This is a genomic window from Pseudomonas sp. lyk4-R2A-8, from assembly GCF_030209095.1.
Lineage (GTDB): Bacteria > Pseudomonadota > Gammaproteobacteria > Pseudomonadales > Pseudomonadaceae > Aquipseudomonas > Aquipseudomonas quebecensis.
The window spans coordinates 112,119-168,278 of sequence record NZ_JARVSS010000008.1 but is presented as its reverse complement, the minus strand read 5'-3'; the positions used below and the strand labels follow the sequence as shown (position 1 = coordinate 168,278).

The following is a 56,160-nucleotide window of genomic DNA, read 5'->3' as shown; positions in this document are numbered from 1 at the left end:
CAGCGCGGGCCGGTGGACCTGCACAGCGAAGATTTCCACCAACGCCGCGCGCCGCTGTTCGCCGCGTGTTTCGAGCAGCTGCAGGATGAGCGCTACAAGACCACCATCCGCCAGCGTTACCGCGATAAATGGGGTATCCAGTCACCGTTCGTGTTCTGGAACCTGCTCAACGAAGAGCTGTTGGAACAGGCCCTCGAATGCCTGCCTGCCACCCACCTGTGCCGCTGGTTCGAACGGCTGTTGCTGGACATCCGAGCCAATCGCACGGGCATGCCCGACCTGATCCAGTTCTGGCCCGCGCAAAAGACCTACCGCATGATCGAGGTCAAGGGCCCCGGCGATCGCCTCCAAGACAACCAACTGCGCTGGCTGGAATTCTGTGCTCAATACCAGATGCCCGTCACGGTCTGCTACGTGCGCTGGGCGGAGCAAACCGCTTGAGTTACAGCGTGGCGGTACGCGCCCTGTGTGAGTTCACCGCCAAGGTCGGCGACCTGGACCTGCGTTTTACGCCATCGCCCAGCGCTCAGGAAGGCATCGCCGGCCACCGCACCGTTGCGTCGCGCCGTAGTCCGCACTACCAGAACGAAGTGGCCCTGGAAGGCGAGTACCAGCAACTCAAGGTGCGGGGCAGGGCGGACGGCTACGACCCGGACCGCAATCGCCTGGAAGAAGTCAAAACCTACCGAGGCGACCTTGAGGCCCAACCGGCCAACCACCGCCAGCTGCACTGGGCTCAGGTCAAAGTGTATGGCTGGCTGATGTGCCAGAAGCTGGGCCTGACGCAGATTGATCTGGCGCTGGTCTACTTCGATATCGTCGGCGAGGGCGAGACGCTGCTCAGTCAGCGCTTCGAGGCCGAAGCGCTGCACCTGTTCTTCAACGCGCAATGTGCACGCTTCCTCCATTGGGCACAGCAGGAAATGCAGCACCGCGAAGCGCGTAACCGCACCGCGCAGAACCTGGCGTTCCCCCACGCCGACTTTCGCCCGGGCCAGCGCGCATTGGCCGAATCGGTCTACAAGGCGGTCAGTACCGGCCGTTGCCTGATGGCCCAGGCACCGACGGGCATCGGCAAGACCATCGGCACGATTTTTCCGCTGCTCAAGGCTCTGGCTCCGCGGCAACTGGACAAGGTGTTCTTTCTGACCGCCAAGACCCCTGGCCGCAAACTGGCCCTGGATGCGACCCAGGTGCTGTTTACCCATAGCCCCGACCTGCAATTACGCGTGCTGGAACTGGTGGCGCGGGACAAGGCCTGTGAACACCTGGATAAAGCCTGCCACGGCGAGTCCTGCCCCTTGGCCAGAGGGTTTTACGACCGCTTGCCCGCCGCTCGTCTGGCTGCGTCCCGCCTACGCCTGCTCGACCAGCGCGGTGTGCGCGAGGTGGCCCTGGCTCACGACGTCTGCCCGTATTACCTGAGCCAGGAAATGGCGCGTTGGGCTGACGTGGTGGTAGCGGACTACAACTATTATTTTGACGTCGGCGCCATGTTGTTCGGGCTGGCCCAGCTCAACCAATGGCGCGCCGCGGTGCTGGTGGATGAAGCCCATAACCTGGTGGAGCGCGCGCGTGGAATGTACAGCGCCAGCCTTGATCAGTACCGCCTCAAGACTTTGCGCGACTGCGCACCCGAGGCCCTGAAAAAACCCTTGCAGCGCCTGAACCGCGAGTGGAACGCGCTGCATAAGGCGCAAGTGGCGCCGTATCAGGCGTATGACGCCAGGCCCGACAAGCTGTTGAACGCCCTGAGCCTGTGCGTCAGCGCCATGGGCGATCATTTCAATGAGCATCCCGAGGCGCTGGCGGGTGACCTGCAGGCCTTTTACTTTGACGTGCTGCAATTTGCCAAAGTGGCCGAGCTGTTCAACGAGCACTTTATTTTCGACATCACTAAGCGGTCCTTGGGCGGCAAACGCAGCAGCTCGACCCTGTGCCTGCGCAATGTAGTACCGGCCGAGTTCATCCGCCCACGGTTGACCGCTGCCCGCAGCAGCGTGCTGTTTTCCGCGACCTTGAGCCCACGTCATTACTACGCCGACTTGTTGGGCTTGCCTGCGGATACGGCGTGGATCGACGTGGCGTCACCGTTCAAGGCCGAGCAACTGCAGGTTCGCATTGTCGATGAAATCTCGACCCGATTTGCGCACCGCGAGGCTTCACTTGAACCCATCGTCGAGTTGATCGCCCGGCAATTCGCGCGCGCACCCGGCAATTACCTGGCGTTTTTTTCCAGCTTCGATTACCTGCAACAAGTGGCGCAGTGTCTGCTCGAGCGGCACCCGTACATCACGCTGTGGCAGCAGTCACGCGGCATGTCCGAGGCCGAGCGCCAGGGCTTTCTCGACCAGTTCACCGAACACAGCCAAGGGGTTGGCTTCGCCGTGCTCGGCGGCGCCTTTGGCGAGGGCATTGACTTGCCTGGCGCGCGGTTGATCGGCGCGTTTATCGCCACCCTGGGCTTGCCGCAATTGAACCCGATCAACGAAGAGATGAAGCGGCGCATGAGTGCGATTTTCGGCGCGGGTTACGACTACACCTACTTGTATCCAGGCCTGCAGAAGGTCGTGCAGGCGGCCGGCAGGGTTATCCGCAGCCAGCAGGACGAAGGTGTGGTGATGTTGATCGACGACCGTTTCGGCGAGGCGCGTGTGCGGTCATTGCTGCCGAGCTGGTGGGCGATATCGTCATAAGAACACCTCCAACGACAGCGCCGCGTTCAAGCACCTGATGCACTGATCACCTCGCCATTATCGCGAGCGAACCCCTGCGTGATCACACCACTTCAAGGTACGAACGGTGGATTGCCCGCGCCAATTCGCGCACGGTGTCGATGAAATCCGTCAACCTGCTGTGCAGGCCGTCCTCAAGAATTTCGTCGATCCCGGTGTAGCGCAACCGCGCCTCAAACTCCGCCGCCAGCCGTTGCGCCGTGCGCCCGTAGCTGCCTGGCAGGTCCGCCAGGATCTGGCTCAGTTCCTCGATGCAGGCGTGCAACGAACGCGGTACGTCGCTGCGTAACAACAGCAACTCCGAGACCGAGCGGGCATTCAGCGCATTGGGGTACAGCTGCGTGTACGCCTCAAAAGACGACAACGCACGGAGCAGGGCGCTCCACTGGTAGTACCCGCGCGCCGACAGATCGCTGACCTCTTCGGACTCTTCGCCAAACATCTCATAGCGCGCATCCAGCAGGCGCAACGTGTTGTCTGCGCGCTCGACAAAGGTGCCCAGGCGAATGAAACGATAGGCGTCGTTGCGCATGATGGTGCCTGAGGTTGCGCCGCGAAACAGGTGCGAACGCTGCTTGACCCAGTCACAGAAATGGCTGATGCCGTGTCGGGCCAGGCCGCCGGCGGCGATGCTGCGCATTTCCAACCAGGTGGCGTTGAGGTTTTCCCACATGTCGGCAGTGATACGCCCGCGTACCGCATGGGCATTGCCGCGCGCGGCCCGCAGGCAGTTGTAGATGCTGGCCGGGTTTTCCTCGTCGAGCGCGAAGAAGTGCAGCATGCGCTCGGCATCCAGTTGAGTGTGGCGTTCCAGATAGCTGTCCAGCGTGCCGCTGCTGAGCAACGACATGGCCAGTTCGTCCAGGCCGTCGCTGCGCCCGGCCTGGGGCATCAATGACAGCGAATAACTGACTTCGAGCATGCGCGCCAGGTTCTCGGCGCGCTCCAGGTAGCGCGACATCCAGTACAGGTCTGCGGCGGTTCTACTTAACATGATTCAGCCCTCCACCACCCAGGTGTCCTTGGTTCCGCCGCCTTGCGACGAGTTGACGATCAACGAGCCTTCCTTGAGGGCGACGCGGGTAAGCCCGCCCGGCACCAGGCGAGTCTCCTTGCCGGACAGCACGAACGGCCGCAGGTCGATATGCCTGGGAGCGATGCCATTTTCGACAAAGGTCGGGCAGGTCGACAGGCTCAGGGTCGGTTGGGCGATGTACGCATGCGGGCGAGCCTTGATGCGCTGGCGGAAATCCTCGATCTCAGCAGCGGTGGACGCCGGGCCGACCAGCATGCCGTAGCCGCCGGAGCCCTGGGTTTCCTTGACCACCAGTTGCTCAAGGTTGGCCAGCACGTGGGACAGCTCCGCCGGTTTGCGGCACTGAAAGGTCGGCACGTTCTGCAGCACCGGTTCTTCTTCCAGGTAAAAACGGATCATGTCGGGCACATACGGGTAGATAGACTTGTCATCGGCAACGCCGGTGCCGATAGCATTGGCGAGCACCACATTACCGGCGCAATAGGCCGCAACCAGGCCAGGTACGCCAAGCATTGATTCGGGGTTGAACGCCTGCGGGTCGAGGAACGCATCGTCGATGCGCCGGTAGATCACGTCGACAGCCTTGGGCCCGTCGGTGGTGCGCATGAACACCTTGAGGTCATGCACGAACAAGTCGGCGCCTTCCACCAGCTCAACCCCCATTTCCCGCGCGAGAAAGGCATGTTCGAAAAACGCGCTGTTGAAGCGGCCAGGGGTGAGCACCACCACGTTGGGGTTGTCCAGGCGGCTGGAACTCTTGAGGGTCTTGAGCAAAAGGTTGGGGTAATGATCCACCGGGGCGATACGTTGCCTGGCGAACACTTCCGGGAACAACCGCATCATCATCTTGCGGTCTTCGAGCATGTAGCTCACTCCGCTGGGCGTGCGCAGGTTGTCTTCCAGCACGTAATAAGTGCCATCGCCATCGCGAACCAGGTCGACACCGGAGATGTGCGAGTAGATATCGCGGTGCAGGTCCAGGCCGACCATCGCCTTCTGGTAACCCTCGTTGCCCAGTACCTGCTCCGCCGGAATAATACCGGCCTTGATGATGCGCTGATCGTGGTAGATATCGGCGAGAAACAGGTTCAGCGCGTTGACGCGCTGGATACACCCGCGTTCGATCATGCTCCACTCAACCGCGGGAATGCTGCGGGGGATGATGTCGAAGGGGATCAGGCGCTCGGTGTCCTGCTCGTCGCCGTACAGAGTGAACGTGATCCCGGCGCGGTGAAACAGCAGATCGGCTTCACGACGACGCTGGGCCAGCAGTTCCGGCGGCGTATTGGCCAGCCAGCGGGAGAAATCCTGATAGTGCGCACGGCACACGCCGTTTGCATCATTCATTTCATCAAAGAAAGATCGAGCCATTCCAGTACCTTGTCAGTGCCCGTGGCTAAGCAAGCGGCACTGCCGTTTTAAAAAACGCATGTTTTTATGAGCCCGTGGCGTACAGCGGCAGCGGGCCTGGACCTTACTTTCCGAGGATGTAGGCTCTGGGTGGGGTAGTTACCAATGCTCCTGTTTGCAAACAGATGAATCCATAAAGCAATGCCTGTGCCGAAACCTCTCTGTCCGCCTGCCGCCCGCCCCGTAGTGAGCGAGCTTGATCGCGTCGAAGCCCCCATCCACCCACCCACACCCCAACTCGGTGCAAGCCGACTCACCCGAAAAAAACGCGCACCACTCCAGTGCACAACAAACTTGAACTCCCTACCCACCCCTTTCGTCTAACTAGGCCTATACACCCCGTGGACCACCCCCGTGCCCAGAATTATCTCCCCCGATACCCCGGAAACGGCGTTGACCGACCACAGCGAACACAACGCCAAGATCTTCGGCTCGCCCAAGGACCGCCTGGACTTCTACCGTCGCGAGATCCAGTACGAAACGTCCATCCTGGCCAACCGTACCGACGCCTACCTCACCGCCCAATCGTTCCTGGTCATCGCCTTCGTGTCCGGCATGGGCAATCTCAACCCCGAGTGGGGCAAGCTGTTCACCCTGATCGTGCCGCTGTTCCTGGCACTGCTGGGCATCCTCAGCTCGCTCAATGCCTGGCCAGGCATTCGCGCCGCGTACGACATCATCGATCACTGGCACTTCAAGCAGAGCCAATTGCTGCACAGCGAGCCGGTAATGGGCCTGGCCTATGACGAGTCGCCGCTGTTTTCCGAGCGCGAGTCTTCCCATAAGGGCTATCGCAAATCCCTGCTGTTTTCCGTGCGGACACCGTGGATTTTCATGGTGTTCTGGATTCTGCTGGGGGCCTATGCGTTCTACATCCAAGTGGATAACCCTGGCTCGTAAGCAATTTGAACTTCAACGCCGCTCACGGAACCTTAGCTTTACGCAGCACGTGATTTTCCTGATAACTGCGAAGAGGTGAGCCATGAGTGACAGCAACGATCCCCAAGTCAGCGGCCGTAACGATCCGGCCATCGACGGTGGCGAACCCGCCCCGGCTACGGGTGCCGACGCGCCCAAAGACACCGATGCTCCCACCGATCCGAAGGCCAGGGACAACGACTTCAGCCCCGACTTCAAGCCGGAACCTGAGCACAAGCCCGACACCGACGCCGATATCGATACTCAGGGCGGCTAAAGGAGACAGTCATGTCAAAAGAACTGGAAGAAGAACTCAACGATCCAGGCAATGAAGATCCCGGCTCACTGATGGACGATGCCGAGGTGCCTTTGAACGATCTGGACGATGCCGCCGACGTCGGCAACACCGAACTGACGGACCCTGCGCCTTAAGCCCGCGCAGGGTTTTTTCGTTCATACCAGGCCAGCATGGGCTGGGTACTCAGCCCATGAACCACGATGCTCAACGCAATGACCGAGACTGTCAGGTTTACCGCCACCGCGCTGCTCGTACCCACCAACCCATGGTTGAGCGCATAGAACAGGTAGTAAATACTGCCGATCCCGCGGATCCCGAACCAACCCATCAGGCCTCGCTGGCGCACATCGATCAGCCGGCCCCACGGCATCGCCAGTACGCTCAGTGGCCGCACCACACAGAACAGCAGCGCCGCCACCGGCAGTGCGCGCCAATCCCAGTGACTGATCAGCACGATCCCGAGCAAGGTCACCAGAAAGACTTCCATCGAACGTTCCACCAGGCTTCCGAAGGACAGCATGTCGCCCATCATCACGCCTGCGGCGATCTGCGTTTCCTCAAGCTCCGTGACGTCGCCCTGCAGGGCCCGCTCAGGCTCCACTTCCAGATGGCCCACCACCGGCAGAGCCAGGTGCTCCGAGGGCGTCGATGAATTGCCCGTGGACCTGAATTCAGCCTGGCGCAGGCCCAGCCCCGCCGCGAATACCGATAGGAAACCGTAGCCACCGACGGCCTCGGCCGCCACGTACGCCAAGGCAATCAGCGCCAGCGTCAGGTAGTCGTTGGGTGAAAGTGTGCTGTCTGAATGGGTGATACGCAGCCACAGGGTCACGCGGCCGATGCCCCGGCCCATCCAATAGCCGATCAGCAACCCGCTCGGCACGGCCCACAGCAAATTCTTCATCAGCCAGCCGCCGAGCCAGTCGCCTTCGAACCCGCCGTGCTGCATGAACATCAGCGCGAAGATCACAAACGGAAACGCCGTGCCATCGTTCAAACCCGCCTCGCCGGACAGGCCAAAGCGCAGCGCGTCATAGTCCTGTGCATCGTTCACCTGGACCAGCCCCGCCAATACCGGATCGGTCGGCGCAAGAATGGCGCCCACCAGCAGCGACACGCCCCAGGACAGATCGAACAGATAATGCAGCCCCAGGCACACGCCGAGGATAGTCAGCAGCATCACCGGACCCGCCATGCCAAAGGCAACGCGCCAGGTGCGATGCTTGAGCGGCAGGCGCAGCTTCAGGCCGCTGACGAACAGAGAGAACAGCACCGCGACTTCGGTCAGGTGCTCCATCCAGCGCGCAGAGCCTTTGATATCCAGGTCCAGCAGGTCGATGCCCAATGGGCCGATGGCGATCCCCAGCAACAGGCATACCGCCGAAGTCGTGACCGGCATCCAGCGCAGGTAGGAAGAGGTGAGGGCAAGGGTCAGTAACACTGCACCCAATACGGCCATCCATAAAATAAACGTCATCAGTGTGTACCGGGCCGTGGTCTATCCAGGTTGGAGGACCCTGGCTCGGTACTGGTTCAAACTGGTTGGCCCAGGCACCGATACGTTATCCGGGCGTTACGGCGGGCTGCTCCGGACCCTGCAGGTGCTGCTGTTGCCATTCGCGCGGGCTGGTGCCGATCTTGCGCCGGAACGCACGGGCCAACGCCGAGGGGCTTTCATAGCCGACTTCATCGGCGATCAGCGCAATGGGGCGCCCCTCGCGCAGGCGCTTCTGGGCCAGGCTCACACGCCAGCTCAGCACATAATCGGCAGGCGTCTGGCCCACCACTTTATGAAAATGCGCGGCGAAACTGGCGCGTGACATATTCGATTGCACCGCCATTTCCTGCACGGTCCATGCACGTTCCGGGTGGTTGTGCAGCAGCGTCATCGCCCGTGCCAGGCGCAGGTCGGCCAGCCCCGACATCATTCCGGTGGTCATGCTGTGATAGGCCATCATGTGGCGCAGGAACTGGATCACCATCAGCTCGAACAGGCGGTTCATCACGGCCTCGCGTCCGCAGTGTTCGGCGAAGGCTTCGCTGAACAGCCAGTCGAGTGTGCCGGCAATCATCGGGATGTCCTTGAGGGGCATGCTGATCGAATCGGTCAGCGCTACCGACAGCGGGTTGTCCAGCCCACCATCGAAACGCAGCGAAGCGGCCACCACCTCGGGGCGGTCCGCTTTGGTAGCCACCAGCCGATGGGGCAGGGCCCGTGGTATCAGGATCAGGCTTGGCTCGTCCACGCGCTGTACACCGGCGGGCATTTCCAGGCAGGCCCGGCCTTCCTTGAGCAGGTAAACCCGTCCGCGTTGGTGTGCCTGCGTGCCTTCCAAGGCATCAAGCAGTGGCCCGCTATGAAAGGTATCGGCGCCGATGCCGAAGTGAACGAGCAAGGTGGATAAACGATCCATGGGTCACCTGACGAAGTGGAAGAATGTCTTTAGACGATCTGCATGATATCGTCGACTATTAGCCTCCGTTTGTAAAATGCCTTCCGGCATCATGGCCTCACGTTCAACGCCTTGAGCGCCATCCCTAAAGGAGCAAATAGCCATGAAACTCTTCACGTTCTCCCGCGTTGCCGCCGCCCTGTTCTCTGGCGCACTGACATTGGGTGTAGCCACTGCAGGCTTCGCCGCCCCGCAGAAAGCCACCGTGGTTCTGGTGCACGGCGCTTTCGCCGACGCCTCCAGCTGGAATGGCGTGATCGCCGGGCTCAAGGCCGAAGGCTATCCGGTCATCGCCGTGGCCAACCCACTGCGCAGTGTGAAGACCGATTCGGACTATGTCGCCGATATCGTTGAACATACTCAAGGGCCGGTCATCCTGGTGGGGCACTCCTATGGCGGTTCGGTAATCTCCAATGCCGTGCACGGCAGCAACAAGGTCAAGGCCCTGGTATACGTCGCCGCCTTCGCCCCGGAGAAGGGCGAGACAGCCTTTGAACTGTCCGGTCGTTACCCAGGCGGCACCCTCGGCCCGACCCTGGACAAGCCGGTGGTATCCAAGGACGGCGTGACCGACCTGTATATTCAGCAAGACAAATTCAACAGCCAGTTCGCCGCCGATGTGTCGCCACGCGAAGCTCAGCTGATGGCGGCCGGGCAACGTCCGATCACCGAGGCTGCGCTGAAAGAACCGTCGGGTGACCCGGCCTGGAAGACCGTGCCGTCCTATTTCATCTACGGCTCGGCGGACAAAAACATTCCCGAGGCTGCGCTCACTTTCATGGCCAACCGCGCGGGCTCGAAGGAAACCGTCGAGATCAAGGGCGCCTCCCACGTGGTGATGGTCTCCAACCCGGCGCGAGTGGTGGCGATCATCAACGATGCGGCGAAGGCGAACGCTCAGTAACCGCGCAAGGTGAGCAATCTGCAAGTGGCCAGCGAGCGAGCTGCCTGGCCACGCTCACCGCGCTCGGCGTTGAATAAATTCGGGATCTAAGTGATTGTTGCGCTGAAGAAACGTTTCACCCAGCGATAAATGGACGACGCAAGCGCTTGCGTAAGCAAATGTATCTGATTAGAGTCGGTGGCAATCGGCTCCGATTCAAAAAGGGCTGAACGACAAAAATAATAAAACCAGGAGCTCAGCCATGAGCCTTGAACCCTTGCTTGAGATGCAGGGCATCAGCAAGACCTTCAATGGTCTGCGCGTGCTCAAGAATGTCGGCCTGAAGGTTTACCCCGGCGAAATCCACGCGTTGATGGGGGAAAACGGCGCCGGCAAATCCACCCTGATGAAAATCCTCTCCGGCGCTTACCAGGCCGACCCCGGCGGAGAAATCCGCATTGGCGGCCAGCCCGTCGCGACCTTTACACCCGCTACCGCCAAAGCCCTCGGCATCGCCGTGATCTACCAGGAACTGAGCCTGTGCCCGAACCTGAGCGTGGCCGAGAATATTTACCTGGGCCGCGAACTGCGGCGTGGCTGGACCATCGATCGCAAAGGCATGCAGGACGGCTGCGTCGAGGTGCTGCAACGCCTGGGCGCCGAGTTCACTCCGGCCACACGGGTCAGCAGCCTGTCGATCGCCGAGCGCCAACTAGTGGAAATCGCCCGCGCCTTGCATGCCCACGCCAAGATCCTGGTGATGGACGAACCCACCACGCCGCTGTCGTCCCGCGAGACTGATCGCCTGTTCGCGCTGATCAAACACTTGCGCGGCCAGGGCCTGGCGATTATCTACATCAGCCACCGCATGGCCGAGATCTACGAGCTGTCGGACCGCGTATCGGTGCTGCGCGACGGCCAGTACATCGGCGAATTGACTCGCGAGGGGCTGTCGGCCGAGGTGCTGGTGAAAATGATGGTGGGGCGCGACCTGTCGGGCTTCTACAAAAAGGACCACGCCGCGTACGACCCCGGCGCCGTGGTCATGCGCGTGCGCGACATGGCCGACGGCAAACGCGTGCGAAGGTGCAGTTTCGACCTGCACGCCGGTGAAGTGCTGGGCATCGCCGGGCTGGTGGGGGCAGGGCGCACTGAGCTGGCGCGGCTGATCTTCGCCGCTAATCCGCGCACCAGTGGCACCCTGGAAGTGGTGGGCAAGACCGTCACAGCATTGCGCACCCCGGCCGATGCGATCCGCGCCGGCGTGGTGTACCTCACCGAAGACCGCAAGGCCCAGGGCCTGTTCCTGGACATGAGCGTGGCCGACAACATTAACGTCTGCGCGTGTGTACCGGATGCCCGTGCCGGGGGCGTTCTTGACCGGGCGCACGCCGCGCAACGCTCGAATGACGCGATCAAGTCGCTGTCGATCCGCGTGGCGTCGGGCAAGGTCAATGTCGGCGCGTTGTCCGGAGGCAATCAGCAGAAGGTATTGCTGGCGCGCCTGCTGGAGGTCAAGCCTCATGTGCTGATCCTCGACGAACCCACGCGCGGCGTGGATATCGGTTCCAAGTCCGAGATCTACCGCATCATCAATCAGTTGGCGCTGGCCGGAGTGGGCATTGTGGTGATTTCCAGCGAGCTGCCGGAAATCATCGGCACCTGCGACCGCGTGCTGATCATGCGCGAAGGCCAATTGGTGGCCGAAGTCGGCGGGGCTTCCGGCCACGCTATTTCCCAGGAACGTATTATCGACCTCGCCACCGGTGGCGATCAGGTGGCTGCCCATGGCTGACTCAAACAACACAATGACACTCCCCACGCCGGGCAGGGCCGAACGGGCCCGCGAGCTGATGCGCACGGTCGGCATGTTGCCCGTGCTGGTCCTGCTGCTGGTGGGCTTCGCCCTGGCCAGTGAAAACTTCCTGACGATGCAGAACCTGTCGATCATCACGCAGCAGGCCTCGGTAAACGTGGTGCTGGCGGCGGGCATGACCTTTGTGATTCTCACCGCCGGTATCGACCTGTCGGTGGGCGCGATCCTGGCGGCGTCGGCGGTGGTGGCGCTGCAGGCATCGATGTCGCCGCAGTTCGGTATGTTCGGGATCGCCGCCGGTATCGGCTTCGGCCTGTTGCTCGGTCTGGTCAATGGCGGCCTGATCGCCTTCATGCGCCTGCCGCCGTTTATCGTCACCCTCGGTGCGCTCACTGCCATGCGCGGCCTGGCGCGGCTATTGGCGGACGACAAGACCGTGTTCAATCCTGACCTGCCGTTTGCGTTTATCGGCAACGACTCGATACTCGGTGTGCCGTGGCTGGTGGTGATTGCGGTGGCCGTGGTGGCCCTGTCGTGGTTCATCCTGCGGCGCACGGTGATGGGCGTGCAGATCTATTCGGTGGGCGGTAACCCGGAAGCGGCGCGGCTGTCGGGGATCAAGGTGTGGAAGGTGTTGCTGTTCGTCTATGCCATGTCCGGCGCGTTGGCCGGGCTGGGCGCGGTGATGAGCGCTTCACGCCTGTTTGCCGCCAATGGCCTGCAACTCGGGCAGTCCTACGAGCTGGATGCGATTGCCGCGGTGATCCTCGGCGGCACCAGCTTTACCGGCGGCGTCGGCACCATCGGTGGCACGTTGATCGGCGCGCTGATCATCGCCGTGCTCACCAACGGCCTGGTGCTGCTGGGGGTGTCGGATATCTGGCAATACATCATCAAAGGCATCGTGATCATTGGCGCGGTGGCGCTGGACCGTTATCGCCAGTCCGGCGCACGGACCTGAATGACCTTCTACAACAATCACAAGAGAGAAGCGCATGAACTTTAAACGTATCGTTCCCGTCATCGCCCTGGCTGCCCTGATGTCCCAGGCCGTACAGGCCCGTGAACTCAAAGCGGTGGGCATCAGCATGGGCTCGCTGGGCAATCCGTATTTCGTGACCCTGGCCGACGGTGCCACCGCGAGGGCCAAGGCGTTGAATCCCAACGTTAAGGTCACCTCGGTGTCCGCCGACTACGACTTGAGCAAACAGTTTTCCCAGATCGACAACTTCATTTCGTCCAAGGTCGACCTCATCCTGCTCAACGCCGTCGACCCATCGGCCATGGCCTCGGCCATCAAGAAAGCCCGCGACGCCGGTATCGTCGTAGTCGCCGTGGATGTGGACGCCAAAGGCGTGAACGCCACCGTGCAGACCGACAACGTCGAAGCCGGCAAGCTGGCCTGCCAATACCTGGTGGACAAGCTCTCGGGCAAAGGCAATGTGATTATCCAGAACGGCCCGCAGGTCACCGCCGTGACCGACCGCGTCAAGGGCTGCAAGACTGCGCTGGCGGCTGCGCCGGACATCAAGGTGCTGTCCGACGATCAGGACGGCAAAGGCTCGCGCGAAGGCGGCCTGAATGTGATGCAGGGTTACCTCACCCGCTTCCCCAAAATCGACGGCCTGTTTGCGATCAACGATCCGCAAGCCATCGGCAGCGACCTGGCGGCCAGGCAGCTCAAGCGCAGCGGCATCATCATCACCTCCGTCGACGGCGCGCCGGATATCGAGAACGCGTTGAAGACCGACACCCAGATCCAGGCCTCCGCCAGCCAGGACCCGTGGGCCATGGCCCAGACCGCCGTGGACGTAGGCAATGCCATTCTCAATGACAACGCACCGGCCGACGCGGTGACGTTGCTCACGCCGAAACTGATCACCCGTGACAATGTCGGCACCTACAGCGGCTGGTCGAGCAAACACTGAGTTCGCCGGAGGAAGCGTGCCATGGTCACCATGGACGATGTGGCAAGCCGCGCCGGGGTGTCGACTTCAACCGTGTCCCATGTGGTGAACGGCACCCGTAAAGTCAGCGAGGCGACGGTGCTGGCGGTGCAGCGCGCGATCCAGGATCTGGGTTATATCCCCAACACCCTGGCGCGCTCGCTGGCCCGCTCCAGCACCAGCACCATTGGCGTGGCGATTTCGGCGCTGTCCAATCACTACTTCAGCGAAACCGTGCACGCGATTGAAGCCGAGTGCGCCAAGCACGGCTACATGATGCTGTTTGTCGACACCCACGATGACCCGGAACAAGAGTTGCGGGTCGTGACCGCGCTGCATCATCGGCGGGTCGACGGTATTGTGCTGGCGCCGTCGAATGGGTCCCTGGCCCTGGAATACCTGCGTGCCAACGAGATTCCGGCGGTGCTGGTGGATCGGATGATGAGCGCGCAGTTCGACCAGGTCGGGGTGGAAAACGCGCGGTCCACGCAAACCCTGATCGAACACCTGATAAGCCACGGTCACCGCCGTATCGGCTTTATCGCCGGGCGCGCGGGGTTCAGTACCACGGATGAGCGGGTGGCCGGGTACATGGCGGCGTTGCAGGCGGCGGGGTTGGCCTTTGATCCGCAGTTGTTGGTCAACGGCGGTTCCAGTACGGAACCTGCTCGTCAGGCCACGGTGCAACTGTTGGGCCTGGCGTCGCCACCGACGGCGATCATGGCCGGTAATAACTTGATGACCCTGGGCGCCATGCACGCTCTGCGTGATGCGCACCTGGAGGTCCCGGCGCAGATGGCATTGGTGGGGTTTGATGATTTTGACTGGGCGGACTTTTTCGTGCCGCGATTAACCCTGATCGCCCAGCCCGTGCAGGCATTGGGCGCCCAGGCGGTCAACCTGCTGCTGCAACGCATGGCGTCGCCCGCCGCGCCCACTCAGTGCGCGCGTCTGGCACCGACCCTGCGACTGCGCAATTCCTGTGGCTGTCACTGATTGGAATCACATACATATGAACAGTCCGGTTTCCCTCGGCATCGATCTGGGCACTTCTGAACTCAAGGCCATCCTGATGGACCTCGACGGCAACGTACTGGCCCATGCCGGTGTGCGTTTGAGCGTGTCGCGCCGGCAGAGTGGCTGGTCCGAGCAGGCCCCGCAGGATTGGTGGCAGGCCTGCGTGCAGGCGCTGACCCAACTGCGCGGCCATCCGGCGTATGCCCAGGTGACCTGTATCGGCCTGTCCGGGCAGATGCATGGCGCGGTGCTGTTGGGTGCGGACGACCAGGTGCTGTATCCGGCAATCCTGTGGGATGACTCCCGTGCCGTGGCCGAGGCAGAACGCCTGGGCGCCGAGTTTGCCGATGTCACCGGCAGCCTGCCGATGGCCGGGCTTACCGCGCCGAAGTTAGTGTGGCTGCAAGAGCACGAGCCCGAGGTGTTCAAGGCCATTGATTGTGTGTTGTCGCCCAAGGACTACCTGCGCTTGCGCCTGACCGGCGAACGCATCAGCGAGATGTCCGATGCCGCCGGCACACTGTGGCTGGATGTCGCCCGGCGCGAGTGGTTCACGCCAATGCTGCGCGCTACAGGCCTGGCGCCGTGGCAGATGCCCCGCCTGGTAGAGGGCGGGGCGGCGAGTGCACGGTTGACTGCGATGGACCTGGGGCTGTCGCCCGACGTGGTGATTGCCGGCGGTGGCGGCGATAACCCGGTGGCGGCGGTGGGCATCGGTGCCATTCACGCCGGTGACGGGTTCATTACTCTGGGCACCAGCGCGGCCATCGTCGCGATCACCGATCACGCCGCCGGCAACCCGGCCAGCGCGGTGCATAGCTTCTGCCATGCGCTGCCGGATCGCTGGTACACCATGGGCGCCATGCTCGCCGGCGCCAGTTGCCTGCGCTGGGTTACGCGGCTGCTGGGCATGCCCGACGAGCAGGCCTTGCTGGATCAGGTGCAGGCACACTTGCCGATGGGCCAGGTGGTGCCGCTGTGCACGCCGTTATTCCTGCCGTACCTGGCCGGTGAACGCACGCCCCACAACGACCCCCTGTTACGCGGCGGCTTTATGGGCCTGGGCCATGACTGCACGCCGGCGATGCTCGGTTATGCGGTGATGGAAGGCGTCGGCTTCGGCCTGCTGGATGCGCTGCATGCCGTGCAATCGGCCGGCGCCCAGGTCGGCGCCTGCGCGTTGGTAGGCGGCGGCGCGCGCAGCGAGTATTGGGCGCAGTTGCTGGCCAATATCCTGCAACGGGAGATCTACACGTTGCACGGCAGCGAACTGAGCGCCTGCATCGGCGCAGCGAAACTGGGGTTTATGGCGGTGGGCGAGGGCGCAGCCTTGCTGGCGGCAGGTATGCCGATCAAGGCGCGCTACTTGCCGGATGCGACGCAGCGGGCGGTGCTGGATGAGCGTTATCGGCGGTTTCAGGGACTCTTGGAGGCGGCGAAAGGCTTGCGGGCCTGAGCAATCAGAGCTTGCCGTCCAGAAAGCTGATCAGTCCCGACTTTGTGATAGCGCCGATTTTCGTGCCTACTACATGACCGCCACTGAACAGCATCAGCGTAGGCATGCTATCTATGCCATATGTTTGCGGCGTGGCTGGATTCTCGTCGACATTGAGTGTGGCAACCTGCAACCGATCTGCGTATTCCTCGGCGATCTGTTCGATAGACACCGCAAGCATTTTGCACGGGCCGCACCATTCGGCCCAGAAGTCGACCAGTACAGGTTTGGTGCTGTGGATAACGTCGTCCTCGAACGAATCGTCAGTGATGGCTTTGATCTGACTCATAAATGCCTCCTGTGGTCTTTGAACAGCATCAGCGTGGGCACCTCGTGCACCCCGTACCGGGCCGGTGTGACGCAATGGTCGTCGACATTCAGCGTCACAATGGTCAAGCGGCCCAGGTAATCCTCAGCCATTTGTTCGAGGTAGGACAGATGGCCACAGCTATTGTTCCAGTAATACACCAACACCGGGCCTAGGGCCTGCAACACCTGCCGATCAAAATTGGCATCGCTGACTTCTTTGATAAGTGAGCGCGTCATGGGCAACCCTCCGACCACAGCACCGACGCTAACGCAACGAGGCGCTGAAGGCACCTGTGAAAAATGACAGGGTGTTAGATCGATTGGCGATAGCCCAAGGCGGTGCCTGTATGAGCGGGCTTGCGCCGCACTGGGCCGCGAGGCGGCCCGCGATCAAACTGCGGCGCAGTGTCAGACCGAATGGGGACAGCCGGTTCCAGGGCTGCTTGTGCAGCCCGGCGCGGGGCAAGCCCGCTCACCACAAAACAGTATTAGCCGTTGACGAAGTGCAACAGCATCAGTGCGTGCCCTGATAGATAAGTTTGTCCGGGTTGAAGTGTTCGACCACGCTGCCCGGTTGCGGCAAGCCCAGGATGTGGCCCTTGATCTTGCCCACCACATGCATTTCACAAGGCTTGCAGTCGAATTTCAGGGTCAGTACTTCGTCGCCGTGGATCAACTGCATCGGCGCCACCTTGGTCTTCACGCCCGTGACACCCTTGGCCTGTTTCGGGCACAGGTTGAACGAGAAACGCAGGCAGTGCTTGGTGATCATCACCGGCACTTCGCCGGTTTCTTCGTGGGCCTCAAAGGCCGCATCGATCAACTTCACCCCGTGACGATGGTAAAAGTCGCGGGCTTTCTGGTTGTAGACGTTGGCCAGGAACGACAGGTGCGCTTCCGGATAGACCGGCGGCGGCGTGGTTTCAGCCTTGCGCCCGCCACGCGGATGAGCCGCGACACGGGCAGCGGTCAGCGCTTCGATCACTTCGCGGCGCAGGGCCTTGAGCTGTGAGTTGGGGATGAAGAATGCCTGCGGCGCATCCAGCTCGATGGCGGTAGCGTGATATTCGGTGGTGCCCAATTGGCCGAGCAGATCGCGCAAGGTATCCAGCGCCTGTTCCGGCTTGTTGGCCACGCCGAACGGGCCGGGCAGGGTAACGCTGGCACTGATGCCTTCTTCGCTGATTGCGGTGACTACCAACTGCTCTTCACGCAGGCGCGCGACCCACGACAGGCCGATACGGCGCTCGGCCGAGGTCTTGAGCAAAGCCTGTTGCCAGTTATGGTCGAGGTTGCGGTTCAGTGGATGGTTCGGGCGCAGCTGGTGCAGGCCGGCCGGCATTTCATTCGGCTCGACGCGATAGCGGTAGCGCTTCTGGCCGTCTTCCTCGAATTCGCCCTTGGGCTCGGCGATGTTGGCGCGAAACCCCACGACCTCTCGCTTGACCAGCACGTTCAGGCCATCGCCGTTGGACAGCGGCTCATGGGTGACCACTTGCAGGTCGCGCTTACCGGCCTTTTCCACCACACCCACCGGCAGGCCGGTGAAGGTCGGGGTGTCGAAGGCGCCGATATCGATCTTGCGGTCGCTGACGAAATAGTCGGTGCTGCCACGGTGGAAGGTTTTTTCCGGGTCCGGCACGAAGAAATGTGCGGTGCGACCGCTGGAGGCGCGAGCCAGGTCCGGGCGATCTTCGAGAATCTCGTCCAGGCGCTGGCGGTAATAGGCGGTGATGTTCTTCACATAGCCCATGTCTTTGTAGCGGCCCTCGATCTTGAACGAACGCACACCGGCTTCGACCAGCGCGCGCAGGTTGGCGCTCTGGTTGTTGTCTTTCATCGACAGCAGGTGCTTTTCAAAGGCAACCACCCGGCCCTGGTCGTCTTTCAAGGTATACGGCAGACGGCAGGCCTGGGAGCAATCACCACGGTTGGCGCTGCGGCCGTTCTGCGCATGGGAAATATTGCACTGCCCGGAAAATGCCACGCACAACGCGCCATGGATAAAGAACTCGACGGCGGCCTCGGTCTCGTTGGCGATGGTGCGGATTTCCTGCAGGTTCAGTTCGCGCGCCAATACCAACTGGGAGAATCCGGCCTGGTCGAGGAACTTGGCGCGGGCCAGCGTGCGGATATCGGTCTGGGTGCTGGCGTGCAGCTCGATGGGCGGGATATCCAGCTCCATCACGCCCAGGTCCTGCACGATCAGCGCATCGACGCCGGCATCGTAGAGCTGGTGGATCAGCTTGCGCGCCGGTTCCAGCTCGTTGTCATGCAGGATTGTGTTGATGGTGGTGAACACGCGGGCGTGGTAACGACGGGCGAACTCGACCAGTTGAGCGATATCGCTGACGTCGTTGCACGCGTTATGGCGGGCGCCGAAGCTTGGGCCGCCAATATAAATGGCGTCGGCGCCGTGCAGGATAGCCTCGCGCGCAATGGCGACATCGCGGGCAGGGCTGAGCAATTCCAGGTGGTGCTTGGGCAAGGACATAGTTTTTTTAGTCAGGCTTGTCACGGTTGAGGCGCGCATTGTAGCCGTGAAATGCCTGCCCGGCATCACTTCACGCCTTGGCTGCCATTGCGGTGACTTCCACGCGCATGCCTTCCACCGCCAGCGCGGCCACGCCAACCGCCGCGCGCACGGGCCATGGCTTGGCGAAGAAGCGTTTGTACACTTCGTTGAAGGCTGCGCGATCGGCCATGTCCGTCAGATAAATGGTCAGGTGCATCACGCGATCCATGGAACTGCCGGCCTTTTCCAGAGCGACTTTCAGCGCTTGCAGCGTGCACTCGCTTTGCAGGGTGATATCCCCCAGTTCCAGGCTGCCGTCGGCGCGGGTCGGGATCTGGGTCGATACCAGGATGCCGTTGAAGCCGACAACGTCGGAAGAAATGGACTCGGCGTCCGGGTCGGGGGTGTAGGACAGATCGTGGTTGGCCATGGGCGCCTCTCGTTGGCAAAAAACACAAAGGCGCCATGGTCCTCGAAATCCACCCCTGGGGCAAACCCAGGCTCAGTGCCAGCGGCGGAACAGCACGCTGGCATTCACGCCGCCAAAGCCGAAGCCATTGGACAACGCGTACTCGATCGGCATGGGCCGGGCCTCACCGCGCAGCAAGCGCATGCCCTCGGCCAGTTCGTCCGGGGTGTCCAGGTTAAGGGTGACCGGAGCGATCTGGTCGCGCAGGGCGAGCACTGTGAAAATCGCTTCGATGCCTCCGGCAGCGCCGAGCAAGTGACCGGTGGCGGATTTGGTCGAGCTGATGGCCAGATTGCTATCGGCGCCGAACACACGTCTGATCGCGGCCAGTTCGCCTTTGTCGCCCACCGGCGTCGAGGTGGCGTGGGCGTTCAGGTACTGCACCTGGGAGGCATCGACGCCGGCCTGGCGCAGTGCCTGGGTCATGGCACGGCGCGCGCCGTCGCCGTCTTCCGGGCCGGCGGTCATGTGATAGGCGTCGGCACTGGTGCCATAACCGACCAACTCGGCAATCGGTTGCGCACCTCGCGCCAGAGCGTGCTGCAGCTCTTCGATCACCAGGATGCCCGCGCCTTCGCCCATCACGAAGCCATCGCGGGCCTGATCGAAGGGCCGCGAGGCGAGCGCCGGGTCGTCGTTGAAAGCGCTGGACAAGGCCCGCGCCGCCGCGAACCCGGCCAGGCTGACGCGATGGATGGCGGCTTCGGCCCCACCACACACGGCCACGTCGACTTCACCGGCGCGGATCATCCGCGCGGCGTCGCCAATCGCTTGCACGCCCGCCGCGCAGGCAGTCACCGGCGCCCCCAGTGGGCCTTTCAAGCCATAGTTGATCGAGACGTGCCCGGCGGCCATGTTGCTCAGGAATGACGGAATGGTGAACGGTGACAATCGCCGCGGCCCCTTGCTGTCGGTGGTGCGTACCGCGTCGGCGATCGCCGGAAAACCGCCGACGCCCGAGGCGATGATGGTGGCGGTGCGTTCCTGTTGTTCGGCGTTGGCGGGGGCCCAGCCGGCCTGCTGCAACGCTTCATCGGCGGCGGCGAGGGCGAACAGGATGAAACGGTCCATTTTGCGCTGTTCCTTGGCCGCCAGCAGACGATCAGGGTCGAAACCGGCCTGCGGATCCTGCGCCAGGGTTTGTACCTGGCCGCCGATACTGATCGCCAGGTCACCGATCAATGCCTGCGGTAGATGACGGATGCCGGATTGTCCGGCCAGCAGGCGCCGCCAGGTCGGCTCGACGCCACAGGCCAGCGGCGTCAGCGCGCCCATGCCGGTCACAACGATACGTTTATTCATGCTTAATCGACTCCAGGTGTGTTGGGGAATGCAGACCCTGTGGACGTTACTATCATCATGAAAGTAACATGGCATCCTGCAACTTTGCACCGCTCTTACAGGAAAACCCATGCAACGCACGTCTCTTACCAGCGATGAATGCCCGATAGCCCGTAGCCTCGACCAGGTCGGGGAGTGGTGGAGCATCTTGATCATGCGCGACGCCTTGCACGGTCTGCGGCGCTTCGACGAATTTTCCCGCAGCCTGGGCATCGCGCCGAACATGTTGACCCGTCGTCTCAATGCACTGGTGGAGGCGGGCATGCTTGAGCGCAGGCCTTACAGCGAACGCCCGCCGCGTTATGAATACGTACCCACGGCCAAGGGCGAGGACTTTCGCGTGGTGCTGCTGTCCTTGGTGGCTTGGGGCAACCGGCATTACGCCCAGGAGGGCGCCAGCGTGGAGATTGTGGAGCGCGACACGGCGCGGCCATTGGTGCCGATGATGGTCGATGCCGTCAACGGCCGGGTGGTGCCCTGGGACGCCTGCACCTTGCAGGCCGGCCCGGCGGCCAGCCCCGGTATGCGCCAGCGCATGGGGGCGATGGTGCATCCCGATACGTCGGGTGCCGAGGGTAGTTAAGCCCGACTTTTCGCGTTTTTTTGACGCCAGAAAATAAAAATTAAAGCCGCGTAAAGTCGCGAATTGCGCCGCCGATAGCTACTTTAGAAGCAGGTTCTCCGCACGGCAGAGGGTTCGTCATGTTCAATAACGCATTAAAAACAGAACTGGCGGCCAGGAAGGCCGAAGTCACCGCATACAAAGGGCTGAACGCAGCGTTGGAGCGCTCCATGGCGGTGGTCGAATTCGACCTGAACGGCAAGGTGCTGCGGGCCAACGATAACTTCCTGAAAACCATGGGCTACAGCGCCGATCAGTTGGCCAGCAAATCTCATCGCGACTTCTGTTTACCTTCACTGACCAGCAGCCCGGCCTACAGCGAGTTCTGGGCGGACCTGCGCGCCGGCAAGTTCGTCTCCGGCACCTTCAAACGGGTGAATGCCAGCGGCAAGACTGTCTGGCTGGAGGCCAGCTACAACCCGGTGCTGGACGAGCGTGGTCAGCCGGTCAAAGTGGTCAAGTACGCCTTGGACGTCACCAGCAAAGTCGAGCAGGAGGCTGCGACCCGCAGCAAACTGTCGGCACTGGACCGCGCCATGGCGGTGATCGAATTCGATCTGGGCGGCCACGTACTCGATGCCAACCCCAATTTCCTGAATGTCATGGGCTACTCGCTGGCCGAACTCAAGGGCAAGCATCACCGCATGTTCTGCGAACCGAGCCTGGTCAACAGTAGCGAGTACGCCGACTTCTGGCGTCGCTTGAACAACGGCGAATTCTTCACCGGGCAATTCAAGCGCATCGGCAAACATGGTCGTCCGGTGTGGTTGGAAGCCAGCTACAACCCGGTGTATGACGTTGATGGCACGCTGCTCAAAATCGTCAAATTTGCGAGTGACATCACCGAACGCGTGGAGAAATTCGAAGAGGACTCCCGTGGTGCCTCGCGGGCCTACCATATCTCATCGGAAACCGAACGTTTCGCTGAGCACGGCACCCAGGTTATCCACGACACCGCCACGGAAATGCGCCGGATTGCTGAAAACATCGGGGCGTCCGCGCGGCTGGTGGGGCAACTGGGCGATCGGTCGGAGCAGATTACCGCCATCGTCAACACCATCCGCGGCATAGCCGACCAGACCAACCTGCTGGCACTCAACGCTGCCATCGAAGCGGCCCGCGCCGGTGACCAGGGCCGCGGCTTTGCGGTCGTGGCCGACGAGGTTCGCCAATTGGCCGGCCGCACCAGCCGCTCCACGGCGGAAATCGCCGAGATGATCGGCATGATCCTGTCGGAAACCCGTGACGCAGTGAGCAGCATGAATGCCACTCAGGAAGGCGCGCAGCGTGGCGTCAACCTGGCGGATCAGGCAGGCTCGGTGATCCTGCAGATACGCACCAGCACCAGCGATGCGGTGCAGGCGGTGAGTATGTTTGCGTCGAAGCTGGATGAGTCCGAGGTCATTCCGAAAACAGCGGTGGGCTGGGTCGGATAACCCGCGACAGGTTGATGTTGTAGGAGGGGGCGGCGGCTGCCCCCTCGATCCACGCGATGATTACTCTTTTACGTCCATGAATTCTTTGGCCCAGGCCACGTAGCTTTCAGGCAGCGTGTAGGTGTGGGTCAACTCGGTGGCGCTCAGGTTGGAGGTGCTGTGGGTCAGCTGGCGTTGGGCGCGCAGGCTGTCGTACGTGGCTTTGATCGCCGCGAAGTAAGCCCCATGACCAGCCACTATCACGCGTACGCCGAGGTCCGCCAGACGCTGCGCGTCGTTGAGCTGAGGGTTGCCGTACGTCACCAGCATCAATGGAATGGTGAGATTTTCCGCGATCTTTTCCAGGTGCTCGAAATCGCTGACGCCGACCATGCAGATGCCATCGGCACCGGCCTTCTGGTAGGCGCGGGTGCGTTCGATCACCGCATCGGTTGGCAATACGCCGGCATTGGTGCGAGCAATGATCGACAGTTCCGGGTCAACCCGCGCTTCCAGCGCAGCGCGGACTTTACCGATGCCTTCGTCAATCGAAATCAAGTCCGTGGACTTGCGCCCGAATTGCGCCGGCAGCAACGTATCTTCGATGGTCAGCGCAGCGACGCCGGCGCGTTCCAGCTCTTCGACGGTACGCATCACATTGAGCGCGTTGCCGTAGCCGTGGTCGGCATCGGCGATAAAAGGCAACTGCGCGACGCGGCCGATGCGGGTGGCCTGCTCAACGAACTCACTCAGCGTAATCAAGGCAAAATCGGGAGCCGCCAACACCTGCAATGAGGCCACCGACCCCCCCAGAATGCCGACCTCAAAGCCCAGGTCGGCGGCGATCCTTGCCGACATTGGATCAAACACGGAGGCGGTTTCAACGCACGCGGGCGTCGCCAGCAATTCACGGAAATGACGGCGCAGGGCTGAGTGAGACTTTTTTGGCATGATCTTTCCTGGTTGGGGCCATTGTCGACATACGATCAATGCCTATTGGTAGATGTGTGAGATTACCATGTAGGAAAACGGAGGATTATGACGTTTGAGAATGGGGTATGCGCGCCGCACATAAGTGCAGTGGCACGAGCGGAGTGGCGTTGCGTCACGGCAGCCACGTGGCCTCGGCGACGCGCACGAAGTTCTCGCCGAATATGGCGTTGATTTCCGCATTCTTGTAGCCAAGGCGCTCAAGCTCACGCGCGATATCCGGCAGCGCTTCGGGCTGTAATTGATCCTGACCGCTGATCCCGCCGTAAAAAGCATCTGGCCACCACGTCTCCTCGCTGACGCCCACTGGCAGGTCAATGGCACCTCGGACGAGTTCGGTATCCAGGCCCAGGCCGATATGCGCGGTTCCCACCAACGCCGCCAGGTAGTCGATCTGGCGCACGAAAGAGCGCGCCGAGGCCTGTGGATCACCCAGGAACAGCCCCAGCCCCGTCAGGCCGATGACGCCACCCGAGCCGGCGCAGGCGAGGATTTGTTCATCGTCAATGGTGCGAGGATGGTCGAAGAGTGCCTTGACGTTGGTGTGGGAGAAGACCACGGGGCGATTCGAACACTCGATGATCTCCAGGCTGGAACGCTTGCCGGCATGTGAGCAGTCCATCACCACACCAGCTTTATGTATCGCCGCCACCACCTCGCGTCCCACCCTGGACAACCCGATATCCGCGCCATGGCAGCCTCCGGCGCAGGCATTGTCGCGGTTGTAAGCCAGCAGAATCTGCCGGACCCCCAGCGCGGCGAACAACTCGACCATCGCAGGGTCCTGGAGCAGCATGCTGGAACCTTCGAGGTCGAACGAAATGGCCAATTTGCCTTGGTCGCGGGCGCTGCGGATGTCGGCAAGCGTGTGTGCGAGCACCAATACGTCGCCATGCCGCGACACCCAGCTCCTGAACCCGGCAATTACCCGCATCACGGTGTCCAGTGGCGTCATGTCCATGCCCACGTTTACCGAGACATGGTGAAACCCCGCTTGCCGATAGCGCAGCAACGCCGACATGTCCTGGTTTGCCAGAAGCGGAAGACACGCATGCGCCTCCCATCTGATCGCCGATGGGGCAGGGGATTCTGATGCGCTTGCAGGAAGATTCATGCGGTCACCCCAGTGTCGGTTTGCAGGCAGTGTACAACCGCCTTTGTATGAACATGTATCCAGCCCACCGATGGATACAAAAGCGCTGACAAACACCCGCTGCGTGACACATTCCCGATACCCGCCGCGCCCACAGTAATGACCACCCCATCATTGCTCAAGAGGGCAACACCATGCGCCACCCACTGTTGATGACCGCCGCTGCATTGATCGTTTCGCTGAGCGGCTTGGCTCATGCCGCCGATGCGCACTCTACAACCCCGGCTCAGAGCTGGCAGCAAGGGCTGAGCCGCACAGACCTGGTACACCAGGACCTGGGGGCCGACCAGCGTGAGGTGATCCAGGCGCGCGTCGATTTCGAACCGGGTGTGACCTCACCCAGGCATGCGCATCCCGGTGTGGAAATCGCCTATGTGATCAGCGGCACATTCGAATACCGTCTCGAAGGCCAGCAGCCGGTCACGCTTATGGCGGGCGATTCGCTGTTCATTCCTGCCGGTGTGGCACATATCGCCAGGAACGTCGGTCGGGAACGCGGCTCGGAGCTGGCAACCTATGTCGTCAAGAAGGGCGAGCCGCTGTTGATTCTCAAGAAGTGATTCGGTCCGGCCTGGCTGTCAGGAGTAAATGCAACAGGTGACGTAGTCGGGCTTTATCCGAGGCAACTCAATGGTCTCGATAAGGCCCGTGGCTATTGCCTCCTGAGGATTGAGAATGCGAGGCGCGGCAATCAGGTATTTTTCCGTTTCCATCTGCTCCTTGGCATTGGCGGTTCGCTCGGCAACGATTTTCGCGTACAGCTGCAGGTCATAGTCCAGACTCATCGCATATTCCGACATGCGCGAATGATCGACCGCACCTTGCAGGTGCCAGTGGAAAGGGTGGAAGAGAAACTTGCTATGGACGCAGGCGGTCCGGCGCTGCCCGGCGAGGAAGACGATATTGCCCATGGATTCGACAGTACCCATGTTATGGGTATGCACTGCTATAGGCAGAGATATCAGGAAGTTATACATGGTGAAGCCGTAACTGCATTCTCCACCCATGGTGGCGATATTTACCAAGAGACAGCTCGCATCTTTCTGCACGGCTAAAGAGGCTTTTTCAATCAGTTGGCCGCAGGTGGAGGCGTTGATCGGGCCGGTGAAGTTAATAACATGCGTAGTCATACCTTGCCACCTTTTTAATTGCTAGTGATAAGACTCGGCAATATAAACAATCAGCGTTCAGTTGGCGCGCAACAACAGTAACGCTCAAGAACTGCGTTCACACACCGGCAGCATTCTGGATTCTCTTATATTCGTTTCAGCCTGGGCTGGAGTTTGCAGACGCTCATAACAACCGCGCACCGATTCTTCACGTTTGGCGGGATCGGTTTGTTGTCGTTCAACGTTCGGCTGGGCCGCAGTGGGCACCGCCGGATGCAAATGCGGGTTGATTAATGTTTCCGGTTGCGCCTCGGCAGGTTTGAGGCGCTGCAGCTCGTCTTGCCGCGAATCGGTAGCCGCGTTCATGACGGTTCCTCGGTGGGGAGAATGAAAGGGGGCAGCCAGGCTGCCCCCCAGCGCTGTGTCACGAAGACTGGCGGCCACCGCCGTGGCTGCTCTGACCGCCTTTGCGGCCGGCTTCGGACGCTTTCTCACGATCATTGGCGAAGTTACCGCCCGAGTTCTGGCCGCCTTTTTTGCCGGCTTCGGCAGCCTTCTCGCGATCGTTGGCGAAGTTGCCTGGGTTTTTATTACCTGTAGTCATGATAGCTCTCCTGTATCAAATAACTTTCGGTTTAATTGCCCATTGCTGTAACGGACATATATTCCGATAACCTCGAAGCGCCAAATGCTCTAAAAATTTCAAAGTGTCCCGATGAGTGGTTAATGGCTCGATAAAACTTGTACAAATATCGAATTGTTAAGCCGCTTCGTATAACTTTCCTGGCCGGATGATGGCCATTTAATAGATGTTATCCACTGCTTCAGTGCGCCAGCATGTTGTGGTGAATGCTGTTCATGATCCATAGCGAAAGCCCCACCAGCAGAACAATGATGATCACCGAAAAGATCAGCGCAATAAGGTTCCAGCGCTGTTCCTGAGCTGTATCCAGGTGCAGGAAATACTTGAGATGGGCAAAGACCTGTACCACGCCCAGCGCGACTACCGCCCATGCGGTTACGTGGCGGGGCAGTGACGGGTACATCACCAGAGCGAAGGGAATGACGGTCAGGACCACCGAGACGATGAACCCGATCATGTACGACCGGCTACTGCCATGGCTGGTGCCGGCGCTGCTGTGAATCTGACTTTGTTTGTACATGTCACACCACTCCCAGCAGATAAACGACGGTAAATACGCAGATCCACACCACATCGAGGAAGTGCCAGAACAGGCTCAGGCAACTCAGGCGTGTGGTGTTGGTGCTGGTCAGCCCGCGCTGCCAGACCTGGGCCATCAGTACGGCCATCCAGACCAGACCGGTCAGGACGTGCGCACCGTGAGTGCCGACCAGCGTAAAGAACGCCGTCAGGAACCCGCTGCGATTCGGCCCATAGCCTTGTGCGATCAGGTGATGGAACTCGTTGATCTCCATACCGATGAACCCGCAGCCCAGCACGAAGGTCACCGCCAGCCATCGCAGCACGTGCGCGGGGTCGTTGCGGTTCATGGCCAGCATGGCGTAGCCATAGGTGATGCTGCTTACCAGCAGCAAGGCCGTTTCAGCGAGCACATAGGGCAGTTCAAAAATATCCACCGTGGAAGGGCCGCCCGCGACGCTGTCGCGCAGTACCGCGTAGCCCGCGAACAGCGTCGCAAACAGGATGCAGTCGGTCATCAGGTAGATCCAGAAGCCGAAGACACTCAGCGAGCCGGCGTCCTCGTGCCCTTGCTCATGGTTATGAGCAATGTCTTTTTCGATCACGATGTTGGACATGATCAAGCCTCCGCCAAGTCTTTGAGACGCGCTTTCTCGATACGCGCCACTTCTTCGGCCGGCACGAAATAATCGATGTCATCGTCATAGCTGCGCACAATCACCGCGACGATCGACGCAACCAGCCCGACGATCGCCATCCACCAGATATGCCACACCAGGGCGAAGCTGCAGATCAGGGCAAATACGCTGATCACCAGGCCCGACGAGGTGTTGCGCGGCATGTGGATGCTGCGGTAGTCGGTGTGTTTGAGCGTGCTCACGGCGCGTTCTTTCATGCCCCAGTACGCATCCAGGTCGTCGACCTTGGGCTGTTCGGCAAAGTTATAGAACGGAGGAGGGGAGGCAGTGGCCCATTCCAGCGTGCGGGCGTCCCAGGGGTCGCCGGAGAGGTCGCGGTAGGCGTGGCGGTTGCGAATGCTCACATACAGTTGCAGTGCCTGCGCCGCCACGCCGCAGAGGATGATGCCCACGCCGACCAATTCCAGCATCAGCCAGGGGCGCCATTCGGGGTTGTTGAAGTGGTTGAGCCGGCGCGTCATGCCCATGAAACCCAGCACATAGGACGGCATGAACGCGAAGTAGAAACCGGTCAGCCAGCACCAGAAGGCGATGCGTCCGAGCCTGTCGTTGAGCCTGAAGCCAAAGGCCTTGGGGAACCAGTACGTCAGGCCGGCCATGTAGCCGAACACCGCGCCGCCGATGATCACGTTATGGAAGTGCGCGATCAGGAACAGGCTGTTATGCAGCAGGAAGTCGGCACCGGGCACCGCCAGCAATACACCGGTCATCCCGCCGATGCTGAACGTGACGATGAACCCGAGCGTCCACAGCATCGGCGTTTCGAAGCGCACGCGCCCGCGATACATAGTGAACAGCCAGGTGAAAATCTTTACCCCGGTCGGCACGGCGATGATCATCGTCATGATGCCGAAGAACGCATTGACGTTCGCTCCCGCGCCCATGGTGAAGAAATGGTGCAGCCAGACGATGAATGACAGGATCGTGATCGCAATCGTCGCCCACACCAGCGAGGCATAGCCGAACAGCCGCTTGCTGCTGAAGGTGGCGGCGATTTCCGAGAAAATCCCGAACGCAGGCAGGATGAGGATGTACACCTCCGGGTGGCCCCACGCCCAGATCAGGTTCACGTACATCATCGGGTTGCCGCCGGCCTCGTTGGTGAAAAAGTGCATGTCGAGGTAGCGGTCCAGGGAGAGCATGAACAGGGTCGCGGTGAGGATCGGGAAGGCGGCCAGGATCAGGATCGAGGTACACAGCGCGGTCCAGGTGAATACCGGCATCTTGAACAGGCTCATGCCTTCGGTGCGCATTTTGAGGATGGTCACGAAGAAGTTCAGCCCGGTCAGCAGCGTGCCGATCCCCGATATCTGCAGTGACCATATGTAGTAATCGACGCCGACCCCGGGGCTGTAGGCGAGCCCGGACAAGGGTGGGTAGGCGACCCAGCCGGTGCGGGCGAATTCGCCCACGCCCAGCGAAATGTTGACCAGCGCCGCGCCAACCACGAACAGCCAGAAGCTCAGCGCATTGAGAAACGGGTACGCCACATCGCGCGCGCCGATCTGCAGCGGCACGACGATGTTCATCAGGCCGACCACGAACGGCATTGCCATGAAGAAAATCATGATCACGCCGTGCGCGGTGAAGATCTGGTCATAGTGGTCCGGCGGCAGGTAGCCGGGGCCGCCGCTCGCGGCCATGGCCTGCTGGGTGCGCATCATGATGGCATCGGAGAAACCGCGCAGCAGCATCACCAGGGCCACGATGATGTACATGCAGCCGATCTTCTTGTGATCCACCGAGGTGAACCATTCGCGCCACAGGTAGCCCCACTTGCGCTTCCAGGTGATCGAGCCGACCAGTGCCAGGCCGATCAGGCCGACGACGGCCAGGGTGTACATGACGATGGGTTCGGTGGTGGGAATGGCGTCCCATGACAGTTTTCCAAACATTGTTAACGCTCCTCAGCCGCCAAACCGGGTTGGTGATCGGTACGCACGCCAGTGCCGTCCCGTTGCGCCTGACTGCGCGGGGTCCTGTTGGCTTTGTTCATGCCTTCATATTTGTCGACGATGTCCAGGAACATGCGCTCCTGTACCTGCGAGTAATAACTGACCGGATGTCGGGTCGAGGGCTTGGCCAATGCCGCGTAGCTGGCCTGGTCCAGCCGTTGCGGGGCTTTCCTCACCTTCGCCACCCACTGCTCGAAATCGGACGGGTTGAGCGACAGCGTCGAGAAGTGCATGTCGGAGAACCCTTCGCCGTTATAGTTGGCGGCGATACCACGGAACTCCCCGACCTCGTTGGCAATCAGGTGCAATTTAGTCTGCATCCCCGCCATGGCGTAGATCTGGCCGCCCAGCGCGGGGATAAAGAACGAGGTCATGGCCGCGTCGGAGGTGACCGTGAAGCTCACGGGGGTATTCACCGGCATCGCCAGTTCATTGACCGACGCGATACCGAGGTCGGGGTAGATGAACAGCCATTTCCAATCGGTGGCCACCACTTGCACGTTCATGTGCGGCACATCCGAATCGAGCGGGCGATACGGGTCGAGTGTGTGGGTGGTGACCCAGGTGACCCAGCCCAGCAGACAGATAATGACGAACGGCACGCCCCAGACTACCGCCTCGATCTTGTGAGAACTGGCCCAGCGCGGCGAGTAACGCGCCTTCTTGTTGGTGGCGCGATAGCGATAGGCGAACACGAAGGTCATGACGATGACCGGCACCACGACCAGCAGCATGAGGCCGGTGGCCAGGATGATGAGGTCCCGCTCATCCCGCGCAACGGCGCCCTTGGGGTTGAAGATGATCAGGTTGCAGCCCGCAAGTAAAAAACTGGTCGCGAGATACACCAGGCAATACCCAATAGTTCGCTTCATACATGCTCCTTTACTGACGCCGATCCTTGTGTGATGCGAGCACTACGGCGTGCCAAGTTGAAAACCACGCGAGCAAAATGCCGTCGCCGCCAGCGGTCGGCGAAGCAAGAGAGGCCATTAGCGTCGGCCTCGATTTTTTTGAATAAGGGCTCCAACGTTGGTTTAACAAAATGTTACGCAAGCTGACGAACGGTTGAACGAGCGAAACGGCGGGGCGCCTGGGCCGGGCTATGCTCAAGTGGCCCTCAATAAATACCGGGCCCTCCAGCCGATATTCGGGGCTTCGGGTGGGCATTCAGTACGGGAGAACGACATGTTTATTCGTGGCGAGACTTATAAAACCTGGGCGGCCCAGGACCGGGCCGAGACGTGCTTCAGTCAGGAAGTAGAAAACGGCTGTCACATCGACGTTCGCGCGCGGGAAGCGCAGACGGGGGATATCGAGGTGTTTATCAGTGTCTACACGGCCACCGGCGAAGCGGTGCAGGAGCGGATAAAACGGCTGCCCGGCAGCGAATGGGCGATTGACGATGCACTCAAGCGCGGTATCGACCAGGCCGAACGCATTGCCGGCGGCGAGTCAGGTCGGTTGCCGTGTGCCGATGCCCACGTTCATGCCGACGAGTAGGGCTGCGCATAACCGGGCGCAGGCGGCGGTCGCCTGCGCCCCGGCCGTTACGCGTCAAGGCTTGAACACTGCACGCAGGCACTGATCGGTCTTTTCCTTGAACCATTGATAGCCTTGCGCGCCGTCTTCCAGGCTCATGGGGTGCGTAAGCAGATAGGACGGATCCAGCTCGCCTTTCTGTATGTGTTCGAACAGGGTTGGCGCGTAGCGCTGGCCCGGCTGCTGGCCCGATTTCAACGTCAGCGCCTTGTTGACGATGGCGCCCATCGGGAATTTGTCGAGCAAGCCGCCGTAGACACCCACCACCGACACCGTGCCGCCTTTGCGGCAGGCGCGAATCGCTTGTCTGAGCACCGTGCCTCGCTCGGTGTGCAGCCTGAGCATCTGCTTGGCCTTGTCATATGCGTAGTCGATCTCGGTACCGTGCGCCTCCATGCCAACGCAATCGATGCAACGATCCGGACCGCGCCCGCCGGTGAGTTCCAGCAGTGCTTCATGCACGTTGGTCTTTTCGTAATTGATCGTGACGGCCTTGCCGTGCTCCTGGGCCAAACGCAGGCGATCCGGGAAACGGTCGATGGCGATCACCCGTTCAGCGCCCAACAGATAGGCGCTGCAGATGGCCATCTGGCCGACGCCGCCACAGCCCCAGACGGCGACGGTATCGCCTGGCTGGATGCCGGCATTGTCGGCGGCGAAATACCCGGTCGGCGCAGCGTCGGAAACGAATACGGCCTGTTCGTCGCTGACGCCCTCGGGCACCTTGAACAGGTTGACGTCGGCGAACGGCACCCGGATGTAAGTGGCATGGCTGCCGGGATAACCGCCGAAGGCATGGCTGTAACCGATGATGCCGCAGCACGGCTGGCCGTACATCAGGTCGGTGGCCGAGGGGTTGGGGTTGGAGTTGTCGCAGCAGGAGAAATCGCTGCGCTGGCACGGCTCGCAGTTGCCGCAGCCGATGATGGAGATGGTGATGACCTTGTCACCCTTGCGCAGGCCAGTGACGCCCGGGCCCACCTCGACGATTTCGCCCATGAATTCATGACCGATGATATCGCCCGGTTTCATCGCCGGAACGTAGCCGCCGAGCAGGTGCAGGTCGGAGCCGCACACGGACGACAGGGTGACGCGAATGATCGCATCGCGCGGGTTGAGGATCGACGGATCGGGGACGTTGTCGACCTGCAGTTTGTTCGGGCCTTGCCAGGTCAGTGCGCGCATCAGTGAATCCCTCCTTCGATTGCCACGCCGGTTTTCACCGTCGCGTGATCGGTGGCCACCTGCTCGGTGCTGCCGTGCACATAAAAGAAAACATCGTCGTCCTGGGGGCGCAGCCGGTTAGTACTGACCTCGCCGGTTTCCAGCTGCTGCTTTAGCGCCTGCAGGGCATTGAGCAATGCCTTGTCGCTGAACATGCTGAATGCGCGCGCCAGGCCATAGCCCACGCGCCCCATGGTCGGCTTGCAAACGACGATAGCCTTGACTTGAGTGCCTCGGCCCGCGGGCGCAGGTGTCAGCGAAACTGTGACGTCGTGCTCCCAAAGGGCGGTTCCGGAAGTCTTCCAGTGCAGCTTATCGGTCTGGGCGGTTTCGGTCTGGACCAGTGTCCAGTGCAGGCGTCGACCGCCAGGCGCGCGGATCGTCCAGCGCGTGGTGCCGGGGGCTATCAACTCGACGCTGTCGATCCAACGCAGCAGCGGTCCGAGATTTTCGGGGCCGCTGATAAACGTGCGAATGTCATCCAGCGGTCGATTGATGGTAATGCTGCGCGTAATCGCCGCGCTGATCGGCCAGTGATGTTCGGCGCTCCATTGCTGCTCCAGGGGAGTTGGCGTCAACGCCTGCTTGAGCGCGCAATGACCGACGGCGCCGCGATAGACGCCATAGGCACCCGCCGCGGCCTCCAGAACGCCGGGCAAGCCTCCCGTGCGCCAGCCATGAAACAGTAGCGCGGCGCCGGTCGTGAACGAGAGCGCGCGTTCGACCGTGTTCATCGCACCGCGTTGGTCGATGTCCCGGTGTGTGTGAGTCGCTATGAGCGGATCGTCTGCCATGATGCGGTCCTCCATCGGTGTGTTTTCGATAGAAAAATGCAGGCCGTTCGAGGTTCAACTGTATTGAGTTGCGGCTGGATGAAAGGTACCGGGCGGGGCAGAGGCGCAGGGAAGCGCGCAATCATGCGCACTATTAGTATTTACCGCCATGCTGACCCGTAATCCTCAAGCTTGAAAGGATGCGTGCGATACAGCTCGCGCCACTAAGCTTTACTTAACTAACGCAACCCATAGCGATCCAGTGTCTGTTAGCCTCAGAAAAATGAAATTAATCCAAGGCATGCCGTTCCAGGACATACACTCCGTGGAGCGCCAATGGCGGTGACACCCGAAGCGTTTCAATACAGGTGCATTGAGGATCAAGCATGTTGAAGGTCGACGAGTTCCCCGCAGACACTTGCGAACCCAGCGAGTACGACAGCCTCCTCGCGATGGGGACACGCTCGCTCGATGCCATTCCGGGGGCTATTTACCTCTGTGACCGCGATGGTTGGCTCGTCAGGTTCAACAGCGAGGCGGCCACTTTGTGGGGGAGAACGCCTGTTCTGGGTGAACAGGGAGACCGCTTCTGCGGCTCGTATCGGCTTTACACCACCAGCGGCATGCCGTTGGCGGTTGACGAGTGCCCGATGGCTTCAACGCTCAGCGCGGGCTTGTGTGCGCGCAATCAGGAAGTCTTGATTGAGCGCCCGGACGGTTCGCGATTCGTAGCACTCATGAGCATTCGCACGCTGCGAGACGGGCATGGCCATATCCAGGGCGCAATCAATTGCTTTCAGGACGTGTCGGCGCACCACGCATTAGCCGAAGAACTGCGGCGCAAAAGCGCCGACCTTGAAGACTTTTTCGAAAACAGTGCCGTTGGCCTTCATATTGTCAGCGGCGAGGGCGTTATCCTGCGCGCCAACAAAGCGGAGTTGGCGCTGCTGGGCTACTCAGCGGAGGAATACATCGGTCGCCACATCACCGAATTCCATGTGGATGAGCCCGTCATCGGTGACATCCTCAACAAGCTTGGCAGCGGCGATTGCCTGAACAGTTACCCGGCGCGTCTGAGGGCCAAGGACGGCAGCATCAAACATGTCGCGATTACCTCCAACGGGCGATTTGAGGAGGGGAAATTCTTCAATACCCGTTGCTTCACCATTGACGTTACCCGTGTGTATCACGCCGAAACCGAGCGTCAGGAGAGTGATGACCGGTTGGCGGCGACTTACGAGGCGGCCACCATCGGCATTGCCGAAGCGGGAGAGGGCGGCCGCCTGCTGCGGGTCAACGACGCGTTGTGCAACATGCTCGGTCGAACTCGCGAGCAACTGCTGGCGATGACCTTTCTGGACTATACCCACCCTAACAGTGTGGAGCAGGACGCGGCTTTATATGCACGCCAGGTGGCGGGGGAACTGGACCACTATGTGTTGCGCAAGCGGGCCGTTAAGCTCGATGGCCAGCCGCTTTATCTGGATGTCTACAGCTCGTCGGTAAGAGCACCGGATGGCAGGTTCCGCTATGGCGTGCGGGTTGTCCAGGACGTCACGCTCACCCGCGAGATGGAGAATCGGATACGTGACAGCGAGCGGCACATGCGCAATCTGCTGGAGGCGTTGCCGGCGGCTGTCTATACCACCGACGCCGAAGGGCGCATTACCTTCTATAACCGCGCGGCCGTCGAGTTGTCGGGGCGCACGCCGCAACTGGGCGACCTTTGGTGCGTCACCTGGAAATTATTCAATACCGACGGCACCTATCTGCCTCACGACCAATGCCCGATGGCCGTGGCACTCAAGGAAAACCGGCCCATACGCGGCGTGGAGGCCATTGCGGAGCGGCCGGATGGCAGCCGCGTGCCGTTTGCGCCTTATCCAACCCCTCTGCACGATGCGGACGGAAACCTGATCGGCGCTATCAATATGCTGGTGGATATCAGCGAACGGAAACAGGCGCAAGAGCGCCAGAAAACCCTGATTGATGAGCTCAATCACCGGGTCAAGAACACCCTGGCCACGGTCCAGTCCCTGGCGGCCCAGACTGCACGCAATGCGCAGGATGCCAGGGAAGGGTACACGCGGTTCGAAGCCCGGCTGCTGGCATTGTCGCGGGCCCACGACCTGCTGACGAAGCAGCATTGGGGCCTGACTCCGCTCAGCGCGCTGGCCCATGACGTACTAATGCCAGTATTGGGCCAGGAGCCCGAACGCATCCTGATCGCCGGCGATGCCATCCACGTTGATACCCGTGTCGCCCTGAACTTAACCATGACCCTCAACGAACTGGCGATCAACGCGCTTAAATACGGCGCAATGTCCACCGAGACGGGAACACTGTCAGTGCGCTGGAGCATTCAAGCGCAACCGAGTGGTGCGCTGCTGACCGTGGACTGGCGCGAACAGAACGGCCCTTCAGTCGCCACGCCGGAACGCGAAGGCCTGGGCTCTCGCCTGATGAAGCGCTGCATCGAGCGCGATTTAGGTGGTTTTTTTGAACTCGACTTCGCCCCTGAGGGCGTGCGCTGCCGCTTTTCCTTTAGGGTTGCCGAGGCTAAACCATGACCGTGTTTTCCGGAATCAGCGTGCTGCTGGTCGAAGACGAGAGTGCCATTGCCATGTTGATCGAAGAGATGCTCGAAGACTTGGGCTGCACGGTGGTTGACTCCGTGGCCCAGCTCGCGAAAGCGCTGCAGATTGCAAAGGTACTGGAGGTCGACCTGGCGATTCTCGATGTGAACCTGGCTGGAGAACGGGTTTTTCCGGTGGCCCAGGTCCTGCGTGAGCGACACATTCCGTTCCTGTTCAGTACCGGATACGGCGCCAGCGGCGTGCCGGGGGAGTTTGCCGATTGCCCGGTGTTGCATAAACCGTTTGCGCAGAAAGACCTGCAGTTGCAAATGGCGGTGGCGTTGAAGCGTTAGGGGGCAGGTTTGTTTGATGAGCCTCTGTAGCGTGATACATGATTTAACATAATATACATTATGCGTAATACGATGTTACATAATTAGAGGCAGTGCCCGTCACATTTCAACGGGCAAAACCCTTGCAGTGTCAAACCTGAGCAAATCCTCCATCCACGAACATCTCGCTGCCGGTCATGAAACTGCTCTCGTCCGACGCCAGGAATAATGCCGCCGCCGCAACTTCTTCAGCCTGGCCAATGCGGCCCAGCGGAATCTGCCCGGTCATGTCGTCGATGATCGCGTCCTTCTGGCCGGTGCCGCTCAATGCCAGGTCCAGGCCGGGTGTCGAGATCGGTCCGGGTGAAATGACATTGACGCGAATGCCGGTGCCTTTGAGGTCCAGCGCCCAGCTCCGGGCGAAATTGCGCAGCGCGGCCTTGGTTGCGCTGTAGACGCTGAATGCCTGTGTGCCCATGGTGCCCGTCGTCGAACCGGTCAAGATCACCGAGCCGCCGGCGCTCATCAGTGGCAGCGCGTTCTGCACCGTGAACAGCGTGCCTTTGACGTTGATGCCGAATGTGCGGTCGAACGATGCTTCCGTAATCGAACCAATAGGCTCGAAATCGCCCAGGCCCGCATTGGCGAACAACACATCAATCCGACCCTTGGTGGCCTTGATCTGCGTGAAGATGCGTTCCAGGTCATCCAGTTTCGAAATATCACCCTGGATGGCGATAGCGTTCGGGCCGATCAGGCCCAGCGCCTTGTCCAGCTCTTCCTGCCTGCGTCCAACGATGACTACCCGCGCGCCTTCCTCTGCAAAACGAATCGCACTTGCCAGGCCGATGCCGCTGTTGCCGCCGGTGATTACCGCAATCTTGCCGTTAAGCCTGCTCATGGTGAACTCCCAGATGTGTGGAAACACAACTGTAGATCCGGACTATTATTTTGAATAGTATGCACCTTTTGGTAAGTACCCTATGGAGTGCCCGAATCATGGCTAATACGTCGTTCAACTGCGGCCTTGAGGCTGCGCTCGCCGTGATCGGCGGCAAATGGAAACCGCTGGTGCTCTACAACCTGGCGAAAAATGTCCATCGCTACGGCGAATTGCGCCGCGCCATCGGTGGCGTGACTGACAAAGTGCTGATTCAGCAGCTCAAGGAGTTGGAACGCGACGAGATCATCGTGCGGATCGACTTTCAGGAAATACCGCCCAAGGTCGAATATTCCCTGACGCCGTTCGGCGAATCCCTCGCAAACGCGCTGGGCACCTTGTGTGTCTGGGGCACCGAACACATGCAGACGGTGGAACGTATCAGTCGGCGCCGCGCCACCGCCCTCGCCCATTCTTGAGCGCAAGACATCGATAGCCAACTCAACTAAATGACTATTTAGTTGAGTTATATCAATAGGTTACGTTCCTATAGCTGAAACCGGTCCACCGACTGCGACAGTTTGCCCGCCAGGTTCGACAGCTCGTCCGTCGTCGACGCGGTCTGGCCGATCACTCGACTGTTGTTCTCCGACATGCCGGCAATCATCTCCACCTGGTGAGAGATTTCATTGCTGGCCAGGCTCTGCTCACTGATGGTGCGCGAAATGTCGTGCACCAATTCCGTCGTGTTGAGAGTCGCCTGCAGTATCTCGCGAATGGCGCGCTCCACATCGGCGGTGACGGCCATGCCTTTATCCACTTGAGCGACGCCCTCCTCCATGCTGGTAACCGCTTCCCGCGTGCTTTGCTGGATGCGCCCGACCATGCTGGCGATTTCCTGGGTCGACGCACTGGTACGCCCCGCCAGGCTGCGCACTTCATCGGCCACCACTGCAAAACCGCGCCCTTGCTCCCCGGCCCGCGCCGCTTCGATCGCAGCGTTGAGCGCCAGCAGGTTGGTCTGATCGGCGATGCCTTTGATCACCTGGATGATGCTGTAGATCGCCTCGGAGTCTTTGTCGAGGGTGCGGATTACCTGGGCCGATTGCTGGGCGGAACGGGCGATCCCGTCCATGTCACTGACGACTTGATGTATGACTCGCCCACCGTCCTTGGCCAGGGCCTCGGCCTGGTTGGCCATGTCCAGTGCGTGCCCGGCGTGGCGGGTGATTTCTTCGATACTGGCGGTCATTTCGCTGGCGGCGGCGGCCATGGTGCTGGCGGCTAGACTTTGCTGCTGGCTGCTGTTGGCGACTTCATGGCAACCGTGACTCAGTTGCTCGGTGACGCCCGTGATGCCATGGGCATTGCTGCGCACCACATCAATCATGCCGCGCAGGTCACGCTGCATGGTCGCCAGGCTGCGGATCAGTGAACTGGCTTCGTCATTGCGCCGCGGCTCGGCGATGGTTTCGCTCAAGTTGCCCCGCGCGATGCCGGCGGCGATCCGGCTGGCGGACTGCAACGGGCCCATGATGCTCAGCATCACCCAACGGCCTTGTGCCAGGAGCAGCAACAAGCTGGCGAGCAGTACGATGCCCAGGGTGAAATTGGCGTTGCGGATGGTCTGTTGCGTGCTGGCGCCGGTCTGCTGGGTATTGCTTTCGATCAGCTCGCTCAGCGTCGCCAGTTGATCTTCCAGTTGAGTGAACGCCTTATTGAACGTCTCCAATTCACCGCGAGCGGCTTCCGGGTTATCCAGGGCCAGCGCGACGATACGTTCGGCGGCGCTGATGTAGGTATCGAGCGCGGGCTTGGTGCTTTCCAACTTGGTCCGAAGCGTCTCGTCCAACGGCAGCTTGAGGTTCTCCGCCAGCATCTGGCGAAAATGCTCCGCGTGCTCCTTGAGCGAACTGCTGACGTCGTCCTTGCTGCTGGTGCTCTTGCCCAGCCCCACCAGCATGGCGGACAACACATCGGCGCGCAGTGCGTCGTGCATCATGTCCGCTTCCATGTGGTTACGCAGTACCGTCATGCTGACTTCATTGTCGCGCACAGCGTCGCTCATCCGTGCGTTCCCCAGATAACTGACCAGGCTCATGAGCATGGCGGTCAACAATCCGGTCCCAATCAACAGCATCAAGCGTAGTTTGATCGTCATGCGGGTATCCCTGTGCCTGGAACGCCGGTTGAAATGCCAACCGCCTGAGCGTCGTTAGTACCGTTATCGGCATCTCGTTCCTGTTATTGAAGCCTAAGTTTGCGTATCTGCGCGGATACCTTAAGCTGGCCGGCCTTTGCTCGGCCCGGAACCGCCCCATGTCTCGTCGTATTGCCCATCTCGCCCTGCTGCTTGGATTGATTACCGCCATCGGCCCATTCGCCATCGACAGCTACCTTCCCGCCCTGCCCACCCTCGGCGCCAGCCTGCGAGCGTCACCGGCGGCGGTGCAGATGAGCCTGACGGTGTTCTTTATCGTGATCGGCGTGTGCCAGTTGTTTTACGGGCCGATCAGCGATGTGTTCGGGCGCAAACCGCCGATTTACGCCGGCCTGGTGATTTTTGCCGTGGGCAGCGTCGGTTGCGCGCTGGCGCCGACGATCGAAGTGCTGATCGCGTTTCGCGCAGTACAGGCGTTCGGTGCCTGCGCCGGCATGGTGGTGCCGCGTGCCATCGTGCGTGACCTGTACACCGGCCACGAAGCGGCGCGGCTGATGTCCCTGCTGATGCTGGTAATGAGTGTTTCACCGATCCTTGCGCCGTTGGCCGGCAGCCTGGTGATTGCGCTGTGGAGCTGGCGTGAAGTGTTCGCCGTGCTCGCGGTGGTGGCCGTGCTGTGCCTGGTGATGACCGCTGTACAACTGCCTGAAACTCACCCGGCCGAGCGGCGCCTGGGCAAGACCCTGGCCGGTGCGTTCAGCAGTTACGGCGCCTTACTGCGCGATCCGGTGTTCATGGGGTTGTCGGTGGTATGCGGCTTCGGGCTGGCCACGTTCTTTGTGTTTATCGGCAGCGCACCGTTCGTGTACATAGAACACTTCGGCCTGACGCCGACCCAATTCAGCCTGGCATTCGCCCTCAACGCCGCGTCGTTCTTCGCCATGAGCCAACTGACTGCGCGCCTCAGCGCACGCTTTGGCCTGGCCCCGTTGATTCGCGGCTCGGTCATCGGCGTGGCGGTGGTGATGAGCCTGCTGGCAGTTACCACACTGTGGTCCGGCAGCCTGGCGTTGATGATGTCCCTGCTGTTTATCGGCTTCGGTTTTCTCGGCCTGCTGCTGCCGGCGGCCGGCGTGCTGTCCATGGAAGACCATGGCGCCGTGGCGGGCTCGGCCTCGGCGTTGCTCGGCGCGATTCAGATGATCACGGGCGCAGTGTGCATGAGCCTGGTAGGCGTGTTCGCCGATCACACCCCGGCGCCGATGCTGATCGGCATTGCGCTGTGTGCGGTTGCGGCGCTGATCACCGTATTGTGGACCTTGCGCCGCTTGCCGCCGCACTTGGCGAGCGCCCCACCCTCCTCCTGAGCGGTACCATTCGTCGGGCTTGGCCGGCATCCATTACAACTATCGCCGGCCATGAAACTACTAATCCCATAGCACCTTTAGAAACCTATGGAGATTGGAAATGACTGACTATCCACGCCCACCTTTCGCTCCCCAGGCGCAAAACGTGCCCGGCACTCAGAAGAAAATGGACCCGTACCCGGACTGCGGTGAACAGAGCTACAAGGGCTCCGGCCGCCTGGCCAACAAGATCGCCCTGATCACCGGTGCCGACAGCGGCATCGGCCGTGCGGTCGCTATCGCATTTGCCCGAGAAGGCGCCGACGTGGCCATCGCCTACCTGGATGAGCATGACGACGCCAAGGAAACCGCGCGTTGGGTCGAAGAATCCGGCCGCCAGTGCCTGCTGCTGCCCGGTGATATCGCGCAAAGAGCCACGTGCCAGGCGCTGGTGGACAAAACCGTCGAACAGTTCGGCCGTATCGACGTGCTGGTCAACAACGCAGCGTTCCAAATGAGCCATGAAACCCTCGAGGAAATCGAGGACGAGGAATGGGTCAAGACTTTCGATATCAACATCACCGCGATGTTTCGCATCTGCAAGGCCGCGCTGCCGCATATGAAGGCCGGCAGTTCGATTATCAACACCACGTCGGTCAACTCCGACATGCCCAAGCCGACGTTGCTGCCCTACGCCGCCACCAAAGGGGCAATTGCCAACTTCACCGGCGGCCTGGCGCAGATGCTCGGCAGCAAGGGGATTCGCGTCAACAGTGTCGCCCCTGGCCCGATCTGGACCCCGTTGATCGTGGCGACCATGACCGATGAGGACGTGCAGAACTTCGGCAGCGAAACCCCGCTGGGCCGCCCCGGACAGCCGGTGGAAGTGGCACCGATCTACGTGCTGCTGGCCTCGGACGAAGCCAGCTACATTTCCGGCTCGCGCTATGCCGTCACAGGCGGCAAACCGATTCTGTGACCGCCGCTACAGGTCAAAGCGATCCACCGCCCGCCGCCGCTCATTGTCGTCGCGCACGTCATAGCTGGCGGTGGTCTGGATATTGGTGTGGTGCGCCAGTTTCTGTGCGATTGACAGGTCATGCTCCTCAATCACTCGCGTGATGAATGAACGACGAAAGTCGTGGGGCATGATCTTCACCCCCACCTGCTCCCCGCGCTGACGGGCAATGTAGTAAATCGCATGCTTGGTGATACGTTCCCGAGTGATATGGCTGCCTCGGCGAATACGGTTGAACAGGAAGTCGTCGTCCTGCTCGCCCGGTTTGAGTTGCTGGCGGCGAAAGTCCAGCCATGCCTGCAATTTGGCAAAGGCCCAGTCCGGGGCGTATTTGACCAGTTCTCTGTTGCCTTTGCCGATCACCCGCAAACTGCGCTCGGTAAAGTCGATCTGCGCAAGGTCGAGGTTGACCGATTCCGACTTGCGCATGCCTGAACCGTAGAGAATCCCGATCACCGCGGCATCACGCAGGCCCTGCGGGCGTGGGTCGGCGGCGCAGACTTCCATCAGTTCGCGGATCAATGTGCGCCGCAGGTTGCGGCCCTGGCCCAGGCGCGTACCGGCGGCAGCCTTGACCGTGCGCATCTTCAACAGGTGTTCCTGGGTGATCAGGCTCATGCGCCAGGCTTCATTCATCACTCCGCGCACCGCGTTCACGTACAGCGACGATGTGTTCGGGGCGTAGCCGTCCTCGCGCAACGCTGCCACCAGGGAGATGACGTGCTCGGGCTGCAGCAGGTGCCAGTCGATATCTTCCAGGTTGATGTCCTCGAAGCCCAGGCGGTCGGCGGCATCCTGCAGCACATAGCGCATGGTCAGTTGGCTCGAAGGTGCCAGGCGGGTGAGGTAGAGGGTCAGAGGGTTGCGCAGCGACTCAGTCAAAACTAATCAGCCTTTGGATTAAATAACGCGAGCAAACCATTGTTTGTTCGAGCTATTCAGTGAATTGGCGAGGGCTGAGTCTAGCGCAGGACTCGCCCTCGCACAAAATCACGGGACGGTTTCTTCATCCTCGGTCGGCTCCGGCGCCTGTGTCTGGGCCTGGCTCCACTCGCTGTCCTGTTTTTGCATCAGCGCGAACCAGTGCTTGCGCATGTAGGGCAAGTAGGCGTCCGGCGCCTTGGCGAAATCGTCCTCATCGCGGTAACAGCCCGGCAATGGCAGCTCGGTGCCCTGCTCCTTGTACTGGCTGACCAACGCCTGCTGCGCGGCCACGCTGCAGTCCTTGGGCAAGGGCATGCCACGCAATGCGCCGGCCTCTTCGTCCCACCAGGCCGCGCCGTAACGGTCGACGCCGCGCAGGCGGAATTTCTGCGACTTGCCCACGCGCATGATCAACTTGAATTCATTCGGGCTGACATCGCTGGTGCAGGTGAGCGAGTAACCGACGATGGTCTGGGTAAGGCCGTCACCGTTCAGGTCGGTAACCCGGGTGGCAGTCCGATCAAAGCGCAGGGCCGCGTCGAACTGGCAGCGCTGCACATCGTCGTAGAGCATCCATATGCGCTTGGGGCGCTTGCCGTCGATCAGGTACTGGGCCGCGTAGACAAAAGCCGTCTGGGTGCCATCGTCGTCTCGCTCATTGACCTGTTCGGCCAGCACCAGGAGGTTTTTTCCCTGCTGGTCATCCCAGGTATAGGCAGCGATCTGCTTGCCGCGCACTTCGACGCCATCCGGCACCTGGTCGATGCTGGTGAGCGCCACGCCGTCATCGGCCCGCACTGTGGCGATACAGGCCACGCTCAATAACAACCCCATCAACACTGGCCGCAATTGGCCGCGTAAAAGCTGCACGCTATTCATCCGAGTACCCTGGCAAGAGATGGCTTACTTTACCGGCACTTGAGCGTTGATGCAGAGAAGATTGTTTATCCAGCGGGGCTAGCTGAACCCTGGCTGTCTACCTGTCAAATAAACGAGTTTTTCATCCGGCTTTCATATTCGTTCCACATTTTTCCGCTTAACCTTAAACGCAGTACTTCATGGCAATCCGTGGTTTGCCAGTTAACCTGTTGATTGTGCTTAAGCTTTAGCTGTGCGCTAAAGCGCGCCCGTCGTGCTTCGTTGCTGTTTTCACGCTCCAAGCCGCTCTAACCCCGAGGTCATGAATCTTTGAAACCCTACCCTATTCAGTGCGTGTCGATCGTTATCCCGGTCTACAACGAACAAGACAGCCTGCCTGAGCTGCTGCGCCGCACCACGGCAGCCTGCAAGCAACTGGCCTACGCATACGAAATCATCCTGGTCGATGACGGTAGCCGCGACAACTCCGCGCAATTGCTCGAGGACGCCGCCGCAGAGGATGGCAGCAACGTGGTCGCGGTGATCCTCAACCGTAATTACGGCCAACATGCGGCAATCATGGCCGGGTTCGAGCAATGCCGGGGCGATGTGGTGATCACCCTTGACGCCGACCTGCAGAACCCGCCCGAAGAAATCCCGCGCCTGGTGGAACAAGCGGCCCTGGGCTACGACGTGGTTGCCACCGTGCGCAATAATCGCCAGGACTCGGCCTTTCGCCGCTGGCCTTCGCGCCTGATCAATCTGGCCGTGCAACGCTCCACCGGCGTGGCCATGACCGACTACGGCTGCATGCTGCGCGCCTATCGCCGCACCATCGTCGATGCCATGCTGGCCTGCCGCGAGCGCAGCACCTTCATCCCGATCCTGGCCAACGGCTTTGCCCGCCACACCACCGAGATCCTGGTGCACCACGCCGAGCGCGAGCACGGCGAATCCAAATACAGCGCCATGCGCCTGATCAGCCTGATGTTCGACCTGCTGACCTGCATGACCACCACCCCGCTGCGCCTGCTGTCCATCGTCGGTTTCAGCCTGGCGGCCCTGGGCATGCTGTTCGCCTTTGCCCTGATCGTCATGCGCCTGGCCTTCGGCGCCGATTGGGCCGGTGACGGTCTGTTCGTGCTGTTTGCCGTGCTGTTCGTGTTCACCGGTGGCCAGTTCATCGGCATGGGCCTGCTGGGTGAATACCTGGGCCGTATGTACAGCGATGTGCGCGCCCGCCCGCGTTTCTTTATTGAAAAAGTGCTGCGCAACCAACCGGCGGCACCGGCACCCGTGGTCGTCGTCGACGGCCTGGCGTCTTCCCACACTTCCACTTCTTCCGATCAGGTCCAGTCATGAGTTCAAAAGCCGTTGTATTCGCGTACCACGATATTGGTTGTGCAGGCATCGAAGCGCTGCTCGCTGCCGGTTACGACATCGCTGCCGTGTTCACCCATGCCGATGACCCCAAGGAAAACAACTTCTACGGCTCCGTGGCCCAGTTGTGCGCGCGTAACGGCATCCCCGTGCACGCTCCGGAAGACGCCAACCACCCGCTGTGGGTCGAGCGCATCGCCAAACTCAATCCGGACTACATTTTCTCGTTCTACTACCGCAACCTGCTGAGCGAAGCCCTGCTGGGCACCGCGAGCAAAGGCGCGTTCAACCTGCACGGTTCGCTGCTGCCCAAGTATCGTGGCCGCGCGCCTGCCAACTGGGTGCTGGTCAACGGCGAAACCGAAACCGGCGTGACCCTGCACCGCATGGTCAAACGTGCCGACGCCGGCGCGATCCTGGCTCAGCACAAAGTTGTGATCGAGCGCAGCGACACCGGCCTGACCCTGCACGCCAAGCTGCGTGACGCCGCCACCCACCTGCTGCGCGATGCGCTGCCGCAACTGGCCGCGGGCAAGCTGACTGAAACGGCCCAGGATGAAAGCCAGGCCACCTGCTTTGGTCGCCGCACGGCCGCCGACGGCAAGCTGGAGTGGAACAAACCGGCTGAAGAACTGTTCAACCTCGTGCGTGCGGTCACTCAGCCATACCCGGGCGCCTTCTGCGCCGTGGGCGAGCACAAGCTGATCGTCTGGCAGGCCGACGTGGTCAAGGGCAACGAAGGCCTGGCGCCCGGCCGCGTGATCAGCGTCAACCCGCTGCGCATCGCCTGCGGTGAAGATTCCCTGGTGATCAAGTTCGGCCAGCGCAACGACAACGGCCTGTACCTGGCCGGGCCCTCCCTGGCTAACGAATTGGGCCTGGTGGACGGCTCCGTGCTGCGTGGCGCCGAGTCCGGCCGCAAGCCACGCCGTACCCGCGTGCTGATCCTCGGTGTGAACGGCTTTATCGGTAACCACCTCTCCGAGCGCCTACTGCGCGACGACCGTTATGAAGTCTATGGCCTGGACATCGGTTCCGACGCCATCGAGCGTCTGCGCAGCCACCCCAACTTCCATTATGTGGAAGGCGATATCAGCATCCACACCGAGTGGATCGAGTACCACATCAAGAAGTGCGACGTGGTCCTGCCGCTGGTGGCCATCGCCACGCCAATCGAATACACCCGCAACCCGCTGCGCGTGTTCGAACTGGACTTCGAAGAAAACCTCAAGCTGGTACGCTACTGCGTCAAGTACAACAAGCGCGTGATCTTCCCGTCGACCTCCGAAGTCTATGGCATGTGCCAGGATCAGTATTTCGACGAAGACACCTCCAACCTGGTGGTCGGCCCGGTCAACAAGCAACGCTGGATCTACTCGGTTTCCAAGCAACTGCTGGACCGCGTGATCTGGGCCTACGGTGCCAAGGGCCTGAATTTCACCCTGTTCCGTCCGTTCAACTGGATGGGCCCGCGCCTCGACCGCCTGGATTCGGCGCGTATCGGCAGCTCCCGAGCAATCACCCAACTGATCCTGAACCTGGTGGAAGGCACGCCGATCCGCCTGTTCGACGGCGGCGAGCAGAAACGCTGCTTCACCGACATCGCCGACGGTATCGAAGCCCTGGCGCGCATCATCGATAACGACAATGACGCGTGCAACGGCCAGATCATCAACATCGGCAACCCGGAAAACGAAGCCAGCATTCGCCAACTGGGCGAAGAGCTGCTGCGCCAGTTCGAAGCGCACCCACTGCGCGGCAACTTCCCGCCGTTCGCCGGGTTCCGCGATGTGGAGAGCAAGGCGTTCTACGGCACCGGTTACCAGGATGTGGCACACCGCAAGCCAAGCATCGAAAACGCCAAGCGCCTGCTGAACTGGGCACCGACCGTGGAAATGAGCGAAACCATCGGCAACACGCTGGATTTCTTCCTGCGTGAAGCGATGCTCGAACAGGCGGACAAGCGCTGATGCAGGCAGGTCTTCGCATCGACGTCGATACCTACCGTGGCACCCGCGAAGGCGTGCCACGGTTGCTCGAATCCCTGGATGAAGCCGGGGTGAAAGCGACGTTCTTCTTCAGTGTGGGGCCGGACAACATGGGGCGCCACCTGTGGCGCCTGATCCGCCCGCAATTTCTGTGGAAGATGCTGCGCTCCAATGCCGCCGGCCTGTATGGCTGGGACATCCTGCTGGCGGGCACCGCCTGGCCGGGCAAGCCGATCGGCCGCGACCTGGGGCACTTGATGCGCCAGGCCAAGGCCGCCGGGCATGAAGTCGGCCTGCACGCCTGGGATCACCATGGCTGGCAGGCCAACACCGGGCGCTGGAGCGAGGCGCAGTTGATCGAGCAGATTCGACGTGGCGTGGACACCCTGAGCGACATCCTCGGCGCGCGCATCGACTGCTCAGCGGCGGCCGGCTGGCGTGCCGATGAGCGCGTCGTGCAAGCCAAACAAGGTTTCAACTTTCGCTACAACAGCGATTGCCGGGGCACCAGCCTGTTTCGGCCGACATTGGCTGACGGCAGCGCGGGTACGCCCCAAATTCCGGTGGACCTGCCGACGTTCGACGAAGTGGTAGGGCCGGTGGTCGCCGCTAAGGATTTCAATAACTTCATTCTTGACCGCTTCACGGCGTCGAAGCTCAACGTCTATACCATCCATGCAGAAGTAGAAGGGATTCTGATGGCTCAAGATTTTCGCCGGTTGCTCGCACAGGCAGGGCAGCGCGGCATCGATTTCACACCGCTGGGCGACTTGTTGCCCACGGACCTCACCACCCTGCCCCAGCAACACCTGGTGCGCGGTGCGTTGAGTGGCCGCGAGGGTTGGCTGGGAGTGCAGCAGGCATGACGCGCCGTTGGGCATTGCCCTTGCTCCTGCTGGCGTTTGGCGTGTTTTACCTGTTACCGCTGGCCACCCACGGCCTGTGGATTCCGGATGAAACCCGCTATGCGCAGATCAGTCAGGAAATGCTGCTGACCGGCAAGTGGGCCGCGCCGCACTTTATGGGTATCCGCTATTTCGAGAAACCTGCCGCCGGTTACTGGATGATTGCGCTCGGTCAGGCCATGTTCGGGCAGAACCTGTTCGGCGTGCGTTTTGCGTCGGCCTTGAGCACCGGCTTGAGTATCCTGCTGGTTTACCTGATGGCCCGCCGGTTGTGGAACGACCCGCAGAAAAGCCTGGTCAGCACTGTGCTGTACATGAGTTTCGTCAGCGTGGCGATGCTCGGTGGCTACGCCAATCTGGACCCGCAGTTCACCTTCTGGGTCAACCTGACGGGCGTAGCCCTGTGGTTCTGCTTCGCCAGCCGCACGCCGCGTGCCAGGCTGTGGTCCTGGGCCTTGCTGGGCGTGGCCTGTGGCATGGGTTTCATGACCAAGGGCTTTCTGGCCTGGTTACTGCCGGTATTGATCGCCCTGCCCTACGCCGTCTGGCAGAAACGCTCGATGGAATTGTTCAAGTTCGGCCCGGTGGCCGTGGCTGCGGCGATGCTGGTCAGCCTGCCATGGGCCTTGACCGTGCACCTGCAAGAGCCGGATTACTGGCACTTTTTCTTTTGGCACGAGCATATCCAACGCTTTGCCGGCGAAGACGCGCAACACGCCGAGCCGTTCTGGTATTACCTGCCCTTGCTGGTGGCGTTCACGCTGCCCTGGGTTGCCCTGCTGCCGTCCAGCCTCAAACAGGCGTGGCAGGACCGGCGCCTGCCGGACACCGCGTACTTGCTGCTGTGGCTATTGATGCCCCTGGCATTCTTCAGCCTGGCCAAAGGCAAACTGCCTGCGTACATCATGCCGTGCCTGCTGCCCCTGGCTTTGCTGATGGGCTCTACCTTGAGCGACAAACTCGCTCAAGGCCGTGACCGCGTGGTACGCATCAACGGGTGGCTGAACATGGTGATCGGCGTGCTTGCCCTATTGGCGCTCGGTTGGTTCCAACTGAAGAAGTCGGTGTACGTACAGGGTGATGAAGCCCTTAGCCTGGTGCTGGTATTCACCTGCCTGGCCGGCTGGGTCCTGGTTAACCTGCTGCAAGCGGTACGCCCGGCGACGCTGTGGGCCGCACCGCTGATCGGCAGCGGCCTGCTGGTTGCGCTGGTGCCCGCCGCATTGCCCCATTCGGTGGTTTATAACAAGACCCCGGACCAGTTCATCATCGATCATGCCGAAGAACTCAAGCCTTCCATTGCGCTGTTGAGCAACGACCTGGGCGCCTCCGCGGCGTTGTCATGGCGACTGAAACGGCCCGACATCACGCTGTACAACACCTCTGGCGAGGTGAAATACGGCCTGGCTTATGCGGACACCGCTCACCGTCTGGTCGACCGCAATCAGATCCAGGCCTGGATGGCCCAAACCCGTCGCAGCGGCCCCGTGGGCGTGGTGATGCGCGTCAATAGCCAGGGTGAGAAGGAAGAACTCGCCCTGCTGCCCGCAGACGGCCAGCGGTATGCGCAGGGCAATATCGTGATCCTGATCTTCCCGCAGGTCGCGCAATGATCACCCTGCTTCTGTTACTCAGCGCCTGCCTGCTCACCTGCATGGGCCAGGTCTCGCAGAAGTTTGCCGTGGAAAGCTGGCGAGAATTGCCCGACGGCTGGGCGCTGAAGCTACGTTCGCCGTGGCTGTGGTCGGCCCTGCTGTGCCTGGGCTTCGGACTGTTGGTATGGCTGCTCGTATTGCAGCGCCTTGAGGTGGGCATCGCTTACCCGATGCTCAGCCTGAATTTTGTCTTGGTCACCCTGGTGGCGCGCTTTGTGTTCAAAGAGCCCATCGACGCGCGGCATTGGCTGGGCGTCGCGCTGGTGATTGCCGGCGTAGTGTTGCTGGGGCGTCAGGTATGAGCCGGGCGCGCGGGTTTGCCCTGGCCTTGGGCAGCGTGGGCCTGGTCAGCGCGGCGCAGTTGGGCATGCGTTGGAGCATGACGCGTTTACCGTTGCCCCATGAATGGCTCAATGCGCAGATCGATCTTGCAGCCCTCGGGGTGGTGGTTCTGGCGATCTGTGCCTACGCCCTGTCGATGCTTTGCTGGTTGGTGGCCCTCAAGCACCTGCCGCTGGGTCGGGCCTATTCGCTGCTGAGCATCAGCTACGCGCTGGTGTACCTGCTGGCGGCCGGCCTGCCGGTGTTCAACGAACATTTTTCGCTTTCGAAAACTCTCGGGGTGGCATTTGTCATCCTGGGTGTGCTGGTTATCAACTCTCGTCGTGCTCGCTCTACAAGTCCCAGGAATGCCCCATGAAAATCAGCGTATTTGGTAGTGGTTACGTCGGCCTGGTACAGGCCACCGTATTGGCCGAAGTCGGTCACGATGTCATCTGCATGGATGTCGATCAAAACAAGGTCAAGCTGCTGCAGCAGGGCCATGTGAGTATCTTCGAGCCGGGGCTGGCCGCCATGGTCAAGGAGAACCTCGAAAGCGGGCGATTGCACTTTACCTATGACGAGAAACTCGCCGTCGAGCACGGTGAGGTGCTCTTCATCGCGGTGGGCACGCCGTCGGATGAAGACGGTTCGGCGGATCTGAAATACGTGCTATCGGTCGGCGATGCCGTGGCTCGCCATCGGATCGAGCCGGTCATTCTGGTGGAAAAATCCACCGTGCCCGTGGGCACCGGCGACACCCTGCGCGCTCATATCGACAAAGCCTTGCACCTGGCCGGCCGCAGCCTGGCGTTCGATATCGTCTCCAACCCCGAATTCCTCAAGGAAGGCTCGGCGGTTGCCGACTGCCGCCGGCCGGACCGCATCATCATCGGCTGCGAGCGCGAAGAAGTGCGCGAGGTCATGCGCGATCTGTACGCACCGTTCAACCGCAACCATGACCGCATTATCTTCATGGACCTGCGCAGCGCCGAGCTGACCAAATACGCCGCCAACTGCATGCTGGCCACCAAGATCAGCTTTATCAACCAGATCGCCGAGCTGGCCGAACACTTGGGCGCCGACATTGAAGCCGTGCGCCTGGGCATCGGCGCCGATTCGCGCATCGGCTACCACTTTATCTACCCCGGTTGCGGCTATGGAGGCTCGTGCTTCCCCAAAGACATGCGCGCGCTGATCCACAGTGCCAAGCAGGCCAACTGCTCCAGCGACCTGCTGGAAGCCGTCGAAGCGATCAACCAGCGTCAGAAGAGCAAGCTGTTCGAGCGTATCAACGCGTTCTTCAAAGGCAACCTGCGCGGCAAGACCTTCGCCCTGTGGGGCCTGGCCTTCAAACCCAACACCGATGACATGCGCGACGCCCCCAGCCGCGTGTTGATGGAAGCCCTGTGGGACGCCGGGGCCGATGTGCGCGCCTTCGACCCCGAGGCCATGCAGGAAACCCAGCGCATCTATGCCGATGAGACCCGCCTGATGCTGATGGGCACGCCCGAGTCCACCCTGGTGGGCGCCGATGCGCTGATCGTGTGCACCGAGTGGCAGCAATTCAAGGCGCCGGACTTCGACCTGATCCACCAGCGCCTGAAAACGCCGGTGATTTTCGACGGCCGCAACCTCTACGACGGTGAGCGCCTGGCGCGCAAAGGCTTCCAATACTTCCCGATGGGCCGTGGCGACTCCTGCCAATTGCCGATTCCCCAGCAACAGTGGGTGCCGCAGGTCGTGGAAGCCTGAGACGTGAACAAAACCCGATCGCCCCTGCTCAATGCCACGGTTCGCCGCCAATCCCTGGTGTTGGGGCTGTTGGGCCTGCTGTTGTTCATTGCCGGTAACTGGAACCAGGCGATCATCGGTTTCGATTCGCGCTTTGTGGTGTTTGCCCAGGAAATGCTGCGGCATGGGCCGAGCTTTTTTCCCACCACCTATGGCCAGCCCTACGCCGATTACCTGGCGACCTCGACGCTGCTCACGTGGCTGCTGTCGTTGCCGCTGGGACACGTCAGCAGCTTTACCGCCTGGCTGCCCACGGCGATGGCCTCGGCGCTGATCGTGACCCTGATCTATCGCTTGACCGCCCCGTACTCCCAACGTTGGGGTTTGCTGAGCGTTGCGCTGTTGCTGCTCAGCAGCACCTTTATCAGCGAAACCCGCGCGGTGTCCCTGGACCAGATGCTCGCCGCAGTCACATTGGCAGTGTTCTACCTCGGTTACGCCCATGATCACTTCGACGCGGGCAAGCGCCTGCACTGGGTGTACCTGCTTTTGATCGTGGGGTTTGCAGTGCGCGGGCCGATCGGCCTGGTGGTGCCCACAGGCGTACTCTGCAGTTACTACCTGATCAATCGCCAATGGCGTCAGCTGTTCAGCTTTGGCTTTCTGGCGCTGGCGTTGCTGGTGGCCTGCGTGGGCCTGTTGCTGTTGCTGGCCAAGCTCAGCGGCGGCGAGACCTTCATGCAGGACGTGATCCGCATGCAGTTTCTGGGGCGCATGGATGGCAGCGAAGGGTCCAGCGGTGCGTTGTATTACTTCTCCAGCTCGCTGGGCAATTACGCCCTGGCCTACCCGATGGCATGGCTGGTACTGCTGGCGGTAGCCCTGGGCGGGAGGCAGACGCCGCAGCCGGGCTTGAAACTGGTGGGTTATTGCGCTGCCGCCGCCCTGCTGGTGCTGCTGGGCTTGTCGATTCCCCAGGCGAAAAAGGCGCGCTACGTGCTGCCTATGTTGCCCATGGCGGCGATTATCGCGGCGTACCCTTTTTACGTGACCCAAGGGCGGGCGTTTGCCTGGTTGCGGGGCTTCATGCTGGGTCTCTGGACGCTGTTGCCCGTGCTGCTGATCGCCGGGCTGGTGTTCATGCGTGCGCGCTACCCCGAGCCATTGGGCCATCTGATGCCGATAATCAGCTTACTGGCGGCATTGCAGGTGCTGGCGGTGCTGGGCTTGCTCAAGGCGCGCCTGCGCGCGACGGGTCCGGCACTGACCGCCGTACTGGCGGTGTGGGCCACATATATCCTGGTGGTCGAGCCGTTGGAGCGCAGCCTCTACGACACGCGCACCTTTACCCTCCAGGTGCACGAGCAGGTGATGCAAGCGCGTGCGCCGGTGGTATTGCACGGCCTGGGCAAAGACGCCAAAGCGATCAAGTACATGGTTAACCTCGATTGCGACCAAGTGCCATTGTTTACCCAGCAAGCCTCCGACCTGGCGCCGCTGCAGGGGCCGGCCTGGCTGGTGATGAGCCAGGCGGACTTCGAAGGGTTGCAGGACCCGCGTTTTCGCGATCTTACCCCGACGCTCACCGGGGAGTTCGACCGCAACCCTTATGTGCTGCTGCACCTGAGTAAACCGTCGGCATTGTGAACCTTTACACAAAGGCCGCGAGTGCAGAAACGTCCTACGCAGCTATGCGTAATGACTGCTGTCTTTTCCCTTTCCCGCGCCTGAAACGCGACTGTAAACTCCGTGACCAATGGCGGTAATCATTTACCGCCACAGGCCATGGATAACAACAAGGACGCTATAGGCCGCAACCACTGCCGTGGTTTACTTCATGAGAGGAAAATGCCGTGCCATACGATATTTGCAATGAACTGCATGTCGGCCCCCTGCCCGTGCCGCCCCTGGATCGACTGATGGAACTGCGCGACGCCCTCGTCGCCCTCAAAGGCCCTCTGGCCAGTGAACCCGCCCTGCAGGAATGTCTGCGCAAACGGCTCTTCAACGAAGAAACCGACAGCCGCGTACTGGGTGAACGCAATACGCCGCTGGCCAGTGTCATCTGTTCGATTCCGTTCGGCTGACACCGCTTCAATCCAATTTTTTTGTATTTAACCCTCATTAATATGCATTGGCGCTGAACGAAGCCCCACGGCACACTGCTCGCGTTCCTGCCCAGCGGCAGGAGCGTCCAAAGACTTTTCCGGGTGACCAGACGAGTCTTTTTTTTGCCCGCCGTTTATGGATCTCATCAATGCTTGCTCGCTGGTTCCCCGCTGCTATCAACACCCGCCCTTCGGAATGGAGCCGCGCCGCCATCGGCATGGCGCTGGGCACCCTGTTCAGTGTCTGGCTGTGCGCCCAAGTCTTTGGCATGGATGTCGCGTTGCACCTGCTCGGCCCGTTGGGGGCGTCAGCGGTGCTGCTGTTCGCCGTGTCGTCCGGTGCGTTGGCGCAACCCTGGTCGATCATCGGCAGTTACCTGTGCGCCGGTGTGGTCGCCTTATTAGTGGCAAGGGTACTGGGACGCACCCTCGGCGGCGCCTGCCTGGCGGCCGGCATGAGCGTGGTGCTGATGTGCTGGTTGCGCTGCCTGCACCCGCCGGCGGGTGGCCTGGCCATGACGCTGGTGCTGGCGGATCCGGCCTCTGCGGCACTTGGCTGGCAGGAGCTCGGCGCGGTGCTGATGGGCGCCGGTGCCTTGCTCTGCTGCGCGCTGGCCTACAATAACGCCACGCGCACGCGTTATCCCAAGGGTGCGGTGGAGGCACCCGCAGCGATCCTGCCCGACCCGAATGCCACACGCGATGCCGCCGTCACCGCTGCCGACCTGAAGCTGGCACTGGCTGAAATGGAGCAATTCTATGACGTGGCTCCCACCGAGCTGGAGCAGTTGATTCACGCTGCGCAAGTTCACGCACGGCGCCGCAGCATCGGCCAGGTACTGGCCAGCCGTGTGCCCTGACGGGCATAACGTCGGGCGGGCTGTCCCGCCCTCCCGGCGTGTGCATAAATGCAGGAACGACCTGCAGGATTCACGGTTGTACTGGGCAAATTTGCGCTGGTAGGATCGCGGGATGGTCCGTCTGCGGACCTCTTGATAAAGAACAATAAAAGCAGGGAGTTAGAGATGACTGCTCAGGTTTCATCCGAAGCAAGCCGGGCTGATGCGCCTCAGGACGAGGTGCTCGCCGAGGTTCGTAACCATATCGGGCACCTTACCCTCAACCGTCCCGCCGGTCTCAATGCCATTACCCTCGACATGGTCCGCCACATGACCCGGCAATTGCAGGCCTGGGCGGACGATCCCGAGGTCCATGCCGTGGTCCTGCGCGGCGCTGGCGACAAAGCCTTCTGTGCCGGCGGCGATATTCGCTCCCTCTACGACAGTTTCAAAAGCGGCGACACCCTGCACCAGGATTTTTTCGTCGAAGAATATGCGCTCGACCTGGCCATCCACCATTACCGCAAACCGGTGTTGGCCTTAATGGATGGCTTTGTGTTGGGCGGCGGCATGGGGCTGGTGCAAGGCGCAGACCTGCGCGTAGTCACCGAGCGCAGCCGCCTGGCAATGCCGGAGGTGGCGATCGGTTACTTCCCGGATGTGGGCGGCAGCTACTTTCTGCCGCGTATTCCCGGGGAGCTGGGCATTTACCTCGGCGTGACCGGGGTGCAGATCCGCGCGGCGGATGCACTCTACTGCGGCCTGGCAAATTGGTACCTGGACAGCGCCAGGCTTGCCGAGCTCGACCAGAAACTCGACCGCCTGCAATGGCATGACGCGCCGCTCAAAGACCTGCAAGGCGTGTTAGCCAAGCTTGCCGTGCAACGGCTGCCGGACGCGCCGCTGGCGGCGCTGCGTCCGGCCATTGACCATTTCTTCGCCCTGCCCGATATCCCAAGCATCGTCGAGCAATTGCAGGCCGTCACCGTGGCCGACAGCCACGAGTGGGCGTTGAACACCGTGCACCTGATGCAGACCCGTTCCCCCCTGGCCATGGCCGTAACCCTGCAGATGCTGCGCCGTGGCCGCCGTCTGCGGTTGGAACAATGCTTCGCGCTGGAGTTGCATCTGGACCGTCAGTGGTTCGAGCGTGGTGACCTGATCGAGGGCGTGCGTGCCCTGATCATCGATAAGGACAAGTCCCCGCGCTGGCATCCGCCGACGCTTCAGGCGTTGGATGCCGCGCATGTCGACAGCTTCTTCCACGACTTCGAGCAGGTTGCGAAATAACTCATGCAAGACATTGAATACACAGAAGAACAAGTGATGATCCGCGACATGGCGCGCGACTTTGCCCGCGGTGAAATCGCCCCCCACGCCCAGGCCTGGGAGAAAGCCGGCTGGATCGACGATGGCCTCGTGGCGAAAATGGGCGAATTGGGCCTGCTCGGCATGGTCGTGCCCGAAGAATGGGGCGGCACCTACGTCGATTACGTGGCCTACGCCCTGGCCGTGGAAGAGATATCGGCAGGGGATGGCGCCACTGGCGCACTGATGAGTATTCACAATTCAGTGGGTTGCGGGCCGATCCTCAACTACGGCAGCGAGCAGCAGAAACAAACCTGGCTCGCCCAACTGGCCAGCGGCCAGGCGATTGGCTGCTTTTGCCTGACCGAACCCCAGGCCGGCTCGGAAGCGCACAACCTGCGTACCCGTGCCGAGCTGCGCGACGGCCAATGGGTGATCAATGGCGCCAAGCAATTCGTCAGCAACGGCAAGCGGGCCAAATTGGCCATCGTGTTTGCGGTGACCGACCCGGCGCTGGGCAAAAAAGGCATTTCCGCGTTCCTGGTG

General features: G+C 61.2%; 54 protein-coding genes and 3 pseudogenes (2 of these 57 running past the window's edge). 32 read left to right on the top strand and 25 right to left on the bottom strand.

Features of this window, described 5'->3' with window-relative positions; all coding sequences use genetic code 11:
* Both QRN10_RS09125 and QRN10_RS09120 read left to right on the top strand, forming a co-directional pair.
* Positions 1-441 carry the 3' end of a VRR-NUC domain-containing protein gene (locus QRN10_RS09125; protein ID WP_285428238.1) on the top strand. The gene continues 1,209 nt to the left of window position 1, outside the view, so only the last 441 of its 1,650 coding nucleotides appear in the window; the start codon falls outside the window, past its left edge; its stop codon occupies positions 439-441.
* Positions 438-2,696, top strand: a complete 2,259-nt coding sequence (locus QRN10_RS09120; RefSeq protein WP_285428237.1) for an ATP-dependent DNA helicase — start codon at positions 438-440, stop codon at positions 2,694-2,696. Before QRN10_RS09125 ends, QRN10_RS09120 begins: the two co-directional genes overlap by 4 nt.
* Positions 2,697-2,778: 82 nt before the next feature.
* On the opposite strand, the gene QRN10_RS09115 is transcribed toward QRN10_RS09120, so the two are convergent.
* The gene (locus QRN10_RS09115; protein WP_285428236.1) at positions 2,779-3,729 is read right to left on the bottom strand and encodes an alpha-E domain-containing protein; all 951 of its coding nucleotides are present in this window, start codon (positions 3,727-3,729) and stop codon (positions 2,779-2,781) included.
* A 3-nt stretch (positions 3,730-3,732) separates the two neighbouring features.
* Positions 3,733-5,142, bottom strand: coding sequence for a circularly permuted type 2 ATP-grasp protein (locus tag QRN10_RS09110; protein WP_285428235.1), 1,410 nt, complete (start codon positions 5,140-5,142; stop codon positions 3,733-3,735).
* 393 nt (positions 5,143-5,535) lie between these two features.
* Here QRN10_RS09110 and QRN10_RS09105 point away from each other — a divergent pair, with 393 nt between their 5' ends.
* The 3 genes from QRN10_RS09105 to QRN10_RS09095 all read left to right on the top strand — a co-directional run bounded on the left by QRN10_RS09105 (position 5,536) and on the right by QRN10_RS09095 (position 6,531).
* The gene (locus tag QRN10_RS09105) at positions 5,536-6,081 is read left to right on the top strand and encodes a hypothetical protein (RefSeq protein WP_181079472.1); all 546 of its coding nucleotides are present in this window, start codon (positions 5,536-5,538) and stop codon (positions 6,079-6,081) included.
* Between the two features lie 82 nt (positions 6,082-6,163).
* Positions 6,164-6,376, top strand: a complete 213-nt coding sequence (locus QRN10_RS09100) for a hypothetical protein (protein ID WP_181079471.1) — start codon at positions 6,164-6,166, stop codon at positions 6,374-6,376.
* An 11-nt stretch (positions 6,377-6,387) separates the two neighbouring features.
* Positions 6,388-6,531 (top strand): hypothetical protein, encoded by a 144-nt coding sequence (locus QRN10_RS09095; RefSeq protein WP_181079470.1) that lies wholly within the window; start codon positions 6,388-6,390, stop codon positions 6,529-6,531.
* Here QRN10_RS09095 and QRN10_RS09090 read toward each other — a convergent pair.
* Together QRN10_RS09090 and QRN10_RS09085 are read right to left on the bottom strand one after the other, a co-directional pair.
* Positions 6,528-7,874 (bottom strand): cation:proton antiporter, encoded by a 1,347-nt coding sequence (locus QRN10_RS09090; protein WP_285428234.1) that lies wholly within the window; start codon positions 7,872-7,874, stop codon positions 6,528-6,530. The two genes, QRN10_RS09095 and QRN10_RS09090, sit on opposite strands and share 4 nt — an antisense overlap.
* A gap of 85 nt (positions 7,875-7,959) precedes the next feature.
* The gene (locus QRN10_RS09085) at positions 7,960-8,811 is read right to left on the bottom strand and encodes an AraC family transcriptional regulator (protein ID WP_285428233.1); all 852 of its coding nucleotides are present in this window, start codon (positions 8,809-8,811) and stop codon (positions 7,960-7,962) included.
* A 142-nt stretch (positions 8,812-8,953) separates the two neighbouring features.
* Between QRN10_RS09085 and QRN10_RS09080 the strand changes: the two genes are divergently transcribed.
* From QRN10_RS09080 to xylB, 6 genes and pseudogenes are all read left to right on the top strand, one after another.
* Positions 8,954-9,754 carry an alpha/beta fold hydrolase gene (locus QRN10_RS09080; protein WP_253507605.1) on the top strand — a complete coding sequence of 267 codons (801 nt, stop codon included), beginning with the start codon at positions 8,954-8,956 and terminating at the stop codon, positions 9,752-9,754.
* Between the two features lie 241 nt (positions 9,755-9,995).
* Complete coding sequence (locus QRN10_RS09075; RefSeq protein WP_285428232.1) at positions 9,996-11,528, top strand: sugar ABC transporter ATP-binding protein; 1,533 nt, start codon at positions 9,996-9,998, stop codon at positions 11,526-11,528.
* A 13-nt stretch (positions 11,529-11,541) separates the two neighbouring features.
* The gene (locus QRN10_RS09070; RefSeq protein ID WP_253511844.1) at positions 11,542-12,510 is read left to right on the top strand and encodes an ABC transporter permease subunit; all 969 of its coding nucleotides are present in this window, start codon (positions 11,542-11,544) and stop codon (positions 12,508-12,510) included.
* Positions 12,511-12,544: 34 nt separating this feature from the next.
* A complete protein-coding gene (locus QRN10_RS09065) occupies positions 12,545-13,477 on the top strand; it encodes an ABC transporter substrate-binding protein (protein WP_181079465.1) in 933 nt (310 codons plus the stop codon).
* A gap of 18 nt (positions 13,478-13,495) precedes the next feature.
* Positions 13,496-14,491, top strand: a pseudogene (locus tag QRN10_RS09060) (LacI family DNA-binding transcriptional regulator); the annotation flags it as partial.
* Between the two features lie 16 nt (positions 14,492-14,507).
* A complete protein-coding gene (gene xylB / locus QRN10_RS09055; protein WP_253507613.1) occupies positions 14,508-15,968 on the top strand; it encodes a xylulokinase in 1,461 nt (486 codons plus the stop codon).
* A gap of 4 nt (positions 15,969-15,972) precedes the next feature.
* On the opposite strand, the gene trxA is transcribed toward xylB, so the two are convergent.
* The 5 genes from trxA to fabF form a co-directional block, all read right to left on the bottom strand.
* Positions 15,973-16,296, bottom strand: coding sequence for a thioredoxin (trxA, locus tag QRN10_RS09050; protein WP_253507616.1), 324 nt, complete (start codon positions 16,294-16,296; stop codon positions 15,973-15,975).
* On the bottom strand, positions 16,293-16,553 hold the full coding sequence (locus QRN10_RS09045; RefSeq protein WP_253507619.1) for a thioredoxin family protein: 261 nt from the start codon (positions 16,551-16,553) through the stop codon (positions 16,293-16,295). Before QRN10_RS09045 ends, trxA begins: the two co-directional genes overlap by 4 nt.
* A 277-nt stretch (positions 16,554-16,830) precedes the next feature.
* On the bottom strand, positions 16,831-18,810 hold the full coding sequence (locus tag QRN10_RS09040; protein ID WP_285428231.1) for a peptidase U32 family protein: 1,980 nt from the start codon (positions 18,808-18,810) through the stop codon (positions 16,831-16,833).
* A 70-nt stretch (positions 18,811-18,880) separates the two neighbouring features.
* Positions 18,881-19,261: a RidA family protein gene (locus QRN10_RS09035; protein ID WP_034097850.1), complete on the bottom strand. Its 381-nt coding sequence runs from the start codon at positions 19,259-19,261 to the stop codon at positions 18,881-18,883.
* 72 nt (positions 19,262-19,333) lie between these two features.
* Complete coding sequence (gene fabF / locus QRN10_RS09030; RefSeq protein ID WP_285428230.1) at positions 19,334-20,602, bottom strand: beta-ketoacyl-ACP synthase II; 1,269 nt, start codon at positions 20,600-20,602, stop codon at positions 19,334-19,336.
* A 109-nt stretch (positions 20,603-20,711) separates the two neighbouring features.
* On the opposite strand from fabF, the gene QRN10_RS09025 reads away from it, so the two are divergent.
* Positions 20,712-21,224, top strand: coding sequence for a winged helix-turn-helix transcriptional regulator (locus tag QRN10_RS09025; protein WP_285428229.1), 513 nt, complete (start codon positions 20,712-20,714; stop codon positions 21,222-21,224).
* A 119-nt stretch (positions 21,225-21,343) separates the two neighbouring features.
* Entirely contained in the window at positions 21,344-22,699 is a 1,356-nt protein-coding gene (locus QRN10_RS09020; RefSeq protein ID WP_181079457.1) for a methyl-accepting chemotaxis protein, read from the top strand.
* A gap of 60 nt (positions 22,700-22,759) precedes the next feature.
* Here the strand turns inward: QRN10_RS09020 and QRN10_RS09015 are convergent, their stop codons facing one another.
* Both QRN10_RS09015 and QRN10_RS09010 read right to left on the bottom strand, forming a co-directional pair.
* On the bottom strand, positions 22,760-23,629 hold the full coding sequence (locus tag QRN10_RS09015; protein WP_285428228.1) for an oxaloacetate decarboxylase: 870 nt from the start codon (positions 23,627-23,629) through the stop codon (positions 22,760-22,762).
* Between the two features lie 154 nt (positions 23,630-23,783).
* A complete protein-coding gene (locus QRN10_RS09010; RefSeq protein ID WP_350310264.1) occupies positions 23,784-24,689 on the bottom strand; it encodes a membrane dipeptidase in 906 nt (301 codons plus the stop codon).
* Between the two features lie 266 nt (positions 24,690-24,955).
* Between QRN10_RS09010 and QRN10_RS09005 the strand changes: the two genes are divergently transcribed.
* Complete coding sequence (locus QRN10_RS09005) at positions 24,956-25,381, top strand: cupin domain-containing protein (RefSeq protein ID WP_181079454.1); 426 nt, start codon at positions 24,956-24,958, stop codon at positions 25,379-25,381.
* 18 nt (positions 25,382-25,399) lie between these two features.
* Here QRN10_RS09005 and QRN10_RS09000 read toward each other — a convergent pair whose 3' ends face one another.
* From QRN10_RS09000 to cyoA, 7 genes and pseudogenes are all read right to left on the bottom strand, one after another.
* Positions 25,400-25,951 (bottom strand): ATP-dependent Clp protease proteolytic subunit, encoded by a 552-nt coding sequence (locus QRN10_RS09000; protein ID WP_253507634.1) that lies wholly within the window; start codon positions 25,949-25,951, stop codon positions 25,400-25,402.
* An 84-nt stretch (positions 25,952-26,035) separates the two neighbouring features.
* Positions 26,036-26,296 (bottom strand): hypothetical protein, encoded by a 261-nt coding sequence (locus QRN10_RS08995; RefSeq protein WP_285428226.1) that lies wholly within the window; start codon positions 26,294-26,296, stop codon positions 26,036-26,038.
* A 58-nt stretch (positions 26,297-26,354) separates the two neighbouring features.
* Positions 26,355-26,525, bottom strand: a pseudogene (locus QRN10_RS08990) (con-10 family general stress protein); the annotation flags it as partial.
* Positions 26,526-26,754: 229 nt separating this feature from the next.
* Entirely contained in the window at positions 26,755-27,093 is a 339-nt protein-coding gene (cyoD, locus tag QRN10_RS08985) for a cytochrome o ubiquinol oxidase subunit IV (protein WP_094065694.1), read from the bottom strand.
* A 1-nt stretch (position 27,094) separates the two neighbouring features.
* Positions 27,095-27,709, bottom strand: coding sequence for a cytochrome o ubiquinol oxidase subunit III (gene cyoC / locus QRN10_RS08980; protein ID WP_181079451.1), 615 nt, complete (start codon positions 27,707-27,709; stop codon positions 27,095-27,097).
* A 2-nt stretch (positions 27,710-27,711) separates the two neighbouring features.
* Positions 27,712-29,685, bottom strand: coding sequence for a cytochrome o ubiquinol oxidase subunit I (gene cyoB, locus QRN10_RS08975; RefSeq protein ID WP_181079450.1), 1,974 nt, complete (start codon positions 29,683-29,685; stop codon positions 27,712-27,714).
* Between the two features lie 2 nt (positions 29,686-29,687).
* A complete protein-coding gene (cyoA, locus tag QRN10_RS08970; RefSeq protein WP_253507641.1) occupies positions 29,688-30,617 on the bottom strand; it encodes a ubiquinol oxidase subunit II in 930 nt (309 codons plus the stop codon).
* A gap of 313 nt (positions 30,618-30,930) precedes the next feature.
* Here cyoA and QRN10_RS08965 point away from each other — a divergent pair, with 313 nt between their 5' ends.
* Positions 30,931-31,245: a hypothetical protein gene (locus QRN10_RS08965; protein ID WP_266249371.1), complete on the top strand. Its 315-nt coding sequence runs from the start codon at positions 30,931-30,933 to the stop codon at positions 31,243-31,245.
* A 54-nt stretch (positions 31,246-31,299) separates the two neighbouring features.
* Here QRN10_RS08965 and QRN10_RS08960 read toward each other — a convergent pair whose 3' ends face one another.
* Both QRN10_RS08960 and QRN10_RS08955 read right to left on the bottom strand, forming a co-directional pair.
* Complete coding sequence (locus QRN10_RS08960; protein ID WP_181079448.1) at positions 31,300-32,469, bottom strand: zinc-dependent alcohol dehydrogenase; 1,170 nt, start codon at positions 32,467-32,469, stop codon at positions 31,300-31,302.
* On the bottom strand, positions 32,469-33,302 hold the full coding sequence (locus tag QRN10_RS08955; RefSeq protein WP_285428225.1) for an SRPBCC family protein: 834 nt from the start codon (positions 33,300-33,302) through the stop codon (positions 32,469-32,471). The genes QRN10_RS08960 and QRN10_RS08955 overlap by 1 nt, the downstream gene beginning before the upstream one ends.
* A gap of 365 nt (positions 33,303-33,667) precedes the next feature.
* Here QRN10_RS08955 and QRN10_RS08950 point away from each other — a divergent pair, with 365 nt between their 5' ends.
* On the top strand, positions 33,668-35,851 hold the full coding sequence (locus QRN10_RS08950; protein ID WP_285428224.1) for a PAS domain-containing sensor histidine kinase: 2,184 nt from the start codon (positions 33,668-33,670) through the stop codon (positions 35,849-35,851).
* Positions 35,848-36,210: a response regulator gene (locus QRN10_RS08945; protein ID WP_253507654.1), complete on the top strand. Its 363-nt coding sequence runs from the start codon at positions 35,848-35,850 to the stop codon at positions 36,208-36,210. Before QRN10_RS08950 ends, QRN10_RS08945 begins: the two co-directional genes overlap by 4 nt.
* Positions 36,211-36,340: 130 nt before the next feature.
* Here the strand turns inward: QRN10_RS08945 and QRN10_RS08940 are convergent, their stop codons facing one another.
* Positions 36,341-37,090 carry an SDR family NAD(P)-dependent oxidoreductase gene (locus tag QRN10_RS08940; protein ID WP_285428223.1) on the bottom strand — a complete coding sequence of 250 codons (750 nt, stop codon included), beginning with the start codon at positions 37,088-37,090 and terminating at the stop codon, positions 36,341-36,343.
* Between the two features lie 98 nt (positions 37,091-37,188).
* Between QRN10_RS08940 and QRN10_RS08935 the strand changes: the two genes are divergently transcribed.
* Positions 37,189-37,548 carry a winged helix-turn-helix transcriptional regulator gene (locus QRN10_RS08935; RefSeq protein ID WP_285428222.1) on the top strand — a complete coding sequence of 120 codons (360 nt, stop codon included), beginning with the start codon at positions 37,189-37,191 and terminating at the stop codon, positions 37,546-37,548.
* Positions 37,549-37,616: 68 nt separating this feature from the next.
* Here the strand turns inward: QRN10_RS08935 and QRN10_RS25265 are convergent, their stop codons facing one another.
* Positions 37,617-38,342 carry a methyl-accepting chemotaxis protein gene (locus tag QRN10_RS25265; protein WP_375139333.1) on the bottom strand — a complete coding sequence of 242 codons (726 nt, stop codon included), beginning with the start codon at positions 38,340-38,342 and terminating at the stop codon, positions 37,617-37,619.
* Positions 38,343-38,474: 132 nt separating this feature from the next.
* Positions 38,475-39,230, bottom strand: a pseudogene (locus tag QRN10_RS25260) (MCP four helix bundle domain-containing protein); the annotation flags it as partial.
* Between the two features lie 158 nt (positions 39,231-39,388).
* On the opposite strand from QRN10_RS25260, the gene QRN10_RS08925 reads away from it, so the two are divergent.
* Together QRN10_RS08925 and QRN10_RS08920 are read left to right on the top strand one after the other, a co-directional pair.
* Positions 39,389-40,597 (top strand): multidrug effflux MFS transporter, encoded by a 1,209-nt coding sequence (locus tag QRN10_RS08925; RefSeq protein WP_285428220.1) that lies wholly within the window; start codon positions 39,389-39,391, stop codon positions 40,595-40,597.
* A 100-nt stretch (positions 40,598-40,697) separates the two neighbouring features.
* A complete protein-coding gene (locus tag QRN10_RS08920; RefSeq protein WP_181079440.1) occupies positions 40,698-41,555 on the top strand; it encodes an SDR family oxidoreductase in 858 nt (285 codons plus the stop codon).
* Positions 41,556-41,561: 6 nt separating this feature from the next.
* Here QRN10_RS08920 and QRN10_RS08915 read toward each other — a convergent pair whose 3' ends face one another.
* Positions 41,562-42,476: a site-specific integrase gene (locus tag QRN10_RS08915; RefSeq protein ID WP_285428219.1), complete on the bottom strand. Its 915-nt coding sequence runs from the start codon at positions 42,474-42,476 to the stop codon at positions 41,562-41,564.
* 108 nt (positions 42,477-42,584) lie between these two features.
* Positions 42,585-43,397: a M949_RS01915 family surface polysaccharide biosynthesis protein gene (locus QRN10_RS08910; protein ID WP_181079437.1), complete on the bottom strand. Its 813-nt coding sequence runs from the start codon at positions 43,395-43,397 to the stop codon at positions 42,585-42,587.
* Between the two features lie 309 nt (positions 43,398-43,706).
* Between QRN10_RS08910 and arnC the strand changes: the two genes are divergently transcribed.
* The 12 genes from arnC to QRN10_RS08850 all read left to right on the top strand — a co-directional run.
* Positions 43,707-44,738: an undecaprenyl-phosphate 4-deoxy-4-formamido-L-arabinose transferase gene (arnC, locus tag QRN10_RS08905; RefSeq protein ID WP_181079435.1), complete on the top strand. Its 1,032-nt coding sequence runs from the start codon at positions 43,707-43,709 to the stop codon at positions 44,736-44,738.
* Positions 44,735-46,726: a bifunctional UDP-4-amino-4-deoxy-L-arabinose formyltransferase/UDP-glucuronic acid oxidase ArnA gene (gene arnA / locus QRN10_RS08900; RefSeq protein WP_285428217.1), complete on the top strand. Its 1,992-nt coding sequence runs from the start codon at positions 44,735-44,737 to the stop codon at positions 46,724-46,726. Before arnC ends, arnA begins: the two co-directional genes overlap by 4 nt.
* Positions 46,726-47,610 carry a 4-deoxy-4-formamido-L-arabinose-phosphoundecaprenol deformylase gene (arnD, locus tag QRN10_RS08895; protein ID WP_266249390.1) on the top strand — a complete coding sequence of 295 codons (885 nt, stop codon included), beginning with the start codon at positions 46,726-46,728 and terminating at the stop codon, positions 47,608-47,610. Before arnA ends, arnD begins: the two co-directional genes overlap by 1 nt.
* A complete protein-coding gene (gene arnT / locus QRN10_RS08890; RefSeq protein WP_285428216.1) occupies positions 47,607-49,262 on the top strand; it encodes a lipid IV(A) 4-amino-4-deoxy-L-arabinosyltransferase in 1,656 nt (551 codons plus the stop codon). Before arnD ends, arnT begins: the two co-directional genes overlap by 4 nt.
* Complete coding sequence (arnE, locus tag QRN10_RS08885; RefSeq protein ID WP_266249392.1) at positions 49,259-49,606, top strand: 4-amino-4-deoxy-L-arabinose-phosphoundecaprenol flippase subunit ArnE; 348 nt, start codon at positions 49,259-49,261, stop codon at positions 49,604-49,606. Before arnT ends, arnE begins: the two co-directional genes overlap by 4 nt.
* Positions 49,603-50,004 carry a 4-amino-4-deoxy-L-arabinose-phosphoundecaprenol flippase subunit ArnF gene (gene arnF / locus QRN10_RS08880; protein ID WP_253507706.1) on the top strand — a complete coding sequence of 134 codons (402 nt, stop codon included), beginning with the start codon at positions 49,603-49,605 and terminating at the stop codon, positions 50,002-50,004. Before arnE ends, arnF begins: the two co-directional genes overlap by 4 nt.
* A complete protein-coding gene (locus QRN10_RS08875) occupies positions 50,001-51,380 on the top strand; it encodes a UDP-glucose dehydrogenase family protein (RefSeq protein ID WP_181079426.1) in 1,380 nt (459 codons plus the stop codon). The genes arnF and QRN10_RS08875 overlap by 4 nt, the downstream gene beginning before the upstream one ends.
* Positions 51,381-51,383: 3 nt before the next feature.
* Positions 51,384-53,006: an ArnT family glycosyltransferase gene (locus QRN10_RS08870; RefSeq protein ID WP_285428214.1), complete on the top strand. Its 1,623-nt coding sequence runs from the start codon at positions 51,384-51,386 to the stop codon at positions 53,004-53,006.
* Positions 53,007-53,212: 206 nt separating this feature from the next.
* Positions 53,213-53,446, top strand: coding sequence for a type VI secretion system contractile sheath small subunit (locus QRN10_RS08865; RefSeq protein WP_370694729.1), 234 nt, complete (start codon positions 53,213-53,215; stop codon positions 53,444-53,446).
* Between the two features lie 170 nt (positions 53,447-53,616).
* Positions 53,617-54,327: an HPP family protein gene (locus QRN10_RS08860; protein ID WP_253507713.1), complete on the top strand. Its 711-nt coding sequence runs from the start codon at positions 53,617-53,619 to the stop codon at positions 54,325-54,327.
* A 165-nt stretch (positions 54,328-54,492) separates the two neighbouring features.
* The gene (locus QRN10_RS08855) at positions 54,493-55,596 is read left to right on the top strand and encodes an enoyl-CoA hydratase/isomerase family protein (protein WP_181079421.1); all 1,104 of its coding nucleotides are present in this window, start codon (positions 54,493-54,495) and stop codon (positions 55,594-55,596) included.
* Positions 55,597-55,599: 3 nt separating this feature from the next.
* Positions 55,600-56,160, top strand: partial view of an acyl-CoA dehydrogenase family protein gene (locus QRN10_RS08850; RefSeq protein WP_253507719.1) — the 5' end (the start) only. Its footprint extends 591 nt past the window's final position; only the first 561 of its 1,152 coding nucleotides appear in the window; the start codon lies at positions 55,600-55,602; its stop codon lies off the right edge, out of view.

Bases quoted from the DNA above. Each gene is read 5' to 3' on its own strand.
- QRN10_RS09115 (WP_285428236.1), bottom strand. From the start codon at position 3,729: ATGTTAAGTAGAACCGCCGCAGACCTGTACTGGATGTCGCGCTACCTG.
- QRN10_RS09110 (WP_285428235.1), bottom strand. From the start codon at position 5,142: ATGGCTCGATCTTTCTTTGATGAAATGAATGATGCAAACGGCGTGTGC.
- QRN10_RS09100 (WP_181079471.1), top strand. From the start codon at position 6,164: ATGAGTGACAGCAACGATCCCCAAGTCAGCGGCCGTAACGATCCGGCC.
- QRN10_RS09095 (WP_181079470.1), top strand. From the start codon at position 6,388: ATGTCAAAAGAACTGGAAGAAGAACTCAACGATCCAGGCAATGAAGAT.
- QRN10_RS09090 (WP_285428234.1), bottom strand. From the start codon at position 7,874: ATGACGTTTATTTTATGGATGGCCGTATTGGGTGCAGTGTTACTGACC.
- QRN10_RS09085 (WP_285428233.1), bottom strand. From the start codon at position 8,811: ATGGATCGTTTATCCACCTTGCTCGTTCACTTCGGCATCGGCGCCGAT.
- QRN10_RS09080 (WP_253507605.1), top strand. From the start codon at position 8,954: ATGAAACTCTTCACGTTCTCCCGCGTTGCCGCCGCCCTGTTCTCTGGC.
- QRN10_RS09075 (WP_285428232.1), top strand. From the start codon at position 9,996: ATGAGCCTTGAACCCTTGCTTGAGATGCAGGGCATCAGCAAGACCTTC.
- QRN10_RS09070 (WP_253511844.1), top strand. From the start codon at position 11,542: ATGACACTCCCCACGCCGGGCAGGGCCGAACGGGCCCGCGAGCTGATG.
- QRN10_RS09065 (WP_181079465.1), top strand. From the start codon at position 12,545: ATGAACTTTAAACGTATCGTTCCCGTCATCGCCCTGGCTGCCCTGATG.
- xylB (WP_253507613.1), top strand. From the start codon at position 14,508: ATGAACAGTCCGGTTTCCCTCGGCATCGATCTGGGCACTTCTGAACTC.
- trxA (WP_253507616.1), bottom strand. From the start codon at position 16,296: ATGAGTCAGATCAAAGCCATCACTGACGATTCGTTCGAGGACGACGTT.
- QRN10_RS09045 (WP_253507619.1), bottom strand. From the start codon at position 16,553: ATGACGCGCTCACTTATCAAAGAAGTCAGCGATGCCAATTTTGATCGG.
- QRN10_RS09040 (WP_285428231.1), bottom strand. From the start codon at position 18,810: ATGTCCTTGCCCAAGCACCACCTGGAATTGCTCAGCCCTGCCCGCGAT.
- QRN10_RS09035 (WP_034097850.1), bottom strand. From the start codon at position 19,261: ATGGCCAACCACGATCTGTCCTACACCCCCGACCCGGACGCCGAGTCC.
- fabF (WP_285428230.1), bottom strand. From the start codon at position 20,602: ATGAATAAACGTATCGTTGTGACCGGCATGGGCGCGCTGACGCCGCTG.
- QRN10_RS09025 (WP_285428229.1), top strand. From the start codon at position 20,712: ATGCAACGCACGTCTCTTACCAGCGATGAATGCCCGATAGCCCGTAGC.
- QRN10_RS09020 (WP_181079457.1), top strand. From the start codon at position 21,344: ATGTTCAATAACGCATTAAAAACAGAACTGGCGGCCAGGAAGGCCGAA.
- QRN10_RS09015 (WP_285428228.1), bottom strand. From the start codon at position 23,629: ATGCCAAAAAAGTCTCACTCAGCCCTGCGCCGTCATTTCCGTGAATTG.
- QRN10_RS09010 (WP_350310264.1), bottom strand. From the start codon at position 24,689: ATGTCGGCGTTGCTGCGCTATCGGCAAGCGGGGTTTCACCATGTCTCG.
- QRN10_RS09005 (WP_181079454.1), top strand. From the start codon at position 24,956: ATGCGCCACCCACTGTTGATGACCGCCGCTGCATTGATCGTTTCGCTG.
- QRN10_RS09000 (WP_253507634.1), bottom strand. From the start codon at position 25,951: ATGACTACGCATGTTATTAACTTCACCGGCCCGATCAACGCCTCCACC.
- QRN10_RS08995 (WP_285428226.1), bottom strand. From the start codon at position 26,296: ATGAACGCGGCTACCGATTCGCGGCAAGACGAGCTGCAGCGCCTCAAA.
- cyoD (WP_094065694.1), bottom strand. From the start codon at position 27,093: ATGTACAAACAAAGTCAGATTCACAGCAGCGCCGGCACCAGCCATGGC.
- cyoC (WP_181079451.1), bottom strand. From the start codon at position 27,709: ATGTCCAACATCGTGATCGAAAAAGACATTGCTCATAACCATGAGCAA.
- cyoB (WP_181079450.1), bottom strand. From the start codon at position 29,685: ATGTTTGGAAAACTGTCATGGGACGCCATTCCCACCACCGAACCCATC.
- cyoA (WP_253507641.1), bottom strand. From the start codon at position 30,617: ATGAAGCGAACTATTGGGTATTGCCTGGTGTATCTCGCGACCAGTTTT.
- QRN10_RS08965 (WP_266249371.1), top strand. From the start codon at position 30,931: ATGTTTATTCGTGGCGAGACTTATAAAACCTGGGCGGCCCAGGACCGG.
- QRN10_RS08960 (WP_181079448.1), bottom strand. From the start codon at position 32,469: ATGCGCGCACTGACCTGGCAAGGCCCGAACAAACTGCAGGTCGACAAC.
- QRN10_RS08955 (WP_285428225.1), bottom strand. From the start codon at position 33,302: ATGGCAGACGATCCGCTCATAGCGACTCACACACACCGGGACATCGAC.
- QRN10_RS08950 (WP_285428224.1), top strand. From the start codon at position 33,668: ATGTTGAAGGTCGACGAGTTCCCCGCAGACACTTGCGAACCCAGCGAG.
- QRN10_RS08945 (WP_253507654.1), top strand. From the start codon at position 35,848: ATGACCGTGTTTTCCGGAATCAGCGTGCTGCTGGTCGAAGACGAGAGT.
- QRN10_RS08940 (WP_285428223.1), bottom strand. From the start codon at position 37,090: ATGAGCAGGCTTAACGGCAAGATTGCGGTAATCACCGGCGGCAACAGC.
- QRN10_RS08935 (WP_285428222.1), top strand. From the start codon at position 37,189: ATGGCTAATACGTCGTTCAACTGCGGCCTTGAGGCTGCGCTCGCCGTG.
- QRN10_RS25265 (WP_375139333.1), bottom strand. From the start codon at position 38,342: ATGGCCGCCGCCGCCAGCGAAATGACCGCCAGTATCGAAGAAATCACC.
- QRN10_RS08925 (WP_285428220.1), top strand. From the start codon at position 39,389: ATGTCTCGTCGTATTGCCCATCTCGCCCTGCTGCTTGGATTGATTACC.
- QRN10_RS08920 (WP_181079440.1), top strand. From the start codon at position 40,698: ATGACTGACTATCCACGCCCACCTTTCGCTCCCCAGGCGCAAAACGTG.
- QRN10_RS08910 (WP_181079437.1), bottom strand. From the start codon at position 43,397: ATGAATAGCGTGCAGCTTTTACGCGGCCAATTGCGGCCAGTGTTGATG.
- arnA (WP_285428217.1), top strand. From the start codon at position 44,735: ATGAGTTCAAAAGCCGTTGTATTCGCGTACCACGATATTGGTTGTGCA.
- arnD (WP_266249390.1), top strand. From the start codon at position 46,726: ATGCAGGCAGGTCTTCGCATCGACGTCGATACCTACCGTGGCACCCGC.
- arnT (WP_285428216.1), top strand. From the start codon at position 47,607: ATGACGCGCCGTTGGGCATTGCCCTTGCTCCTGCTGGCGTTTGGCGTG.
- arnE (WP_266249392.1), top strand. From the start codon at position 49,259: ATGATCACCCTGCTTCTGTTACTCAGCGCCTGCCTGCTCACCTGCATG.
- arnF (WP_253507706.1), top strand. From the start codon at position 49,603: ATGAGCCGGGCGCGCGGGTTTGCCCTGGCCTTGGGCAGCGTGGGCCTG.
- QRN10_RS08875 (WP_181079426.1), top strand. From the start codon at position 50,001: ATGAAAATCAGCGTATTTGGTAGTGGTTACGTCGGCCTGGTACAGGCC.
- QRN10_RS08860 (WP_253507713.1), top strand. From the start codon at position 53,617: ATGCTTGCTCGCTGGTTCCCCGCTGCTATCAACACCCGCCCTTCGGAA.
- QRN10_RS08855 (WP_181079421.1), top strand. From the start codon at position 54,493: ATGACTGCTCAGGTTTCATCCGAAGCAAGCCGGGCTGATGCGCCTCAG.